This is a genomic window from Achromobacter sp. UMC46 (assembly GCF_014170335.1).
GTDB lineage: Bacteria > Pseudomonadota > Gammaproteobacteria > Burkholderiales > Burkholderiaceae_B > Achromobacter.
This window is the reverse complement of the sequence record NZ_LZZS01000005.1, coordinates 506,807-564,193: the sequence shown is the minus strand read 5'-3', so window position 1 is coordinate 564,193 and position 57,387 is coordinate 506,807. Positions and strand designations below refer to the sequence as shown.

Sequence of the window (57,387 nt, the reverse complement as noted above, 5' to 3'; positions counted from 1 at the left end):
AGAACCGCGTGGCGCCCGCGTAGCCCGAGGCCCGTGCGATGCCGCAAAAGTCGACGTGCCCCGCGCCTGCCACAGGCAGGTTCGCCCCGCCGTTGAACTGGACGCCGTTGGCGAACACAAAGTGATAGAAATTCGACGGGCGCATGCCTGCCACCGTGGCCAGCACGCCAAGCTCCATGAGCAGGCTGGCGTCGCCATCCAGGATGATGACCTTCCTTTCCGGAAAGGAAAGTGCCAGGCCCAGTCCCAGGCCGGCGGCGCCGCCCATCAGCGGCACCGAAGACAGGCCAAACGGATAATCGGGGGCGAGTTGATCCATGCATTGCATGGCCGACATCGTGCTGACCACGATGGCGTCGCCACGCGCTTCCAGAATGGCCTTGCAGGCTTCCAACGTTGAAATGGTCATGACGGATCCCAGGCGGTGTAGTGGCCGATCAGCAGCGCGGCAGGCGCGTGGCCTTGGCGGCTGGCGTCGATGGCGGCATCGATGTTGGGCAGTTCTTCAGGCGCGTCCAGGCGCCAGTGGCGGATTCCCATGACGTCCAGGACAGGCTCCACCAGATTGACGACGCGGCGCTGCGACAGGGCCGGGTCATGACCGACATTGGAGAATTCCCGCCCGAATTGGCCGATCACCAGCAGCATGGGCAGGCCCGCATCCAGACCGACCGCCCGCAAGCTGTTCAGGCAATTGAGCAAGCCTTGGTTCTGCATTAGCAGGGCGACGCGGTGGCCCCCTAGATGGAGGCCGCCCGCGACGTGGACCGCCTGGTTTTCGTCCGCGCAGCGAATCACCTGGAACGTCGGCGTCTTGTCGATCAGGTCGTGGACGGATAGCTGAACGAAGTCAGGCACGGTCACGATTTTGTGGATGCCGCATGCGTCGAGACGTTCGACGATGGCCGCGGCCGGTATGGATAGGGGCAAGGTGTTCACGGTGTCCTCTCAGATACGCGATGCCCCAAATTCTAGGAATCCGAGCAATAATCGACTATTCATTTAATCTGATAGATCGATACGAAAAACGGATCGATATAATGATGGAAAACCCTGATCCCAACTTGCTGCGACGCCTGCGAATCCGGCATCTGGAATTGCTTTGCCATTTGCGGGAAGTGTCGACGGTCCACGCCGCCGCCGAACGCATGCACCTGTCCCAGCCGGCAGCGACCCGGATGATCAAAGAGATCGAAGAGATCTTCGGCGGACCGCTCTTTGACCGCATGGCGCGCGGCATCGCCGCGAACCACATCGGGGCTGAATTGATCCGCCGTTCGGATGTCTTATTGGCCGGCTTGCTGGCGGCTCAAGAAGAGACCGCCGCCATGAGGGCGGGGGCGTCCGGGTTGATTCGGATCGGCACCTTTTCGGGATCCACGATGCTGCCTACCGGCATTGTGGAGCTGTGTCGCAGGATGCCCGGTTTAAGGGTGCAGATTCGAGAGACGCAGATCGACGTATTGATCTCGGAGCTGTTGCGGGGCGAGCTGGATTGCATTGTCGGCGCGCTGGCGCCGGACGAGTTCAACAACGAGCGGCTGGACCGGTTGCGGGTGGATCTGCTGGCCAGCGACCGCCTCAGCGTGATGGCTTCTCGCACGAATCCCCTCGCGCGCCGCCGGAAGGTCACCTGGGCGCATCTGGCCGACCAGTCTTGGATCCTTCCGCCGCGCGGCTCGTTGCTTCGGCGCGCGGTGATCGCAGCCTGCCTGACGGAAGGCGTCACTCCGCCGCAACCCCGCATCGAATGCCTGTCCACGCTGACGGTGCTGACGTTCCTGCGCCAGGATCCCGATTGCATCGGACCGATGCGGGAGCAGCACGCGCTGGAAGAGACAGCGATCAACAAGAATCTGGTCATCCTCGACGTGCGACCAAGCGCCACGATGCCGCCATTGGCCATGCTCACGCGGAGCGGACCGGAAACGATGCGCCGGCCCGTCAGCGAATTGCTCGATGTGCTTAAGGGCCTGTCGCCGCCGCACAAGGGGCCGCTGTCGTAGCGGGTGTGCGGCAGTTCGGGTTTGGCTTCGCTTGCGGTTTGGCGGGGTTAGCGGAGCAGGTTCGTCGCATTACACGGCATACGTCACCCGATGCGCTTCGGTCGGCAGCGGCAGGTCCCAACGGTGCAGCATGCCGGTCAACGTCTTGTTCGACAGCGACGTGTCACGCCGGGTGTTCCGTCGCAGCAATTCCGCGCGTGGCTGTTCCAGATAGACCAGCTCGACTTGCGCGTGATAGGAATACAGCAGGTCCAGCGTTTTCTTGCGCATCAATTCGCTAAGGTGGGTGGCGTTCCAGACGAAGGGCGCCTTGCACCGCAGCAGCTCGCGGGCTCGGTCGATGGCCAGGTGCGCCACCATGCCTTCGTTCTTGCCGTGGCGCAGTCCCAGCTCCTCTCGCGCGTCGTCGAACGAAATCACCGGCAGCTCGGGATGATGCCGGGATACCCAGGTGTTCTTGCCCGACGCGGGCAGTCCGGACATCACGATCACCTGCGAACCAGGTTCCTGGAACAACGGGTAATCGGGATGCACGTCGGCGCCGCGAAAATAGCTGACCGCGGTATGGGCATCGGCGAAGGCGCGCGGCTGGCCAAAGCACCGTTCGTCGCGCGCCAGCTCGCAGAACAGCGCGATGTTGTCCAGCACGCGTGGCCCGTCCGGGCAGATGCGTCCACGCATGTCGGCTTCGGCCAGCATGGCCAGCAGGGAAATGTCGACGTGCCAGGACAGTTCGCGCACGATGAATTCGGGCGTCTTGCCGCGGCGCGAACCCTCCAGGGCGAAGAACGGCACCTGATGGACCGCGATCAACCTGCATACGGCCTCGCGCACGGCAAACGGCACGCCGGCATCCCACAACGCGATGCGCGCGTCGATGGCGCCCTTGCGGGAGTGGCCCGGCTGGCCGATGGCGCCGGTGACAGGGTCGATGACGGTGGTGCTGTGCTTGGCGACGTCGTGCAGCAACGCGGCAAGAAACGCCACTTCCTGGTCAGCCCGAGCCGCCGCCTGGTACTGGGGTAGGGCCAGCAGCGCTTCCACCACCATTTTCGTATGCGTCCAGACATCGCCCTCGCCGTGATAGCGCGGGTCTTGCGGCGTGGTCTTGGCCAGCTCCAGGGCGGGAAATGCCGCCAGGCAGGCCTCGTAGTCCGGCGTGTTGCCCAGGGCAGGCGTGAGCGCCTGCAATTGTTCGTATCGCATGATCTGTTCCTTATTGTCCGGCGGCGCCGCGCAGCGTGTCCCAGTCCACCGCGAGGCGCGGCGCGTAGAGATCAACGCCGGGCGCCAGCAGGTTGGGCACGTAGGGCTGCTCGGAATGGTGTTTGTCGGAATCCAGGATGGCCTGCACGAAATCGCGGCGCACCCACTTGTAGCGGGCAATCGTCCTGCCGTCGGCCTCCACCTTGACGTACAGGCCTTCAGACAGGTCCGATTTGTCGCATTGCTTCCAGGCGCGTTGCAGGTCCAAGCCTTCGCGCAGCACCGTGGCTTCAAAGGCATTGCGCCAGTCCGGCGTCTTGGCCAGCGACGGCCGCAGCAGGGCCTTGAGCGCGTCTAGCCTGGTCGGGGCCGCGCCTTCATACAGCACCGGCACGGACAGCACCGGGCCGCCCGCCAGCAAGGCGCGGCGCGCTTCGGTGGAAAGGAAGTCACCGCTGTGGCGGTCCAGCACGTCGAACTCGAAGAAATGATGTGGCAAGGCGTCGTAAAAGACCGAGTGCTTTTTCGTCAGCGTTTCGCCATACATGACATAACGGTCCTCCAGTCTCTCCAGCAGCCAGTCGGCGTGCGCCGCAGCCCAGGCTTTTACGAAATTGAATTGCCGTTCGCGGCCGCCGCCCACCAGGTAATGCCCGCGCGATTGCAGCAGCAATTCGCCCGACGGGCCGAAGCTGATGCCGGTATTCGCACCGTCCAGCTTTTCTTCGACGACCAGGTGCAGGCCGGCCAAGCGGCGGTACGGCACGTGGTCATGGCCTTCGTCGCCGTCTTGCAGGCGCGAGCCTTCCAGGTGCGGCGTGCGGGGGTAGCGGAACAGGTCCAGCGATTGCGCGTAAGCGCAGAAATCTTGCGTCATGGGGTCTTCTCCAAAGCAGTGGAAAAGCCGACGACGCAGTCTGGACGGGAAAGGAAAGCGAGTGGGGTGTGTGCTTCCTGGAACCGCGCCTGGACCCCGTGGCATGCGCTCAAGACGCAGGCGTCGAGCAGCAAGGGGCGCGCAGGCAGACCGCGATTACCAGGGCGGTAGTCGTCGGCGTTTAGGCGTAGTGACGGATGGCAGACACGGTTGCACTCAGAAAGGAAGGGGGTGGAAAAGAGGGCGAATCCTAAGATACCGGGAAGGGGTTTGTCAACGCGGGGTGTGGTCAGGGGAACACAGTGCGCGTGGGAAAGCAGGGCGTCGGATCGATGGTTTCCCGAGGTGGACAAACGCATTCACTGGATGATCCGGCGTGCTGCCCCGCGTCCTACGCTCCTGGTTTTAGGAGAAGGACATCACCGGGCGTTCATTCTGTCTGGCTTTTGTGGCCGGCGCGGGGGTCGTGCAGGGCTTGCCGGCATTGCCGGGGTCTGTCCTGTTGTCGCTGGCTGCGGTGTTGGGCGTAGTTGCGTCAGTCTGCTGGGCACACGGCCGCCGCGAAGCACTTCGTATTGCCTCTGCCCTGCTGCTGGGACTATGCGCCGGCACGCTCAATGCTAGCCTCCAGGCCCAACTCCGGTTGGACGACGCTTTGGCGGACGAGCATCAGGATCAGGTGTCGCGCCTGATCCTGCGCGTGGCTGAACTGGCTGATGGGGACGATCGTCATCAACGCTTTGTGGCAGAGTTGGCGGAACCCGCCCGGCCCGGCATACCCTCGCGCATCCAGGTGACATGGCAAGCGCCGCCCGGCGCAAAGCGTGGAACGTTGCAGGACATCCCCCAGCTGCTGCCCGGCCAGGTCTGGCGCATGGCGCTGGTATTGAGGCGTCCGCATGGTTTGCTGAACCCGGCGGGGCCGGATGCGGAGGCGCGGATGTTCGCGCGCGGCCTGCGCGCGGTAGGTACGGTGCGGGGGCAACCCAAATTGCTGGACGACCAGCCCTGGGCGTCGCCGGGCATCGCCATTGAGCGCGCACGGCATCTGGTGCGAGAGGGGCTGCGCAAGGCCTTGGGCGAGCATCGCTATGCGCCGGTGTTGATCGCATTGGCCATCGGGGACCAGGCGGGCGTGGCGCGGGACGACTGGCGCATCTTCAACCGCAGCGGCATTACGCATCTGGTGTCTATCAGCGGCATGCACGTGACGTCGATCGCAGGGATCGCCGGCTTGCTGGTGGCGGCGTTGTGGCGTCTGGCGCGCTGGCGCGGCGTGGGGCTGGCGGAGTTTGCGCCGTCGCGGGTCGCGGGCGGGGCGGCGGCGGCGGTGGTGGCCTTGCTGTATTGCTTGCTGGCCGGGTGGGGCGTGCCGGCGCGTCGTACGTTCTTCATGCTGTCGGTGGTGCTGGCGGCGGCGATGTCGCGGTTGCCGTTGACGGCAGGCCGGGTGCTGGCTTGCGCAGCGGCGGGGGTGGTGGCGTTGGATCCGTGGGCGCCGTTGTCGCCGGGTTTCTGGCTGTCGTTCGGGGCAGTGGCGATTCTGTTGCGCATCGCGGATGCGCCGTTCAATGCGGAGGCGGGCTGGCGCAGGCGGTTGATGACTAGGCTGGGCCACGCGACGCGCTTGCAGTTGCTGGTCACGTTGGGCTTGACGCCGTTGCTGGCGTTCCTGGTGTATCAGGTGTCGGTCGGTTCGCCGCTTGCCAATGCGGTGGCGATTCCGTCGGTGACGTTTGTCGTGACGCCGCTGGCGTTGCTGTGCGCGGCGCTGTCGGTGTTGCCGGGCGCGCAGGGGGTCGCCGCCTGGGTAGGGCAGCTGGGACTGGCGGCGTTCGACTACACGATGGTGCCGGTGGCGTGGGTGGGCAATGCAGGGTGGGCCAGCTTTGCGGTGGCGGCCGCGCCGTGGCCGTGGTTGCTGCTGGCGGTTGCGGGGATGGTGTGGGCCTTGCAGGTGCGGGGCTGGCCGGCGCGGCATCTGGGATGGGTCTGCATGTTGCCGCTGCTGTGCTGGCGGCCTGATCGGCCGGACCCCGGCCATTGGCGGATGAGCGCGTTGGATGTGGGGCAGGGCAGCGCGATCCTGGTGGAAACGGCTAGCCAGACGTTGTTGTTCGATGCGGGCCCGCGCCATTACGGCGGCAGCGACGCCGGCGAGCGCGTGGTGGCGCCGTTCTTGCGGGCGCGCGGCATCGGGGCGCTGGATGTGCTGGTGCTGTCGCATGCCGATCAAGACCACGTGGGCGGTACGCGCGCGGTGCTTGCCGCGGTGCCGGTGCGGCGCAGCTACGCGTCGTTCGATGTGGCGGCGTTTGTGCGGCGGGATGCGCGGATGTGGCCGGATACGGGTGGATCCGTATCTACACCCGCCGCGCCGCCGGTTTTGCCGCAAGCGATGCTGCGGTGCCAACGGAACGATGCCTGGGAGGTCGACGGCGTGACGTTCACCTTTATGCATCCGGTCGGAGGCGGCAGCGGGGCGGTCACCGACCGCAACGCCGACAGTTGCGTGTTGCGCGTGCAGGGCGCCAGCCATTCGCTGCTGCTGACGGGCGATATCGGGGTGGCGCAGGAGCGCGAACTGGTGGCGCTTGACGTGCCGGCGACGGACGTGGTGATGGCGGGGCATCACGGTTCGGCGTCGTCGTCGGGACGGGACTGGGTGGCGGCGATGCAGGCCAGCCATGCGGTGGCGCAGGCGGGCCACTTGAACCGGTTCCGTCATCCGGCGCCGGCGGTCGCGCGGCGCTGGCTACGCGCGGGGGCGGCATTCTGGCGCAGCGACCGGGACGGGGCGGTGATGGCGGCATCCGCCACGCAGGGGTTGCGCGTGTGGTCGCAGCGCGAGCGCGGGCGACGGTATTGGCACGGGCGCTGAACGCCATCGATTGTGATGCCGGACAGGTCCCGCATAAGTCCCGCCCGCGAGCCAGGGCGCGCGGGCGGCGGGTCAGCGCGGCGCGTTCTTGCGTGTCGGTTTGACGGGAGCCGGGGAGGACGGTGGGAGGGCGATGTCGCTTTTCTCCACGACATAGCGCACGGGCAGCATGACGATCTGCTTGTCGGGCGCCATGTCTGGCGTGAACGCGGGCAGCCGGCCCGCGCGCCGGATCATGGCAAGCGTTGCGTTATCCACGCCGACGTTGCCCGACGACTTGGCCAGCGTCACGGCTTCGATGGCGCCGCTGGACAGCACCTCGATGCGCACCTGAACCATCAAGTCGCTGGTGGCGTCGTGGATCTCGGGCGGGACCTCGATCCGGCGTTGCAATTGCAGGCGGATGGTAGAGTGCCACTCGGCTTGCGAATTCAAGGTGCTGGCAAGCAAAGGGAGCGGCAGGCACAAGACGAGCGCGGCGACGATGGATGCGCGGAACCGCCAAAGCATGAGGAGAACTCCTGGGTTGGGGCCGTCCGGCGATCCGCCGGACAACTCCTGGCCAGCATAACCGACCACCATCTGCGTGTTACGCCGTGCCCGCCGCCAGGTCGTCGAACAGGCGGTCGCCGCCCATCTGGCCGCCCTTGAGCATCAGTTCGACCCCATCGATGACGGGGTCGTCGCTGCGGGCGACGCTGACGGTGACGCCTGGGGCCAATACGCTATGGAAGGCCAGTCCCCACAATCCCAGCGCCAGCGTGGCCTGGCTGGAGGTGTCGCCGCCGGCGATGCCGATGCGCGACAGCCGCTTGCCGGCTTGCGCGCAGGCCGTCACGATCGCCGCCGCGAGCCGTGCCGTGCCGCTTGCCGTGGCAGCGGCCTGCTTGGGGGTGACGGCTTGCGCGGGCCGGTCCGTATGGACCAGCACATTGCGCCCTTCGGCCAGCAAAGAGGCCGCTTCCCGGACCTGTTGCGCGGCGTAGTCCGGGTCGTCCAGCAACCGCTGCACGTGCAGCGGCTGGCGCGTGTACTGCTGGCAAGCGGCAATCTGCCGGGCCGTGACGGGTGACAGGCTGCCCGCCACGATCAGCACGGGGCCGTTCGCTGGTGGCAAGGGCGCGGAGGGACTGTTTGCGCGGCCGGGCGCATGGGCGCGGGCCAGCGCCTGCTGCACGCTGCTGGGTCCGACCGCCAGCAGCGGCACGCAGGCCGCCGCGCGCCAGATCAGGCGCCCGATGATGGGCAATTGCTCGTCGTCGGTCACGTCGAACAGGACAGGCCCGTCCGAGGTCTCGATGATGCTGTCGATCCAGTCCTCCACGCCGGGGGCATCGGCGGCTTGCCGCAGGCGAGGGTAGACGGTGTGCGGCACCGAACGGATGTCGGCCACCCCTTGCGCCGTCAGATGCCGGCGCAGGTCGGCCTCGTGCATGGGCGTGACGGGATGCCGGCTCATGACCGGATGGCGGTCGATGCGATGGATCTCGGGGGCGCTGCCCGCGCGGGCGAACAGTTGGGCGAAGCTGCAATAGCGCCCGATGCCCGGCTGGCCGCCGACGATGGGCACCAGCGGGTTCGGCATGTGGCGGCGCAGTTCGCGGATGGCCACGCCGATACTGCCGACGTGCGGCGCACTGTCGAAGGTGGAACAGCATTTGTAGTGCAGTACGCGTGCGCCGGTGCCCGCCATGAAGCGGCCCACGGCGCGCAGCTCGGTTTCCATCTGGTCCGGCGGCATGGCGCGCGCGGCGCCCGCGATGCCCAAGGCGTCCAGCGGGCCCGCGCGGCGCAGTTGTTCAGGTGTGGGCACGCCCAGGAACAGCAGGCTGCGCAGGCCGGCGCGGGCTACCTCGGCCAGCGTGTCGGTCGCGCCCGTGAAGTCGTCGCCGTACCAGCACACGCGCGGCGCGGACGTGCCGCCTTCGGCGCCAGTCATGCGCGGTTTCCGAAGAAGGCCAGGGCGCGTTGCAGTTCGGGCGCATTGCGCGCGAAGTCTTCCAGCGCCTGCCCCTCGCGCACCGCTTGCCAGGCCTGGCGGATGCTCTGCACCCCGGCGGCGGGGCCGTCCGGGTGGGCCAGGATCCCGCCGCCGGACATGAACATCAAGTCGTCGGTGCGGACTGCTGCCCAGGTGGCGGGGACGGTGCCGGCCCATTGGCCGGACGAGAATGCCGGCATGACGGGGTCGTCGATGCCCAGCGTCAGCGACGCCAGGCAGTCGCGCGCGGAGTCGACGACTTCACGGTCGTCCTGCGCGAATTTGCCCTGCAGGCCATGCACGTGCATATGGTCGACGCCGGCCAGCCGCCACAGCGTCTGGTAGGCCTGGAAATCCATGCCCAGCAGCGGTGCGCGCGACAGGGCGCCATAGCCATTGCGGTGGCCGTGCAAGGCCAGCGGCGTGCTGCGGCGCAGGGTCTGGATCGCCGAGAAGCCGCACCAGTTCAGGCTGGCCATGACGCAGGTGCCTTCTTCGCGTTCGATCAGGTCGGCGTGGCGGCGCATGGCGTCGGTCTCGTCGCTGATGTTGAAAGCCACCATGACTTGCCGGCCGGTGCGTTCGCGATGCGCGCGCACGACCGCCATGACGGCGGCGACGCGCTGCGCCAGCGGAGCATGCGTGGGGTTGGCACAGACCTCGTCGTCCTTGATGAAGTCCACCCCCGCCGCGCACAGCTGCGCCACCAGGTGCGCGGTCTGTTCGGGCGACAGCCCGACGTTGGGCTTGATGATCGTGCCCACCAGCGGCCCGGCGGCCACGCCGGTCAGTTGCCGGGTGCCGGCGATGCCGACCTGCGGCATGTCGAACTGGGCGCGGTAGTTGGCGGGCAGCTCCATGCTTTCCAGGCGCAGGCCGGTGACTTCGCCCAGGTCGTACAGGTTGCCGCCGACCGTGGCGGCAAGCGTGGGCAGGTTGGCGCCCACGTTGGCCACGGGGAAGGCGATGCGGATGCGGGCCCGCTGGTACTTGCCCGGCATGCCGCCCGGTTGCCGCGCCAGCCAGGCGTTGGGCAGGCTGGGCGTGGCCACGGTGTCCAGCAGTTCGATGGATTCGATCCGCGCGCGGGCCCGGGCGCGCAGCTCGTCGGTTTCGCCCTGCACGCGGGTGAAGGTGCCGCAGGACTGCTCGCCCGCCATCACCTCGGCGACCCGGGCGGGGTCCATCGGCGTTTCGATCAGATAGGTGGCGCTAAACGATTGGGAATTCATGGTGGCGGACGGCAGGCGGTGTCGGGGCAGAGGGCGTTCAGAGGCGGCTCAGATCGGGGAACGGGCGGACGGGGTCCTTGCCGTCCCAGTCCATGGCGCTGTTGCGGATCAGGTCGAACAGGCGGCCTTTGGGCCCGGCCACTTCGGACAGTTCGATCACGGTGCCGGGGTGGTATTCGGTGTCGAAATAGATGAAGCGGCCTTTCTCGCCCACTTCACCGCTCATCTTGGGCTTGAAGCCCTGGGCCAGCAGGCGTTCCAGATCGGCGTCGTAGCTTTCAGTCCAGTAGGCCACGTGCTGCAGGCCGGTGCGGCCGGCTTGCAGGAAGTCGCGGTACATGGACGGCACGTCGTTGCGGGTCTGGATCAGTTCGACCTGCACGAAGCCCGAGTTGGCCAGCGCGACCGAGTTGTGCGGTTCATGGCTGACGCCGTCGTACTGGTAGTTCACGATCGGCACGCGCGGGTTGTAGTACCAGGGGCCCACGCCCAGCGTGGTGCTCCAGTAGTCCATGGCGGCTTCGATGTCGTGGACCACATAACCGAGTTGGCGGATTTCGCCCAGGAAACGACTCATGATGGATCTTTATGAAAAGGTGGCTGAATAGGCGAGGCGGGGCGGCAGGCGTCAGGCGCCTGCCGCGTCGCGTCATAGGAAACCGATCGAGAACCAGGGGAAGGCGGCAACGACGATCAGCCCGACCAGCAGCGCGGCGATGTAGCCCCAGATCGGGCCGATGCCCTCGTTGGGGTCGACGCGGCTGATGGCGCAGGCGCCGTAGTAGCCCACCCCGAAGGGCGGCGCGAACAGGCCGATGCCCATGGCGAAAATCACGACCATGGCGTAATGCACTTCATGCACGCCGGCCTGCACCGCGATCGGGAACAGCAGCGGCCCGAACAGTACGATGGCCGGGATGCCTTCCAGCACACTGCCCAGGATGATGAAGGCGACGATGGAGACGGCCAGGAACCCATAACTGCCGCCGGGCATGCCGCCCATCAGGCGGGCCAGGTCGCCCGAGAATCCTGATTGCGTCAGCGCCCAGGCCATGGCGGTGGCGCAGCCGACGATCAGCATGATGGCGCCCGACAGCGAGGCGGTCTCGATCAGCATGGGACGCAGGCGCGCCCAGTCGAATCGCCGGTAGATCAGGATGCCGATCAAGGCGGAATACACGATGCCGATGGTCGACACTTCGGTGGCCGTGGCCACGCCTTCCACCACGGCCGCGCGGATCACGAAGGGCAGGGCGACGGCGGGCAGGGCGATCACGAAGAAGCGGCCGATTTCCTTTGCGCTGAAGCGCTGCGCCAGGCTCAGGTCTTCCTTGCGGTACCGCCACCACACCACCGAACACAGCGCCAGGCCCAGCACCACCGCGGGCAGCAGGCCGCCCGTGAACAGCGCGGCGATGGAGACGCCCGTGACCGATCCGATCGTGATCAGCACGATGGACGGCGGGATGGTTTCGGTCTGCGCGCCGGTGGCCGACAGCAACGCCACCAGGTCGCCCGGCTTGGCGCCGCGCTTCTGCATTTCAGGAAACAGCACGGGGGCGATGGCCGCCATGTCGGCGATCTTCGACCCTGAAATTCCCGACACCAGGTACATGGCGCCGATCAGTACGTAGGACAGGCCGCCGCGCACGTGGCCCAGCAGGCTGGCCAGAAACTGGATCATGGCGCGCGCCATGCCGGTCATCTCGATCAGCGAACCCAGGAAGATGAATAGCGGCACCGCCAGCAGCATCAGATGGGACATGCCTTCGTCCAGCCGCCCGACCATCACCTCCATCGGCGTGTTGGTGGTCAGCGCCAGATAGGAGAACGTCGCCAGCGCGAACGAGAACGCGATCGGCACGCCCGAGAACACGGTGGCGGCCACGATGCCGACGAAGAAGATCACCAGGTTGATCTTGCCCAGCCCCTTGAAGAGCGGTTGCGCCAGCCAGAACACGGCGACGATCACGGCCACGCCCGCCAGCGCCATCAGCACATGCGGCAAGGTCTGGGTGCGCATCAGGCGCAGCACCGCCACGACGGCCATCAACCCCATGCCCACCGGAATGGCGGCGGCCCGCCATGCGTTGCTGAGTTCCAGCGCCGGGGTGATGATGAAGTGCTCTTCGTGCGCATACTCGATCGCAGGCGCCAGGATCAGGATCAGGAAAGCCAGCGACGCGGCCAGCGCCACGGTTTCAAGCTGCGCGCGACGTGCGGGGCTGACGTTGTTGACCAGCGCCGTCATGCGCATGTGCTCGCCGCGGCGCAGGGCCACGACGGCGCCCAGCATGGACAGCCACAGGAACAGAATGGAAGCGAGCTCGTCGGACCAGACCAGCGGGCTGTGGAACGCGTAGCGCGCGACGACGCCGGCGAACAGCACGCAAATCTCGATCAGCACGATGGCGGCGGCCGCGTGCTCGACCACGCAGCCCAACGCGCCGTCCAGCGCGTTGGCGACCCGGCGCAGGGGATTGGCCGGCAGCACCGGGGCCGCGGCGTGGGGAGCGGACAGGGAGGACATGGCGCGACCTCAGGCCAGCGTGCCGACGCTTTGTTCCAGCAGCGACCAGGCTTCGTTGCCGAAACGGCCCTGCCATTCTTTGTAGAAGCCGGCGGTGCGTAGCTGTTCGCGGAAGCTGTCGGCGGCCGGCTGGTTGAACAGCAGGCCGCGGGCTTCCAGGTCGGACTGCACCGAAGCGTTGAGCTTCTTGATGTCTTCGCGTTGCGCCAGGCCGGCTTCGTTGATGCCGCGGGCGACGATGGTCTTCAGGTCTTCCGGCAGCCCTTCCCACATGCGGCCGTTGGCGATGAACCAGTAGCCGTCCCAGATGTGGTTGGTCAGCGAGCAGTACTTCTGCACTTCATACAGCTTGGCGACCTGGATGATGGGTAGCGGGTTTTCCTGCGCGTCCACCACCTTGGTCTGCAAGGACGAATACACCTCGCTGAACTGCAGGCTGGCGGGCGCGGCGCCCAGGCCCTTGAACATGGAGATCGGCAGCGAACTGACCGGCACCCGGATCTTCAAGCCGTTCATGTCGGATGCGGACGCCACGGGCGCCTTGCTGCTGGTGGTCTGGCGGAAGCCGTTGTCCCACATTTTTTCAAAGGCGTAGAGCTTGCGCTGCGCGATGGCGGCGCGCACGTGCGCGCCCAGCGCGCCGTCCATGGCGCTCCAGACCTGGTTGTAGTCCTTGAACGCGAAGCCGACGGCGTTGATGGCGGCCACCGGCACCAGCGTGGCGATCACCAGGGCAGACGGGGTGAAGAAGTCGATGCCGCCGGAGCGCACTTGCGCCAGCATGTCGGTGTCGCCGCCCAACTGGTTGTTCGGGAATATCTTGATGTCCACGCGGCCGTTGCTTTCCTTCAGGATGCGTTCGGCGGCTTCCTGGGCGCGGATGTTCAGCGGATGGGTGACGGGCAGGTTGTTGCCGTACTTGAGCGTGTAGTCGGCCGCGCGGGCGATCAGCGGGAACCCGCCAGCCAGGGCCACGGCGGGAACGGCGCAAAGGCGGCGCAGGGCACTGCGGCGTGTCAGCAGCTTCATGGTTGTCTCCATAATCGTAGTTATGATGTTTTTTGATGTGCCACAAAAACGCCAAACCCATGCGGCAGTGTGGACAATAGTGAATAGGCAGTATCATCGTCAAACCTTATTCATGATGGATTTTGATGTGAATAAAGCCCTGCCCGAACGTAGGCTTGCCCGCCTGGCCGATGTGGCCGCGCGCGCCGGCGTGTCCACCGCCACGGCCGACCGCGTGCTGAACCGCCGCCCCGGGGTGCGCGCCAACACCGCGCAAAAGGTCTTCAAGGCCGCCATCGAGCTGGACTACTTGCCGGAACAGGAACTGGCCGCTGCGGCCCCGGCCGAGCCCATGCGGCTGGTGTTCCTGCTGCCGCGCGGCAGTAACCGCTATCTGCGCATGTTGGGCGACACGGTCAGCTACGCGCACGAGCACTTCGCGCCGCTGAACGCCAAGTGCCAGATCGAGTATGTCGAGAGCTTCAACCCGGACGCCCTGGCGCAGGCGCTGGCCAAGCACGGCAAGCGGGCGGACGGCATCGCGTTCATGGCGTTGGAGCACCCGGTGGTGCGCGAAGCGGTCAACACGCTGGCGCAGCAGGGCGTGCCCACGGTGACGCTGATTTCCGATCTGGCCAACAGCGCGCGCACGGCCTACGTGGGCCTGGACAACCGCGCGGCGGGACGCACGGCGGGTTACTTGATCGCGCGCTTCATCGGTTCGCGCGCCGCGCATGTGGCGCTGATCGCCGGTTCGCGCCATTACCGCGCCCACGAAGAGCGGGAAAGCGGGTTCTTGCAGCTGTATGCCGAACAATTCCAGGCGATGCAGGTGGTGGACTTGCGCGAAGGCTACGACGACGCGCAGCGCAACTACGAGCAGACGCGCCAGTTGCTGGAGCAATATCCCAATCTGGCGGGCATCTACAACATCGGCGGGGCGTCCGATGGCGTGGCGCGCGCGCTGAAAGAGGCGGGCCAGCAGCACCGCGTGGTGTTCATTGGCCACGGCTTGACGCCCGATACCCGGTCTTTGCTGATCGACGGCACGATGGACGCCGTCATTACCCAAAGCCCGATGGAAGCGCTGATGAGCTGCGTGCGCATCTTCTGCAACCTGCGCGACAAGCGCAGCGCGATGAACGGCGTGGAATTGGCGCGCAGCCAGGTGATTTTCCGTGAAAACCTGCCGTAGTTCACCTGCGCAGCCATATGATTTTTCGCTTGCCAGTTAACTGCCTAGGCAGATAAAATCCGGAAATCGACCTCAAGCACTGCTGCAAGGCCACTATGCCCTCCGTCAAACCCACCGTGCTGGACCGCTTTCATACCGGCGAACTCGGCTTCATGGTGACGTCCGTGCGCAACGGCATCCACGACGCCCTGGAACGCGAGTTGGCCCCGTTCGAACTCACCACGCCGCAGTACGTGGTGCTGAATTGCCTGGCAAAGGGCTGGGGCCGCACGCTTAGCGATTTTTGCCGGGTGCTGGCGTACGACTCGGGCGCCATGACCCGGCTGCTGGACCGCATCGTGGCCAAGGGGTTCATCCGTCGGGTGGAAAACGAGTCCGACCGGCGCAGTTACCTGATTGAACTGACCGAGCAGGGGCAAGCCGCGCTGCCTCAGGTGCTTGCAGCGGTCGATGTCGCCATGCAGCGCTTGCTGGCCGGCTTCTCGGAAGACGACGCCGAGGCGCTCCACAAGCTGTTGTCGCGGCTGCTCGTCAACGCGGCCGCGGACTGAGTGGGTTCAGTCCGCTTTTTTTTGATCATTTAGCTGCCTGGGCATATACAGCCTGGGCATAAACATACTCCTGCCGCGACGCCGCCATGAGCACAAACCAAACCTCAAGCCCCGCTCCCGTCCCGCCGGCGTTGTTGATGACGATCGGCGCGTTGACGTTCGTCGATTTCCTGCAGAACGGCATGGTCACGTTCGCGGCGACGCCCATCATGGGAGAGATCGGCGCCAGCCCCGAGGAATACACGACCGTCGCGGTCATCTACGCGAGCGTGGCCGTGGTGCTGATCGCGCTGCAGGGTTGGCTGGTGCATCACCTGGGCATGCGCCGCTACCTGCTGGCCTCGCTGGGCGCGGCGGCAGCAGGGGCGGTGGTGTGCGCGCTTTCCGTTGGCGAGGCCGGGTTCCTGCTGGGCCGGGTGCTGATGGCGACCGGTTGCGCGGCGATGCTGACGTCGTCGCGGCTGACGGTGAATCTGATCCCGCCCCGCCCGGCGCGGTTTCAGGGCATCAAGGCGTTGGCGACGGGGTTGTGCACGGGCACGGCGCTGGCGCCTTGGCTGGCGTCGTTGGCGGTCGACCACGACGGCTGGCCCTTGATGTTCTGGTTGGTGGCCGCGCTGTCGGTGCTGGCGATGATCCCGGTCGCCTTCTCGATGCCGGGAAAGGAAGGGCATGCGACGGTGGCGGGGCGGGCCCGCGTGGCGCCGATCGCCGCGCTTGGGCTGGGCAGTTTCCTCGTGCTGCACGCGTTGCAGCGGTCCTATTACGATTTCTTCACTGACCGTCATCTGCTGGTGCTGTACGCGGTGGCCGGCGTGGTGGCGCTGGGCGGCTTCGTGTGGTCCGAAACGCGCAACGGCGCGCCGCTGCTGAAGCTGGGCGGCATGAAAGAGGCGCGTTTCCTGAGCGGGCTGGCGCTCTTCATGTTCTGCTATCTGATGCTGGGCGCCAACGGCTATCTGGTGCCTCTGATGCTGCAACGCGCGCTGGGCCATACCTGGGCCAACACGGGCGTGTTCTTTGCGATGGGGCTGGGCGCCGGCGTGTTGACCTTCGCGGTGATGGCGCAGCTGCTTGCCCGCTGGCCGTCGCCGCGCAAGTTCTTCGTGACCGGCTTCCTGGCGCTGGCGGCGTTCGGCGCGCTGATGTCGCGCCTGTCGCCCACGGCCGACGCCTGGACCGACGTGCTGCCCGCGCTGGCCTGCTACGGCGTGTTCATCATGATCGTCATGCCGGCCACGGCCATGAACACCTTCGCCGGCCTGACCCGCGACCCCGCCGTCTTCGCGCATGCGCAGCAGGTGAAGAACATGCTGGCGCAAATCGGGCAGGCGCTGGGCATCATGGTGGCCACGGTAGGCCAGCAGTGGCTGACGTCCGAACACTACAACGTGCTGCACGCCGGCATCGCCACGGGCAACGCCAACTTCGAAGTGGCCAAGGCGCAGCTCAGCAGCGTTTACGCGGCGGTGGCGGACCCGGCGCAGGCGCAGCAGATGGCGATGGCGCAGATTTCGCAATTGCTGAACCAGCATTCCGTGCTGCTGGCCAATCTGGATCATTTCCGGGTGCTGGCGGTGCTGGCGATCGCCGGCGCGCTGGTCAGCCTGACGCAACGGGTGTTCCGCTAGGCCATGGGCTCAATTTCCACCCAGCTGGCCGATCGCCTGGCGCGCCACGTCCGACAGCGACAGGCAGCCGTCCATGGCGGCGCGTTGCAGGCGCAGCGTCTGTTCGCATGTGCCCGACAAGGCCCCAGCGCCTGGAGTTCGCTGCGCCGGGCGGCAAGCAGAAAGCGCAACGGCGGCGGCAAGTGGCGCTCGGCCGTCGGAGGCTGAGGTACCGGGGGCTCGGACATCAGGCGATTTCGACGGCGTCGCCGTTCAGGCGTGCCTGCCAGGTGCGCAGCCGCTGTTCCGGGTATTGCACGCAGGTACCGTCGGCCAGGCGGAAGTGTTGCTTGTAAAGCGGCGAGGCCACGACCAGTTCGCCGCCCAAATGGCCGATCAGGCCTCGGCCGATGACGTTCGCGCCCGATTTCGGATCGCGGTTTTCAATGGCATACAGATCGGGGCCGTGGGCGCCGGGCAGGTAGAACAGGGCGATCTGCTCGCCGTCCACCCGCACGACGACACCAGACTGGGCCACCAGGTCCTGCCGCGTGCAGACGGGGCGCCACGGGGTGGAAGTGTAGGGCGCGTTCATCAGGCGATCTCCTCGGTGATGGGAATGACGCGCGACGGCGCGCGCGTCGGGGCCGGCCGGGGCTGGCCGCGTTCTTGCACGAACTGGATGTCGGGGTCACCGCCTTGCTCGTTGACGAAAGTGCGGAAGCGCTTGAGTTTTTCCGGGTCGCTCAATGCGTTGGCCCACTCGCATTCGTAGCGGTCCACCACCAGCTGTATCTGCGCGTCCAGTTCCGCGCACAGGCCCAGGCTGTCGTTCAGCACCACGTCCTTCAGATAGTCCAGGCCGCCTTCCAGCGATTCGCGCCAGACGGAGGTGCGCTGCAGCTTGTCGGCGGTGCGGATGTAGAACATCAGCACGCGGTCGATGGTGCGGATCAGCGCGGCGTCGTCCAGATCGGTGGCGAACAGTTCGGCGTGGCGCGGCCGCATGCCGCCGTTGCCGCACACATACAGATTCCAGCCGTTCTCGGTGGCGATGACGCCGATGTCCTTGCTTTGCGCTTCGGCGCATTCGCGGGTGCATCCCGACACCGCGAACTTCAGCTTGTGCGGCGAACGCAGGCCCTTGTAGCGGTGCTCGATGTCCAGCGCCATCTGCACGCTGTCCTGGACGCCGTAGCGGCACCACGTGCTGCCCACGCAGGACTTCACGGTTCGGGTCGATTTGCCGTAGGCATGGCCCGTTTCAAAGCCGGCGGCGATCAGCTCGGCCCAGATGTCGGGCAGTTCATGCAACTGGGCGCCGAACAGGTCGATGCGCTGGCCGCCCGTGATCTTGGTGTAAAGCTTGTACTTCTTGGCCACCGCCCCGATGGCGATCAGGCCGTCGGGCGTGATCTCGCCGGCGGGAATGCGCGGCACCACGGAATAGGTGCCGTTCTTCTGCATGTTGGCCATGAAGGTGTCGTTGGTGTCTTGCAGGGGCACCAGGTGCGGGTCCTGGATAGGGCGGTTCCAGCACGACGCCAGGATGGAGCCCACGGCGGGCTTGCAGATGTCGCAGCCCACATGGCCCTTGCCATGGCTGGCCAGCAAGGCCTCGAAGGTCTCGATCCCGCCCACGCGCACGATCGCATACAGCTCTTGACGGGTGTAGGCGAAGTGTTCGCACAGGCTCTTGTCCACGGCGACGCCGCGGCTCGCCAATTCGTGCTCCACCACTTGCTTGAGCAGGCCGGCGCAGCCGCCGCAGCCAGAGGCCGCGCTGGTGCAGCGTTTCACGCCGGCCAAATCGGTGCATCCGCCGTCGATGGCCGCGCTGACCGCGCCTTTGCTGACGTTGTGACAGGAGCAGATCGTGGCGGTGGCCGGCAGGGCGTCCACGCCAAGCGCCGGCGCGGCCTTGCCCAGCGGCAGGATCAGGCTGGCGGGATCGGCCGGCGGCGCGATGCCGTTCTGCACGTATTGCAGCAGGGTGTCGTAATAGCGGTTGTCGCCCACCAGCACCGCGCCCAGTACGCGCTTGCCGTCGGCGGACACCACCAGCCTGCGGTAGCTGGATCCGGCCTCGTCGACATAGCGGTAGCTGCGTGCGCCGGGCGTCGCGCCGTGGGCGTCGCCGATCGAACCCACGTCCACGCCCAGCAATTTCAGCTTGGTGGACATGTCGGCGCCGGTGAACGGCTGTTCTTCCGCGCCGCACAGCTCGGCCGCGACGATGCGCGCCATGTGATAGCCGGGCGCCACCAGGCCGAACACGCTGCCGTTCCAGGCCGCGCATTCGCCGATGGCGTAGATGCGCTCGTCGCTGCTGCGGCAGCGGTCGTCGATCGCCACGCCGCCGCGCTCGGCCAGCGCCAGGCCGGCCTTGCGCGCCAGCGTCACTTGCGGACGGATGCCGGCCGAAAACACGATCAGATCGGTCTCCAGCGGTTCGCCTTCGGCGAAGCGCATGCGGTAGCGGTAGCGCGTGCCCGGTTTGATGTCCTGCGTGGCGCGCGACAGGTGCACGCCCACGCCCAGCGCTTCGATCCGGGTGCGCAACGCGTCGCCGCCGGCTTCGTCCAGTTGCACCGGCATCAGGCGCGGCGCGAATTCCACCACATGGGCTTCCAGATCCAGCGACTTCAGCGCATTGGCCGCTTCCAGCCCCAGCAGCCCGCCACCCACCACCACGCCGCGCCGCGCGCCGCTGGCCGCTGCGCGGATCAGGTCCAGGTCGTCGATCGTGCGGTACACCAGCCGCGACGCGCCTTCGGCGCCCGCGATCGGGGGAACGAAGGGGTACGAGCCGGTGGCCAGCACCAGCTGGTCATAGGCCACGCGGCCGGTTGCCGTCACGATTTCACGGGCCTGGCGGTCGATCTCCAGCGCGGGTTCGTCCAGATGCAGCACCAGGCCCTCCTGCGCATAGAACGCGGCGTTGCTCATCGCCATCGACTCGGCGTCGCGTCCGTTCAGATAGTCGGACAGATGCACGCGGTCGTAGGCGCGGCGGGACTCTTCGCCGTAGACATGGATGCGATAGCGGGCAAGCGCGCCGCGGGCGATCAGCTGTTCGACGCAATGGTGGCCCACCATGCCGTTGCCGATCACGACCAGCGTCTGCAAGGAATCGGGAGTGGCCGCTGCTTTCATGGAGTTCCCCAGGCTTGGATAGGTGAATCAAAAAGGTGAATCAAAAAGGCAAAAGGCGCCCTGGACCTTTCGGTCGGGGCGCCTTTGCCGGGACTGCTCAAGTTGTGGTGCTTGCCTTGCGGCCTGCATGAACACTTAAGCAAAGTCCGTGCCAGGGGAATGCGTAGCGTCCCCGAAGGGAGGCTGCGCGTTGGCTGTCATAGGGGGAAGAGTCAGGGAAGGGCGATGGAAGGCGGCCGCACGCCTACGGCGCGGCGGGTCAGCCGTGCTTCATATCGGTGCAGGCAGTCGTGCGCGGCGCACCGGATTGGCGCGATGCGCGCCGTGCCGGCCTGCAAGGCAGGTCAGCCGCGAAGCGCCGCCTCGATCCCGCTGATGTCGATCTTTCCCATGGTCATCATGGCTTCGAACGCGCGCTTGGCCGCGGCCGGGTCGGGGTCGATGATCGCGGCGGACAGGATGCGCGGGGTGATCTGCCATGACAGTCCCCATTTGTCCTGGCACCAGCCGCAGACGTTGGCGCTGCCGCCGTTTTCGATGATCGCGTTCCACAGGCGGTCCGTCTCTTCCTGATCGTCAGTGGCGACCTGGAACGAAAAGGCCTGGTTGTGCTGGATGCCGGGGCCGCCGTTCAGCCCCAGGCAGGGAATGCCCATCACCGTGAATTCAACGGTCAGGACATCGCCTTGCTTGCCCGCGGGGTAGTCGCCGGGCGCACGGTGCACCGCCTTGACGGCGCTGTCCGGAAAGGTGCTGGCGTAGAACGTCGCGGCCTCCAGGGCGGCGCCGTCGTACCAGAGGCAAATCGTGTTTTTACTGAGCATGGTGTGTCTCCTGAGTGGATGTCCTGCCGTTGCTCCGCCTGCCGTCCGACGGACGCGGCCAGGGATTGCCGCCGTCAGCCGGCCAGCACCTGTTCCAGCTTGGCCTTCAGCGACGTGGCGGCTTGCGGCGCCCGCGCCAAGCCCGACTGGGCGAAGACACGCGCTCGTTCGCCCTCGCCCAGGTGCAGGGCGATGCGCGCCATGTTCAGTGTCTTGGCCGGATGGATCTGATCGGGGTCCGTCTGCTGCAGCAGACGCTCGCAACTCGCCGGATAGGTGTCGTATTGCGCAAAGAACGCGTGGCCCTGCCGCGCCCATTCGCTGACGAGGAATTCAACGTTCTCTTCCGCTTGCGCCATGTCCGCGCCGTACGCCCAGCCGAACGCGGGGCCGGGCGGCGGATCGATCCGGTCGCGAAAAACGCAATGCGATTCTTCGATCTCGGCGGGTGGCACGACGGATCCGCCTTCGCCGGGCAGGAAATCGAAGTGCGCGCCCAGGTTCAGGTAGCAGGCCTTGCCGCCGCTGGCCGCCTGCACATTGAAGACGTGAATGACCGGGCCGCGGATTCGACGCAGCGTCTGGCCCGTGCCGTCGAAACCTTCCTCTTTCAACACGGGAAAGAGCTGTTTGGACAGCAGTTTCAGGAACGCGGCGCGGGTCACGGCGGGCATAGGGGCTTGGGGGCTCGTCAAGGATGGGACATTATTGAACTTCCGCCGCGCCCGGGTCGTGCTCAAAATCGTGACATTTGAAACGGGAATAGACGCTGCAGCGCCGTCAGGCAAACGCCGCCTGCACGGCGTCGAAGGCGGCGGCCACCAGCGGATCGCCGCGCCACCCGGCCTGGGTGATGAAGGAGAGCTCCGCCTGGATGGCCAGCCCCTTCACCAGCAGCAGGCCATTGGCCTGGGATTCCCGCAACGCGATGGAGTCCCGCGCCAGCGACAAGCCCACGCCCGACCGCACCAGGTCCAGCATGGACGCTTCCTGATCCACCTCGGCGACCGCGTTGGGCGCCAGTCCCAAGGTGTTGAACTTGTCCGACAGCAGGCGATGGTGCACGGAGTCGGGCGGGGTCCAGATCCACGGCAGCGCGGCGATCTCGGCCCAGCCGCGCCCGGCCACCTGCGCGCCCCAACCCTTGGGGGCCACCACGTAATACGCGAACGACGCCAGCGGCAGCGCGTCCAGGCCGGGCTGGCTGGCGGCGGACGCCTGCGGGCCTAAGGAAAACCCCACGTCCAGATCGCCCGCCCGCACCTGCCGGCCCACCGACCCCGACATGCCGTGGCGCAGGGTGGGGCGAATTTTCGGGTAATGCTCCACCAGGTACTGCAGGGTGGCGCCCAGGCGCAGGAATTCCGGGTCCAGGATGGTGCCGATGCGCAATTCGCCTTGCACGGTGTCGCGCAAGGCGCCGATGGCGCGCTGGAAATCGTCCAGCGCGTCAAGGATGCGTAGCGCGGACGGCAGCAACGCGCGCCCGTCCGCGTTGGGCGCCAGCCCTTGCGCCGTGCGTGAGAACAAGGTCAGGTCCAGCGATTCCTGGAAGTTCTTCAACTGCAGGCTGAGCGCGGGCTGGGTCAGGTGCAGGTGTTCGGCCGCGCGCGTCAGATTGCCTTCGCGCGCCACGGCGGCGAAGGTCCGGATGTGCTTCAGGTCCATGGCGATGTCCGGAAGAAGGGGTGAGCATTATTAAAGATGCTTATAAGGTGATTTTCAACAATTCATTGGACAGTTTCGGGCTGCTGCGCCAGAGTCATGCCAGATGCCCGGTGCGCGTCCAGACGCCGCAACCGGGTCGGCTCACCGTGGCGGCAGCCCCCAGGCGCCGCCAACCAGATAAGAAGAGCTTATGGAGACATACGACTTCGTCATCGTCGGCGCAGGGTCGGCCGGCTGCGTGCTGGCCAACCGCCTGAGCCAGGACCCGGGCGCCCGGGTTCTGCTGCTGGAGGCCGGCGGCCGCGACAACTACCACTGGATCCACATCCCGGTGGGATACCTGTATTGCATCGGCAACCCGCGTACGGACTGGATGTACCGGACGGTCAAAGAGCCCGGTCTGGGTGGCCGTTCGCTGATTTATCCGCGCGGCCGGGTGCTGGGCGGATGCTCGTCCATCAACGGCATGATCTACATGCGCGGCCAGCGCGAGGACTACGAAGACTGGGCCGCGCTGTCCGGCGACCCGGCCTGGGGCTGGGACCAGGTGCTGCCGGTGTTCAAGCGCAGCGAGGACTACCACCGCGGCGCCGACGAATTCCACGGCGCGGGCGGCGAGTGGCGCGTCGAGTCCCAACGCTTGCGCTGGGACATCCTGGAAGCCTTTGCCGGTGCTGCCGAACAGGAAGGCATTCCGCGCGTGCAGGACTTCAACCGGGGCGACAACTTCGGCAGCGGCTACTTCGAAGTGAACCAGCGGGGCGGTTGGCGCTGGAACACGGCCAAGGCCTTCTTGCGGCCGGTGGCCAAGCGCCCGAACCTGCATGTGATGACGGGCGCGCAGGCTGAACAGCTGGTCTTTGAGGGCAAGCGCTGCGTCGGCGTGCAACTGCGGCGCAACGGGCAAAGCGTGACGGTGCGCGCGACGCGCGAAGTGGTGCTGGCGGCAGGCGCCGTCAACACGCCGCACCTGCTGGAATTGTCGGGCGTCGGCGAACCCGCGCGGCTGCGCGAAAGCGGCATTGCGCTGCGCCATGCCTTGCCGGGTGTGGGCGAGAATCTGCAAGACCACCTGCAACTGCGGGTCATCATCAAGGTCAACGGCGTCAAGACGCTGAACCGCATCGCTTCGTCATGGTGGGGCAAGGCCGGTATCGGCCTGGAGTATCTACTGAAACGTAGCGGTCCGATGAGCATGGCGCCATCCCAACTGGGGGCGTTCGCCAAGTCGGACCCGGGCCAGGCGCGCGCCAACGTGGAATTCCATGTGCAGCCGCTGTCGCTGGGCGCCTTCGGCGAACCGCTGCATGGCTTCGACGCGTTCACGGCCAGCGTGTGCAATCTGCGGCCGACGTCGCGCGGCAGCATACATGCGCAAGGCGCGGCGGGCACGCCGGAGGCCGCCACGCCCGTCATCGCGGCCAACTATCTCAGCACGGAAGCGGATATCCAGGTGGCGGCCGACTCGATCCGGCTGGTGCGCCGCATTGCGGCCGCGCCTGCGTTGCAGCGCTATCAACCGCAGGAATGGCTGCCCGGCCCGGCCTACCAGACGGACGCGCAGTTGCGCGAGGCCGCCGGCAAGATCGGCACCACCATCTTCCACCCGGTAGGCACCTGCGCAATGGGCAAGGACGCCGACAGCGGCGCGGTGGTGGACGCGCGGCTGCGGGTCTTCGGGCTGGTGGGCCTGCGCATCGCGGACGCGTCCGTCATGCCGCTGATCACGTCGGGCAACACCAATTCGCCGACCATCATGATCGCGGAACGCGCGGCCGACATGATCCGCGACGACGCGGGCATGTCGCGCAACGCGTAGCGCAACGCATCGCGCAACATTTCAGCGCAAGGACCGGTACGTGTCCTTGCGCTGCGGATGCGTCAGCATCACCTGCCAAAGCTGGCCCTCGCGCGATCGGAAGAAGCCCGCGCAGCACATCAGATAGTATTTCCACATGCGGTAGAAGCGCGTGCCGTAGCGTTCCTGCAGCGCGGGCCACGCGCGTTCGAAACGGTCCCACCACGCCATCAGCGTGCGGTCGTAGTCGGCGCCGAAGTTGTGCCAGTCTTCGATGATGAAGCGGTGTTCGACGGCGGACGCGATTTCGCGCGCGGACGGCAATTTGCCGTTCGGGAACACGTAGCGGTCGATCCAGGGGTCGGTGCTTTGGCTGGTGGCGGCGATGCCGATCGTGTGCAGCAGGAAGATGCCTTCCGGCGCCATGAGGCGCTGCACATTGCTGAAGTAGGTATCGTAGTTTTTCGGCCCCACGTGTTCGAACATGCCGACCGACACCACTTTGTCGAAACTGCCTTGCAGGTCGCGGTAGTCTTGCAGCAGCAGCTGCACGGGCAGGCCCTTGACCCGTTCCTGCGCCAGCGCCAGCTGCTCTTTCGACACCGTCACGCCGGTGACGACGGCGCCATAGTTCTCGGCGGCGAACTTGGCCAGCCCGCCCCAGCCGCAACCGATGTCCAGCAGGGTCTCGCCCGGCTTCAACTGCAACTTGCGGCAGATCATGTCCAGCTTGGCCAGCTGGGCGTCTTCCAGCGTCTGGGCGTGCTCCCAGTAGGCGCAGGAATAGATCATGCGGCTGTCCAGCATGGCCTCGAACACGTCGTTGCCGGCATCGTAGTGCTGTTCGCCGACTTCGAAGGCGCGGTGCTTGGATTGCAGGTTGAACAGTTTGTGCCGCAAGTGTTCGGCAATCAGCTTGATGCGGGCGACGCCCAGCGCCGCCGACCCCATGTCCGCGCGCAGCAGGCGGGTGAAAAGTTCGTCCAGCTGGTCGCAATCCCATTCTCCGTCCATATAGGACTCGCCCAGCCCCAGCGACCAGCTGGCGAAGACGCGCTCGTACATGTGCTTGTCGTGCACCTGGATATCCCAGGGGCGCGTGCCGTTGATCTGGACATCGGCGCGGGACAGCACGTCCTGGAGCACTTTGGGCGGTTCGGGGGGCGGAGGGCTGACAGCGGGGGAAGAATGGCCGGTGGCCAGCGGAGAGACGGGACTGCTTTGCTGCATACGGACTCCATATCAATTTTGGGAAGACTGATCTGGCAACGCCTGAAGCTTCACTCTCGCCCTAACGGGCCGGCAACTCCAATTTAATGATTGGATCGGCCCGATAGGTAACGGCAATTCCCACCGCGCCGGGAGCGCGTAGAAGAGGATGGGCTTGATCGTAGCGAGGCGCGGGCCGAGTGTCCAGCACGGGCAGCAGGCGGCGTTGCAGCCCCGCCTCCCGGCGCCGTTCAGGGGATTGTTCGACCGGCGCGATTACACTAGTCCGCCCAGTGCGCGGCCGTTTCGGCTTGCGCCGACCCGTGGAGTGTTTTGATGGTGGACGCCAGCCTGCAACCCCGTTTGGAATTCGTCACCTGCGCCAGCCCGGCCGGTCTGCACCGGATGGCGTACTGGGAATGGGGCGATCCCGCCAATGACCAGGTACTGGTCTGCGTCCACGGCCTGACCCGCAGCGGCCGCGACTTCGACGCGCTGGCGCGCCGCTTGGCCGGGCGCTACCGGGTGGTCTGCCCCGACGTGGTAGGCCGCGGCCGATCGGACTGGCTGGCCAACCCCGCGTTCTATACCGTGCCGCAATACGTGTCCGACATGGTCACGTTGATCGCGCGCCTGCGGCCGGCCCGGCTGGCCTGGGTGGGCACGTCGATGGGCGGGTTGATCGGCCTGGCGCTGTCGGGCGCCGCCGCGTTCGCCGGGGCCCTCCAGGCCATGCGTCCGCACGCGGGCATGCTGCCGGCGGGGCAGGGCATCCGCCTGGACAAGCTGGTGCTGAACGACGTGGGCCCGCGGCTGGAAACCGGCGCGTTGTCGCGCATCGGCCAGTACGTGGGCGAGCCGGGCGAATTCGCCACGTTCGAAGAGGCGGTGGCCACCATGCGCGCCAATTCCCAGACTTTCGGGCCGCACACCGACGCGCAATGGGCGGAATTGGCGCAGTACCTGTATCCCGAGTACGGCGGCAAATGGGTCAAGCACTACGACCTGGCGCTGGCTCAGCCGCTGGCGGCCCAGACGCCCGAAGAGCTGGCTGCCGGCGAACAGATCCTGTGGCGTTCCTATGATGCCGTGACGTGTCCGGTGCTGATCGTGCGCGGCGCGCTCTCAGACTTGCTGACGCCCGCCACCGTAGAAGAAATGCTCAAGCGCAATCCGCGCGCCCAGGCGCTGGAAGTGCCAGGCGTGGGGCATGCGCCCACGCTGATCGCCGACAGCCAGGTGGACCCGGTCGCGGCCTTTCTGCTGGCCTGACCGTCCGCCCTGCGATTATGGGGACAGCCCGGCGCTATCCACGTGGCCGGGCCTTCTCTACAATAGCCCCATGACATCGCCCACCCTGAACATCGATCTGCATTGCCATTCCACCGTCTCGGACGGCGCGCTCGCGCCCCGCGACGTGGCGCAGCGCGCGCATGCCAATGGCGTGGATGTCTGGGCGTTGACCGACCACGACGAAGTGGGCGGCCTGGCCGAAGCCGCCAGCGCGGCCAAGGACCTGGGCATGCGTTTTGCCACCGGCGTCGAGATTTCGGTGACGTGGGCCGGCCTGACGGTGCACATCGTAGGCTTGCAGTTCGACCCCGAAAACACCGCGCTGGTCGAAGGCCTGCGCCAGACCCGCTCGGGCCGGGCCGAGCGCGCCAAGCGCATCGGCGAACGCCTGGCGACCATGGGCATGCCCGGCGCCTACGAAGGCGCGCTGCCGTTCGCCGGCAACCCCGAACTGATCAGCCGCACGCACTTTGCGCGCTACCTGGTCGAAGCCGGTTACTGCCCCGACGTGCAAACTGTTTTCACCAAGCACCTGGGCGACGACCGGCCGGGCCATGTGCCCATGCAATGGGCCACCCTGGCTGAAGCGGTGGGCTGGATCCGTGGCGCGGGCGGCGTGGCCGTCATCGCCCACCCCGGCCGCTATAAATACACCCCGCTGCAATTCGCCGCGCTGTTCGACGAATTCCTGCAACTGGGCGGCCTGGGCATCGAAGTCAACACCGGCAGCCACACCGCCGAAGAGGCCCGCCAGTACGCCGACGTCGCGCGCCGCTACGGGTTCCTGGCCTCGCGCGGGTCGGATTTCCACAGCCCCAAGGAAAGCCGGATGGACCTGGGCCGTTTGCCGCCGCTGCCGTCCGACTTGAAGCCGGTCTGGCACGACTGGTTCTGACGCGGGCGGCCATCGCCGCCCATCCTGCAAGCCATCGATTGTGAGCGCGCCCCCGCGGCGCATCCGCCATGAATAAAGCCTTTGTGAAAGAGTCCGACAACGAGGACGACGACGATCTGCCGCAAACCCAGGCGTTGCCGGCAGGCACCAAGAACTACATAACTCCCGAAGGCTACGAACGCCTTCGCGGCGAACTGACGCACCTGATGAACGTGGAGCGCCCGTCTGTCGTGCAAGTGGTGTCCTGGGCGGCGTCCAACGGCGACCGCTCCGAAAACGGCGATTACCTGTACGGCAAGAAGCGCCTGCGCGAGATCGACCGCCGCATGCGCTTTTTGACCAAGCGGCTGGACATCGCCGAAGTGGTCGACCCCGCCGCGCAGCCCAACCGCGACCAGGTGTTCTTCGGCGCCACGGTGTCGTATTCGGACAAGGCCGGCGAAGACCACACGGTCACCATCGTGGGCGTGGACGAGGCCGAGCCGCTGGCCGGCAAGATCAGCTGGATTTCGCCGGTGGCGCGCGCGCTGATCAAGGCCCGCGAAGGCGACACCGTCGTGCTGCGCACCCCGGGCGGCATCGAAGAGCTGGATATCCTGGAAGTCAGCTACCCGTAGCCCCAAAAGGAAACAGGCGCCAGCTTGTGGCCGGCGCCTGTTTGGTTGGGAGGGATCTGACGTCCCTGCCTCGGTGTGTGGCGGCTTTCGCCGCCGTTCCCCTGGGGCTTGCTGCTAATTCAATTCCGTGGGTTCCCGACGCTTACTTCTTGCGCGCCGCGATCGATTTTTCGGCCATGTTGACCAGGTCTTCGCCGATCTGCTTCTTCCACTTGTCATAGACGGGCTGGGTGACCTTGGCGAAGGCGTCGTGCTCGGCCTGAGACAGCGACGTCACGGTGACGCCATGGCCGGCGATCTCTTTCAGCAGCGACGGGTCTTCGGGCGTGACGCCCTTGCGCGCGATCACGATCTGCTGCTTGCCCGCGTCAAGCGCTGCCTGGCGCACGATGTCGCGGTCCTTTTCCGACCACGAATTCCAGACTTCGCGGTTGACCACGAAGATCAGCGGATCGGCCACGTAGTTCCACAAGGTCAGGTATTTCTGGCCCACGGTGTACAGCTTGGAGCCCGTGTAGATGGACAGGGGATTTTCCTGGCCGTCCACCGCGCCACTGGCCAGCGCCGGCTGCGCGTCGGCCCAGCTCATCTGCGTGGGGTTGGCGCCCAGCGCCGTGAACGTGTCGATGTACAGCGGCGAACCCACCACGCGCAGCTTCATGCCCTTCATGTCTTCGGGCTTCTTGATGTCGCGCTTGGAGTTGCTGAGCTGGCGGTAGCCGTTTTCGCCCCAGGCCAGCGGCACCACGCCGGCTTTCTCGATCAGCTTGAACATTTCCTTGCCCACGTCGCCTTGCACCAGCGCGTCGATGGCGGCGTAGTCGGGCATCAGGAAGGGCAGCGAGAACAGGTTCAGCTGCTTGACCTGCGGCGACCAGTTGATGGTGGAGCCCACCGCCATGTCGATCACGCCCTGGCGGATCGCCGTGAATTCGCGGGTCTGGTCGCCCTGGACCAGCGAGGTGCCGGGATACACCTTGATGTTGATGCGGCCCTGGGTGCGCTCGCGCACCAGGTTGGACCAGATTTCGGCGCCTTGGCCCCACGGGAAGGTGGTGCCCACCACGATGGACAGCTTGTACTCGGGCTTGTAGTTCTGCGCGGCGGCGGGCGCTGTGCCGACCACGGCGGCGGCGCACAGCGCGGCGCCGATCAGGTTGCGGAAGTTCATGCGATGTCTCCTCTCTCTGCGAGTGTGTCTGTTGTTGTCTTGAGATCCAGCACTTCAATAACCCAGCTTCAATAACCTAATTTGTGCGGCAGCCACAGCGCCAGCTGCGGGAACACCAGCACCGCCACCAGCACCAGGAACATGGCGCCCAGCAGCCACACCACCCAGCGCACCGTGGACTCCATCGGCACGCGCGCGATGCGGCACGACACCATCAGGTTCACGGCCAGCGGCGGGGTGAACTGGCCCAGTGCCACCTTCAGCGTCAGGATCACCCCGAACCACACGGGATCCCAGCCGTAGGCGTTGGCGATCGGCATCAGCAGCGGCACGAAGATCAGGAAGATCGAGATCCCGTCCAGAAACATGCCCACCGTCATCAGCAGCAGGATCAACAGCGACAGCACGCCCCATTCGCCCAGCCCGGAATTGACGATGGCGTTGGTGATCGGGTCGATTACGCTCAACGTGGACAAGGCCCAGGCGAAGATGCCGGCCAGCGTCACCACCAGCATGATCACGGCGGACAGCTCGGCGGCTTCGCGCAGGATGGTGTACAGGTCGCGCAACTTGATGGTGCGGTGGATGAAGCTGCCGACGAACAAGCCATAGAACACGGCGACGACCGCGGCTTCGGTGGGCGTGAACCAGCCCATGCGCATGCCGCCCAGGATCAGCACGGGCGCCGCCAGGCCCCAGGACGCTTCCCGCAGGCTCGCCCAGAAGGGCGGGCGCGGCAGGTGCGATTCCAGCGCGCCCATCTTGTGTTTGCGCGACAGCCACACGGCCGGCACGATCAGCGCCAGGCCCGCCAGGATGCCGGGGATCATGCCGGCGGCGAACAGCGCGGGCACCGAGGCGCCCGGCACCAGCACCGAATAGATGATGAAGGCGACGGACGGCGGGATCAGGATGTCGGTGGCGGCGCCCGCGGCCACGATCGAGGCCGAGAACGAGGCGGGGTAGCCCGCGCGCGACATGGCCGTGATCATCACGGCGCCCACGGCGGCCGCGCAAGCCGGGCCCGAGCCCGATATGCCGCCCAGGAACATCGCGACGGCGATGGACACCAGCGGCAGCATGCCCGGGCCGCGGCCCACGATGGCGATGGCGAAGTCCACCAGTCGCTTGGCCACGCCCGACCGGTCGAAGATGGAGCCGACCAGCACGAACATGGGAATGGCCAGCAACGGGTACTTGGCCAGGCCGGCGTAGAAGTTCTGCGGCACGGTCAACAGGCCATACCAGGGCGTGTCCAGGTTGGACAGCACGATGGCGACGGTGCCGCCGATGCCCAGCGCCACGCCGACCGGCACCCCGATCAGCATCAGCACGATGAAGACGGCAAAGAGGATGGCGGCGATCATTTGGCGGGGGCCCCGGTGCTGCGCACGAGGCGGCGGAGGATGCCCAAGGTGCGCAGCGAGATCGCCGCGGCCATCACGGGCAGCCAGATCGAATACCACCAGGTCGGCACGCCGATCGCGGGAGAGGTCTCTTCGTAGATGAACTCGTCCGCCACCAGCTTCACCGACAGCACGGTCAGCAGCAGGAAGAACGCCAGCACGCAGCTGTGAGAAATCAGCGCCATGATGCGCTGGCGGCGCGGCGAGCCGTTGTCGGCCAGGATCTCGATGCGGATATGGTGGTTGCGGACAAAGGCCACGCTGCCGCCTGCCATCGTCAGCACGATCAGCAGGAACACCGAGATCTCTTCGGTCCAGGCGAACGACTGGTCGGTGAAATAGCGCACCAGCACGTTCATGAAGGTGATCAGGGCCAGCGTGGCCAGCAGGATCACGGCCAGCCATTCTTCGATGGCCAGCGGCACCTTTACGGCGGGATCTGCTTCAACGGGGATGATCGGTTCGACAGGCTCGGCGGGGGCTTCGGGGTGGGACATGGGGTGAGGCGACGGCTTCGGCGCTTGACGCGCGTTCTATGAATAAGTCGCTGCATCCTACCGTTGCCCCGCAGACGCGATAGTTCGTGTTTTCCCGTGGTGCGGGGTGGCAGCAACATGCTGCATCGCACCAGAAGACGTTGGCGCCGGAAGCGTCTGTCGCCGATAAACCGCGTCCCGGGCTCGGCTTTATTCTTATATTGCTTCGCACCAATCCGGTGCGAGGCGATTGGAATTCTTTTGTAACACTGGGGAAAACAAGGGGTTGGAACGGTTCTTGAACAAGCGCTCCGGGAAAACCCCCTAAACAGGTAAAATCACTTTTTGCACCCATCCTTATACGGCGCCCGCATCGTGTCCCTAGTTCAGCATCTGCCTGGTTCCTCCGTCCTGTCCTCCTTTCGTCGTGATCGCCTTCTTGCGCAACTGAAGGAAGCCGGCCTGCCGGTGGCCGACATCTCCGCCCGTTACGAGCACTTCGTCAGCACCGACGCCGCCCTGACGGCCGAACAGCAGCAACATCTGACCCAACTGCTGGATTACGGCACGCCCAGCACGGCTGAAACGCCGGCCAAGAGCCTGTCCCTGCTGGTCATTCCGCGCCTGGGCACCATTTCCCCGTGGGCCAGCAAGGCCACCGACATTGCCCACAACTGTGGCTTGTCGTCGGTGCATCGCATCGAACGCGGCGTGCGTTACGTGATCACCCCGGAACGCGGCCTGCTGGGCGTGAAGTCCTTCGACGACGCCATGCTGGCGCGCGCGGCCGACTGCCTGCACGACCGCATGACCGAAACCGTGGTCGACGCCAGCTTCGACGGCCAGGCGCTGTTCCAGGCGCTGGCCGGCAAGCCGATGCGCACCGTGGGCGTACTGGCCCATGGCGTCCAGGCCTTGGCGGAAGCCAACGTCTCGCTGGGCCTGGCCCTGTCGGAAGACGAAATCGAATACCTGGCCAAGTCGTTCACGGACCTGGGGCGGGACCCCACCGACGTGGAACTGATGATGTTCGCCCAGGCCAACAGCGAACATTGCCGCCACAAGATCTTCAATGCCGATTGGGTGATCGACGGCCAGGAACAGCCCAATACGCTGTTCGGCATGATCCGCGCCACGCACAAGGCGCAGCCGGAAGGCACGGTCGTCGCCTACTCGGATAACGCCGCCATCATGGAAGGCGGCCCCGCGCAGCGCTTCCAGGCGGGCGTGCCCGGGGTCACGGGCGAGGGCGCCGACGGCGCCAAGTACATCCGCCGCGACACCACCGTGCACACGCTGATGAAGGTGGAAACGCACAACCACCCGACCGCGATCGCGCCGTTCCCCGGCGCCTCGACGGGCGCGGGCGGCGAAATCCGCGACGAAGGCGCCACCGGCCGGGGCTCCAAGCCCAAGGCCGGCCTGACCGGCTTCACCGTGTCGCACCTGCGTTTCGACGACGCGCTGCAACCCTGGGAAGCCGACCACCACGGCCTGCCCGAGCGCATCGCTTCGCCCTTGTCCATCATGATCGACGGCCCCATCGGCGGCGCGGCGTTCAACAATGAATTCGGCCGGCCCAATCTGCTGGGCTACTTCCGTTCGTTCGAGCAGACCGCCGGCGGCACGCGCTGGGGCTACCACAAGCCCATCATGATCGCGGGCGGCCTGGGCAGCATCGACGCGGGCCTGACCCACAAAGACGTGATTCCCCCCGGCGCGCTGCTGATCCAGCTGGGCGGCCCGGGCTTCCGTATCGGCATGGGCGGCGGCGCCGCCTCCAGCATCAGCATGGGCAGCAACTCGGCCGAGCTGGACTTCGATTCCGTCCAACGCGGCAACCCCGAAATCGAACGCCGGGCCCAGGAAGTCATCGACCGCTGCTGGCAGCAGGCCGAAAATAACCCCATCATCGCGATCCACGACGTGGGCGCGGGCGGCTTGTCCAATGCCTTCCCGGAACTGGTCAACGACGCCGGCCGTGGCGCCATCTTCGATCTGAAGCGCGTGCCGCTGGAAGAGTCGGGCCTGTCGCCCGCCGAAATCTGGAGCAACGAATCGCAGGAACGCTATGTCCTGTCGATCCTGCCCAAGGACCTGGAACGCTTCGACGCCATCGCGCGCCGCGAGCGCTGCCCGTATGCGGTCGTGGGCGTGGCGACCGAAGAGCGCCAACTGCGCGTGGTGGACGGCGAAGGCCTGCCGGGCCTGGACACGATTCGCCCGCAAGGCGAGGCCGAGGTCCGCCCCGTGGACGTGCCGATCGACGTGATCCTGGGCAAGCCGCCGCGCATGACGCGCGACGTGCGCCGCCTGCCTGGCGTGTCCGCGCCGCTGGATCTGGCCGGCATCGACCTGACCGAAGCCGCCTACCGCGTGCTGCGCCACCCCACGGTGGCCAACAAGTCCTTCCTGATCACGATCGGCGACCGCACCGTTGGCGGCCTGTCCAGCCGCGACCAGATGGTCGGCCCCTGGCAGGTGCCGGTGGCGGATTGCGCCGTCACCCTGGCCGACTACGAAGGCTTCCGCGGCGAAGCCATGTCGATGGGCGAACGCACGCCCATCGCCATGCTGGACGCCCCGGCCTCCGGCCGCATGGCCGTGGCCGAAGCCCTGACCAACCTGGCCGCCGCCGACGTGGCGCGCCTGGAAGACATCAAGCTGTCTGCCAACTGGATGGCTGCCTGCGGCGTGGACGGCCAGGACGCCGCCCTGTACGACACCGTGTCCGCCGTCAGCGAGCTGTGCCAGGCCACCGGCCTGTCCATCCCGGTGGGCAAGGATTCCCTGTCCATGAAGACGTCCTGGCAACAGGACGGCGAACAGCGCCAGGTCGTGGCGCCGGTGTCGCTCGTCGTCACGGCGTTCGCGCCGGTTGCCGACGTGCGCGCCAGCCTGACCCCGCAGCTGCGCACCGACGCGGGCGACAGCGTGCTGATCCTGATCGACCTGGGCCGTGGCCGCCACCGCATGGGCGGTTCGATCCTGACGCAGACCTACAACCAGGTCGGCGAAACCGTGCCGGACATCGATTCGCCGCAAGACCTGCGCGCCTTCTTCATCACGATCCGCACCCTGGCCGAAGCCGGCACCATCCTGGCCTACCACGACCGTTCCGACGGCGGCCTGTTCGCCACCCTGACCGAAATGGCCTTCGCCGGCCGCACCGGCGTCTCGGTGAACCTGGACATGCTGACCTTCGATCCGCAGTCGGCGGATTGGGGCGACTACAAGATCCGCCCGGATCAAGTGAAGGTGCAGCGCGAAGAGCTGACGCTCAAGGCCCTGTTCTCGGAAGAGGCCGGCGCCGTGATCCAGGTGCCGGCATCGCAGCGCGACGCCGTCATGCAAGTGCTGCGCGGCGCGGGCCTGTCGGCCCACTCGCACGTCATCGGCGGCCTGAACGGCGCCGACGAAGTGGAGTTCTACCGCGACGGCAAGAAGGTCTGGGGCCAGCCGCGCGCTGAACTGGGCCGTGCCTGGAGCGAAGTGTCCTACCGCATCATGGCGCGACGCGACAACCCCGCCTGCGCCCAAGCCGAACTGGACGTCTGGAACGACACGACCGACCCGGGCATGAGCCCGAACGTGGCCTTCGATCCTCAGGAAAACGTGGCCGCCCCGTTCATCAACACCGGCAAGCGACCCCGCGTGGCGATCCTGCGCGAGCAGGGCTGCAACAGCCAGGTCGAAATGGCCTGGGCGTTCGACACCTCGGGCTTCGAGGCCATCGACGTCCACATGACCGACCTGCTGGCCGGCCGCGTGGACCTGGCGCAGATGCAGGGCCTGGTGGCCGTGGGCGGTTTCAGCTACGGCGACGTGCTGGGCGCCGGCGAAGGCTGGGCGCGCACCATCCGCTTCAACAGCCAACTGTCGGACCAGTTCGCCGCCTACTTCGCGCGTCCGGACACGTTCGCGCTGGGCGTGTGCAACGGCTGCCAGATGATGGCCGCGCTGGCTCCGATGATTCCGGGCGCCGAGCACTGGCCGCGCTTCACGCGCAACCAGTCGGAAAAGTATGAGGCGCGCCTGTCGATGGTGGAATTGGCCAAGTCGCCGTCCATCTTCTTCGCCGGCATGGAAGGCGCCCGCATCCCGGTCGCCGTGGCCCATGGCGAAGGCTTTGCCGACTTCTCGCAGCAAGGCGACGCCGGCCGTGTGCTGACCGCCGCGCGCTACATCGACAATCGCGGTCAAGCCACCGAGGCCTATCCGTTCAACCCGAACGGCAGCCCGGGCGGCCTGACCTCGGTCACCACCGCGGACGGCCGTTTCACCGTGATGATGCCGCACCCGGAACGCGTGACGCGCAATGTCATGATGTCGTGGGCGCCCGAGAAATGGGGCAATGCGGACAAGGGCGGCGCTTACAGCCCGTGGATGCGCATCTTCCGCAACGCGCGTGTCTGGCTGAAGTAAGGCCGGGCGCAAACCTCCTTGGCCCTGACCGGGCCAGGGCAAAAAAACGGGCTTCCGCCCGTTTTTTTTGCGGCTGCGAATCAGTACTGCGCGTTGCGCGGGGTCGCCGCTTCGCGTATGAACTGCACGGCCAGTTCTTCGGCCGCCGGCGTCAGCGGCTGTCCGGCGCGCTGAAGCAGGCTGATCACATAGGCGGGCAGGGGCTCTTCGACAGGCACGATTTCCAGCTGCTCGCGCAGCAATCCCGTGGTGACGAGGGCCGTGGGCAGCAGCGCCATGCGGTCGCTGTTGGCGACCAGCGCGGCGGCGTCGATCAGCCCGTCCGTGTGCATATCCACACGGGGCAGCCCCAGCCGGGCCTGGTCGAATACCTGATACACGGACGCGCCCGGCTGGCCGGGCGGGCCGGCCACCGCGAACACCACGTCCAGCAATGCCTTCAGGGACCGCGCGTGCCGCATGGGATGGTCGCGGCGCGCCACGACGACCATCGGACTGTTCATCAGCGTGCGCGCCTTCACGTGCGCGTCCGGCATGTCGTGGCCCAACGGGCAGATGGCGAAGTCCAGCAACCCGTCCAGCAGCAGCGGCGTCAGCGTGTGACACAAGCCGGTGCGGCTGCTGAGCTCCACTTCGGGATAAATCAGACGGAATCGGTGGATGGCCGACGGCGCCAGCAGCATCGAGGCGACGGCCGAAATGCCGTATTGCACCTTGCCGCTGCGGTCGCCGCGCATCTGCGCCATGGTGTCGCGGGCGCGCTTGGTCTCGTGGACCAGGTGCTGCGCATGCGGCAGGAAACGCTTGCCGTAGTCGTTGGGCCGCATGCCCTTGGCGTGGCGCTCGAACAGCGGCAAACCCAGCGTGCGTTCCAGCCGGCGCAGGGATTTGGTCATGGCGGGCTGGGTCTGTCCCGTGGCGCGGGCCGCCGCATGCACGCTGCCGTGCTGCGTGACGGCAAGGAAATCAAACACCTGCTGCAACTTCATTCTGATGTCTCCCCGTTATGGTTTTGCCGCGTCGGTCCTGGGTTTGGCCGACGGCTGGCCTCTCATGTGCTCAATGACCGTAGTTCATTAACCAGGGACCGGCAACCCTGCGGCGGGGAGGCGCTTGACCGATGTCAAAGGCGTGTAACCCAATGAGATATTTAACTTTTCATTGCATTGGGCCGTTAATGGGCTAAGCGTTATGCAACCCGGAGTGGCCTTTCATGTTCAAGAATTTAAGTATCCGCGCAATCCTGACGTCCGCCCTGGGCGTCTTCTTTGCGCTTTTCCTGGTGACCGGCATCGCCGTTCATCAGCAACTGACGTCCAACCGCACTTCCATTGAATTGCTGCTGGACACCAACCTGGTGCGCGCCAACGCGGTGGACAGCGCAGGCGCCGAATTGCTGCGCGCGCGCCTCGTCCTGCTGGCGGCGCAGAGCGCGTTGCTGGAAGGCAAGAACATCGACAGCCTGGCCAGCATGCAGCGGCTGGACGGCTACACCAAGAAGGCGTCGGACCTGATCGACATCGCCCGCAAGCAGCCCGAGACGTCCGCCGAAGGCAAACCCTTGTTCGATGCCGCGCTGGCCGCCTACGACGTCTACCAGCGCGACGCCATCGCGCCGATGGTGGCGGCCATCCGTGCCGGCAAGCCGCAGGACGCCAGCCGGCTGAACCTTGAAAAGGTCACGCCGCTGGGCATCGCGTTCACGCAAGCCATCCAGAAGTATGTGGACTATGCCGACGACGTGGGCCAGCGCGTGGCGCGCGACACGTCCACGCGCATCAACGGCGCGATCGTGCTGCTGGCCTGTCTGCTGGCGGTGGTGGCCGTGCTGGTAGTCAGCCTGTACGTGATCTTCGCGCGCTCGGTTTTCCGCCCCTTGCACGACGCCGGACGCTTGTTCGACCGCATCGCCGGGGGTGACCTCAGTAACCGCATCGAGCAGCGCGGCGACAACGAGATCGGCGTGCTGTATGCCGCCGTCAAGCGCATGCAGGACAGCCTGGCCCGCACGGTTTCCGCCGTGCGGCTGGGCGTGGAAGAGATCCACACCGGTTCGCGCGAGATCGCGGCCGGCAACATCGACCTGTCATCCCGCACCGAGCAGCAGGCGGCGTCGCTGGAGGAAACCGCGGCCAGCATGGACGAACTGTCGTCCACCGTGAAGAACAACGCCGACAGTTCGCGCAACGCGTCGCAACTGGCGACGGCGGCTTCTGAAGTGGCCTCGCGCGGCGGCAGGGCCGTGGGTGACGTGGTGGGCACGATGCGTGGCATTGCCGACAGTTCCAAGCGCATCGCCGACATTGTCGGCGTGATCGACGGCATCGCCTTCCAGACCAACATCCTGGCGCTGAACGCGGCGGTGGAAGCGGCGCGCGCGGGCGAGCAGGGCAAGGGCTTCGCGGTGGTGGCCAGCGAAGTGCGCGCGCTGGCGCAACGCAGCGGCCAGGCCGCCAAGGAAATCAAGGGATTGATCGACGAGTCCGTGCAGAAGGTGTCGATCGGGTCGGATCAGGTGGAAGCCGCCGGCGCCACCATGCAAGAGATCGTGGTGTCGGTGCGCCGCGTGACCGACATCATCAACGAGATCTCCAGCGCGTCCGAAGAGCAGTCGCAAGGCATCCAGCAGGTGAATCAGGCGGTATCTCAGATGGATAGCGTGACGCAGCAGAACGCGGCGCTGGTTGAAGAAGCGGCGGCGTCCGCCGCATCGCTGGAGACCCAGGCGCAACGCCTGCGCGAAGCCGTGGCGGTGTTCAAGCTGCACGCCGGCGGCCGGGTGATCGACGCGGAGGCGTCCGCGTTGGGACGCGGCGCGGAACCTGCGCTGATCGGGGCCTGACGACGGCCCGGATGGAAGCGGCCTCGGCCGTCTTGATGCCATGAAAAATGCCCCGCGAGGGGCATTTTTCATGGGGGCGGCGCCAGGAGGATTACTGGTCCAGCTGGATATTGGCGTCGGCCGCGACGTGCTTCCATTTTTTCACGTCGCTGGCGATCACTTGCTGGAACGCATCCGACGAGCCGGCCACGACCGTGCCGCCCAGGCTGGCCATCTTGGCCTTCACTTCCGGCGTGTTCAACGCCTTGACCGAGGCGTCGTGCAGCTTTTTCTTCACGTCTTCCGGCAGGCCCTTGGGCGCCAGCAGGCCGTTCCAGGCGTTGGCTTCATAGCGCGGCAGGCCGGCTTCCTTGAAGGTCGGGGTGTCGGGCAGCTCGGGCGAACGCGCATCGGCGGCGATGGCGATCGGGCGGATCTGGCCGCCCTTGATGTAGGGCAGGGACGCCGGCACCGGTTCCCAGATCATCGACACCTGGCCGCTGATCACGTCGGTGAACGCCGGGCCCGCGCCGCGGTAGGCGATGTGCATGAGCTTGGCGCCCGTCATCGACTTCATCAGTTCCATGGCCAGGTTGCCCAGGCCGCCCGCGCCCGACGAGGCGTAGGTGTAGCGGTCCGGATTCGCCTTGGACGTCGCGATCAGCGCGTTCAGGTCGGCTGCCGGGAAGTCCTTCGTGACGCTCAGCACGCCCGGCACGGTCACCAGTTGCGTGATCGCGGTGAAATCCTGCACGGCGTCATAGGTCAGCGACTTGTACACGGCCGGGTTGGTGCCGTGGGTGCTGGACGAGGCCAGCAGCAGGATGTAGCCGTCGGGGGCGGAGTCGGCCACGAAGCGGGTGCCGATCGAGCCGCCGGCGCCGGCCTTGTTCTCGACGACCACGGTGGCGCCCAGTTCGGTGCCCAGTTGCGCGGCGAAGACGCGGCCGATGATGTCGGCCGTGCCGCCGGGGGCGAACGGCACGATCAGGCGCACGGGCTTGGCGGGGTAGTCGGAGGCCTGCTGCGCCGACGCGGCGCCGGCGGCCAGCGTGGCGCCGGTCAGCAGCGCCAGGGCGATGGTGGATTTCTTGAAGTTCATCTGTGTCTCCAGGCGAAGGTTAGTCGAGGCTGCGATCGAGCCAATCGACGATCAATCCGGCTATCTGGTCGCTATTGCGGTCCAGCATGCAGAAATGGGAATTGCCGGCGATGCCGGCGGCGGGCAGGTCCAGCACCTGGGTGCGGACGCCGGCCGCGCGCATCGCCCGCCAATAGGCGTCCGTCTGGGCGCGGTAGCGCAGCCAGGTGTCGTCCCCTTGAAAGTGGTCGCCCCACACCAATAGATGCGGGGGCAGCTGCCACGGCACGGCGGCCGGCGTGCCGGTGGGTTCCAGCGCGACGACGGCGCGCACGGTGGCGGCGTATTCCTGGGCCAGCAGCGTGGCGAATCCGCCGCCCTGGCTATGGCCGAAGACGATGCAGGGGCCGGCCAGTTCCAGCAATTTCCGGTAGGCGTCCAGCGCCATGTCCCCATGCGTGAGCCAGCGCGGCACGAACTGCTTGGCGAAGGTGTCAAAGGATTCGGTGGGGAACTGCTGCGCCGGATAGGCCTGGCGCGGTTCGCCGGCAGGCGCATAGCCCGAGGCCGGGCCGATGCGAAACAGGCGCCAGGCTTCTTCCTTGGACCGGAAGATGGGTGCGCTGTCATAGACCTGCGGATACATCGCCCACGAGGCGCGGCCGCGTTCGGGCGCGTCGGACACGAACACGTCGTAGCCGGCTTGCAGCAGGCGCCACAGCCAGCCCTGGCGGCCATCGGGCGTGCTTTCCCACTGCGCGCCCGTCATGCCGCCGCCATGCCACAACAGCACGGGGTGGGGATGCAGCGGTTGCGCCAGCCGGTATTCCTGCACGTACAACTGCCCGACGCTGTAGCCGCCGTTCATGTCGATCAACCGCGGCGTCGCGTTGTCCACCACCTTCTTCTGCAGCATCGGCACGCCGCCGGCCACGGCCTCGGCGCCGCCAAGGAAATGGCTGCGGATGGATTTGAGCAGGACAGGGGTGTCGGACATCGGCGTTTCCAGGGAGTGGACGCCGGGATGTTAGTTGCCAGATGTATCTGAGTTGTGCAAAATGAGCAGGCTCTGTGCCGATTCAGCACAGGTGGTGCCCCCACGCTGCACGCACTTCGTGCGCTTGCTGCCCCCCAAGGGGGCGTCTTTCCCCTTGGGGCGGCCCGGCGGGGAAAGGGGCCCCCACGCTGCACGCACTTCGTGCGCTTGCTGCCCCCCAAGGGGGCGTCTTTCCCCTTGGGGCGGCCCGGCGGGGAAAGGGGCCCCCACGCTGCACGCACTTCGTGCGCTTGCTGCCCCCCCAAGGGGGCGTCTTTCCCCTTGGGGCGGCCCGGCGGGGAAAGGTCCCACTAACGCCGCACGGAGAGTCATATGGACACTAAATGGCTGGAAGACCTTGTCGCGCTGTCGAAGTCGCGCAACATGTTCCAGGCGGCCGAGGCGCGCAGCGTCACGCATCCGGCGTTCGGGCGCCGCATCAAGGCGCTTGAGGAATGGGCCGGCGTGCCGCTGGTCGAACGCGGCCATCACGCGACCACGCTGAACCCGGCCGGGCGCAGCATGCTGGCCGCCGCCATCGACGTGCTGGACATCCTGCGCGACACCCGCCAGGCGCTGCAGAAGCCCGAGCAGGAACGCAACCGCAAGATCACCATCGCATCCGGCAAGACCCTGGCGCATTCCGTGCTGCCGGGCGTGATGGCCAGCGTGCAACAGGGCATGCCGGCATTCCAATTGAAGGTCATCACCACCACGCTGAACTACGGCGTGGACATGCTGGCGGACGGCGAGGTGGATTTCCTGCTGTGCCATGCGCACGAGCCGCTCTACGCCAGGATCGACAACCCCGGCTACCGTTGCCGGCGCGTCGGCGCCGACAAACTGGTGGCCGTCAGCGCGCCGGTGGCGCCAGGCGGGCGCCATCCGCGCCATGCCGTGCCCAAGCTGGCCTCCGACCCCGCGGTGCCGTTCCTGGCGTATGCCGACAGCATGTCGCTGGGCCGCATCCTGCACGACCGCCTGCGCGGGCTTTGCGTGGTGCCGCTGCTGCACACCATGTATGAATCGGATTTGGCCGACGCCTTGCACGCGATGGCGCGCCAGGGCTTCGGCCTGGCCTGGCTGCCGCACACGCTGATCGAGGCGGACTTGCGGTCAGGCGCGCTGGTGCGCGCCGACAGCGCCCGCAACGACATCCATATGGAGATCCGGCTGTACCAGTCGGTCGACAACGCCAAGCCGCTGGCCCGCCAGGTGTGGAGCCGAATTGAAGCCTACGCGGCCAGATAGCGACACCGTTTTCGCGCGTCGGCAGATCAAACGGGGACAAAAGGTGCCGGCGCGCCCGCACAGGCATAAAATAGCGGATCACCCCATCCCCGCCCGACCACGCACATACAGGATCCCGCGCCATGAACGCACGTATCCCCGAAGACGCACTGCCGCCCACCCTGGACCCGAAGGCTCTCCAGGAATTTGTCGACGACAAATGGGACAACGAGATCATCCCCGCGCTGACCGATTACATCGCCGTGCCCGCCAAGAGCCCGGCGTTCGACGCCGACTGGGAAAAGAACGCGTTCATTGAACGCGTGGTCCGCGATGCGGCGCAATGGGTCGAAGCGCAGAAGGTATCGGGCCTGGTGCTTGAAGTGGTGCGCCTGCCGGGCCGCACCCCAATCATCTTCTTCGACGCGCCTGCCACCCGCAGCGACAACGGCGACACCGTGCTGCTGTACGGTCACCTGGACAAGCAGCCGGAATTCTCGGGCTGGCGCGCGGGCCTGGGCCCGTGGACGCCCAAGTACGAAGACGGCAAGCTGTATGGCCGTGGCGGCGCGGACGACGGCTACGCCGTGTACGCCTCGCTGACCGCCATCATGGCGCTGGACAAGCAGGGCATTCCGCGTCCGCGCTGCGTGGGCATCGTCGAGACCTGTGAAGAGTCCGGCAGCTACGACCTGCTGCCCTACGTGGACGCGCTGCGCGACCGCCTGGGCAACGTGGCGCTGGTGGTGTGCCTGGATTCGGGCGCCGGCAGCTATGACCAGCTGTGGATGACGACGTCGCTGCGCGGCATGGTGTCCGGTACGCTGGAAGTCCAGGTGCTGGACGAAGGCGTGCACTCGGGCGACTCCAGCGGCGTCGTGCCGTCGTCGTTCCGCATCCTGCGCCATCTGCTGGACCGCCTGGAAGACAGCGGCACCGGCCGCCTGCTGCCGCAAAGCCTGCATTGCGAGATCCCCGCCGAACGCATCGAACAGGTGTCCGCCACCGCGCGCATCCTGGGCGACGAAGTCTGGCGCCGTTTCCCCTGGAGCTGCGGCGCCGAAGGCGGCTTCGTGCTGCCGATGACGACCGAACCCGAACAGGCCCTGCTGAACCGCACCTGGCGCCCGACCCTGTCGGTGACCGGCGCCGAAGGCCTGCCGCCGCTGTCCAGCGCCGGCAACGTGCTGCGTCCGCGCACCGCGTTCAAGCTGTCGCTGCGATTGCCGCCGCTGGTGGACGCCGTGGCCGCGTCGCAGGAAATCAAGGAATTGCTGGAAGCCGACGCGCCTTACAACGCCAAGGTCATCTTCAAGGCCAACGAGGGCGCCGCCACCGGCTGGAACGCGCCGGCATCCGTGCCGTGGCTGACCCAGGCGCTGGACGCCGCGTCGCAGCAGTACTACGGCCAGCCTTGCGGCTACATCGGCCAGGGCGGCACGATCCCGCTGATGAGCATCCTGCAGAAGGGCTTCCCCAAGGCCCAGTTCATGGTCTGCGGCGTGTTGGGCCCCAAGTCCAACGCCCACGGCCCCAATGAATTCCTGCACGTGCCTTACGGCAAGAAGCTGACCGCGGCGGTGGCCCAGACGATGGCGGCGATGCCGGCATGATTTCCACTTCCGACGCCTACGCCAACGTGGTGGCCGAAACCCGCGATTGGCTGACGAAGGCCGTGATCGGCCTGAACCTCTGTCCGTTCGCGAAAGCGGTTCAGGTCAAAGACCAGATCCGCTTCGCCGTCAGCGACGCCACCGACGCCGAGGGCGTGCTGACCGACCTGCAGGACGAGCTGGCGCTGCTGGCCGAGACCGATCCTGAAAAGATCGACACGACCTTGCTGATCATTCCCGACGCGCTGGACGACTTCCTGGATTTCAACGATTTCGAAGAGTTGTCCGATCGCCTGCTCAAGCGCATGCGCCTGGTGGGCGAACTGCAGGTGGCGACGTTCCATCCACTGTTCCAGTTCGCCGATACGCAGCCGGACGATATCGAGAACTTCACGAACCGGTCGCCGTACCCCATCCTGCACCTGCTGCGCGAAGACAGCATCGACCGCGCGGTGGAGTCCTTCCCGGACGCCTCCGAGATCTACGAAAAGAACATCGGCACGATGAACAAGCTGGGTCTGGACGGCTGGAAGAAGCTGATGGCCAAGGCCTGAGGCCAGGGCAGGGGGCCGCCGCCAATGCGGTGGTGGCCGCCCTGAGCTAAATATTTTCTAGTTATATAAAAGCGCCTGTTTATTCAGGCTGCCTGCGCTGCTGAACGCCAGCTGATACGGTCTTCCAAGCAGAGCAGAAGGCGGTTCCCGCACCTGCTGGTCATACCAGCGGTTAGAAGGAGAAAGATTTCACGAAACTTACGGCAAGGGTTTTCCCGCTACGTCCCGGCATAAATTTGCCGATAGCATCGCCCCCAAAATCACAAGCGCGACCATTTGTTACCCACTGGATCGCGCCAGGGGCTCCACCAAACCGCCCCGGGACCAGCACAAACTTTATCCAAAGTTGGGAGACTTGCATGCAACGCCGTTCGTTTTTGAAGAAAGCCACCTTGGGGGCCGCAGCAGGCGGCGCCACCCTGGCAGTGCCCGCCATCGCCCAGGAAGCCCCCACGCTGAACTGGCGCCTGGCCTCCAGCTTCCCGCGTAGCGCCGACGCCATCTTTTCGGGCGGCGAAAGCGTCGCCAAGTACGTGTCCGAGGCCACCGGCGGCAAGTTTTCCATCCGTGTGTTCCCGGCCGGCGAAATCGTCCCGGCCCTGCAAGTGCTGGACGGCGTGCAGAACGGCACGATCGAATGCGGCCACAGCGCGTCGTACTACTACTACGGCAAAGACCCGGTCCTGAGCTTCGACGCCGCCGTTCCGTTCGGTCTGAACACGCGCCAGATGAATTCGTGGATGCGCCACGGCGACGGCCTGTCGCTGCTGCGCGAGGTCTTCAAGACCTACAACATCGTCAACTTCCCCTGCGGCTATACCGGTACGCAGATGGGCGGCTGGTTCCGCAAGGAAATCAAGACGGTCGACGACCTGAAGGGCCTGAAGTTCCGCGTCAGCGCCTTTGCGGGCGCCGTGCTGTCGCGCCTGGGCGTCGTGCCGCAGCAGATCGCCGGCGGCGACATCTACCCGGCGCTGGAAAAGGGCACCATCGACGCGGCCGAATGGATCGGCCCCTACGACGATGAGAAGCTGGGCTTCAACAAGGTCGCCCCGCACTACTACTACCCCGGCTGGTGGGAAGGCACGCTGCAAGTGTCGCTCTACGTCAACCAGGACGCCTACAACAAGCTGCCCAAGCACTACCAGGCCATCCTGGCGCAGGCATCCGCTGCCGCGACCAACGACATGATCGCCAAGTACGACGCCGAGAACCCCGCCGCGCTGCGCCGCCTGATCGCCCAGGGCGCCAAGCTGCAATCGTTCCCCAAGCCCGTCATGGACGCGTGCTTCGCGGAATCGGTCAAGCTGTACGACGAAATGAGCGCCAAGAGCCCGGTGTTCAAGAAAGTCTACGAAAGCATGAAGAATTTCCGCGACAACGAACTGCCCTGGTTCCGCGTCGCCGAAGGCAGCTATGACAGCTACATGGGCACGATCAACCGCAAGTAAGCGGCGGACCTGATCGTGCCGGCGCGCGCGGATGTGCCGCATCCGCGCGCGCTTGCTGGTTTTCTCCTCTCCCGAGTTGCTCATTGACTGCGCGCCTTGCCCTTGCGCGGGTCCGGATATCCGACATGAATGCCCTATTAGCCCTATCCCGGTTGATCGATGCGATCAACACGGTGGTCGGCCGGTGCGTGACGTGGTTGACGCTGGTCGTCGTCCTGGTCAGCGCCGGCAATGCCGTCGTCCGCAAGACCTTCCAGATCAGTTCCAACGCGTGGCTTGAATTGCAGTGGTACCTGTTCGGCGCCATCTTCCTGCTGGCCGCCGGGTACACGCTGCTGAAGAACGAGCACGTGCGCGTGGATGTGTTGTCGTCGCGCCTGCCGCGCCGCAAGCAGATCTACATCGACATTTTCGGCGTCATCTTCTTCCTGATGCCCGCCTGCCTCTTGATCACATATCTGTCGTGGCCGATGTTCGTCGATTCGTTCGTGAGCAACGAGCAGTCGTCCAACACCGGCGGCCTGGTGCGCTGGCCTGTGAAATTGCTGATCCCGGTCGGCTTCGCCTTGCTGGTGCTGGCGGGGTTGTCCCACCTGATCAAGTGCGTTGGATTCCTGATGGGCAAGTGCCCCGATCCGGGCGCCCGCGCAACCGATATTTCGGCCGAGGAAGCACTGGCCCAGGAAATCGCGGAAGAAGCGCGGCTGCGCGAAGAGCGCGCCCTGGCGGCGCAAGGCGGGCAGGCGCCAGGCGGCGCCCGCGACCAGAACGGACAGGACGGACGCTGACCATGGAATTTCTGACTGCAAACATGGCCCCCATCATGTTCGCCACGCTGGTGGTGTTCCTGCTGATGGGCTTTCCCGTGGCGTTCGCGCTGGCGGCCAACGGCATCCTTTTCGCGCTGATCGGCATCGAGCTGGGGCTGTTGAACGCCGCCTTGTTCCAGGCCTTGCCGCAACGCATATTCGGCATCATCTCCAACGACACCTTGCTGGCGGTGCCATTTTTCACCTTGATGGGGCTGGTGCTTGAACGATCAGGCATGGCCGAAGACTTGCTGGAGACCATCGGCCAACTGTTCGGCACCGTGCGCGGCGGCCTGGCGATCGCCGTGGTGTTCGTGGGTGCGATGCTGGCCGCCACCACGGGCGTCGTGTCGGCGTCGGTGATCTCGATGGGCTTGATCTCGCTGCCCATCATGCTGCGCTACGGCTATGACCGCAGGCTGGCCAGCGGCATCATCGCCGCGTCAGGCACCTTGTCGCAGATCATCCCGCCGTCGCTGGTGCTGATCATCCTGGCCGACCAGCTGGGCCGCTCCATCGGCGACATGTACCGCGGCGCGATCCTGCCTGGCTTCCTGCTGGCGGGCACGTATGTCGTGTTCGTCATCATCAAGTCGTACCTGAAACCGGAGTCGGCGCCCGCGTTGCCCGAAGAAGCGCGCTCGTTCCAGGAAAGCAACGGCACGCGCGGCGGCCGTTCGCTGCTGGTGCTGATGGTGATTTCGGCGCTGTCGGCGTACTTCGTCGGCCAGTACATCGAAGCCGACACGGCGCCGGTGGACGAGCAGATCGTGCTGTCGCTGCTGATCTGGGGCCTGACCGCCTTCATCATCGCGGGCGTCAACAAGGTCTTCAAGATCGGCATGCTCTCGGCCCTGGCCGAGCGCGTCACATTCGTGATGATCCCGCCGCTGTTCCTGATCTTCCTGGTGCTGGGCACGATCTTCATCGGCGTCGCCACGCCGACCGAAGGCGGCGCAATGGGGGCCGTGGGCGCCATCGTCATGGCCATGATCCGCGGCCGCCTGACGCTGAACCTGATGAAGCAGGCCATGGACACCACCACCAAGCTGTCCACCTTCGTGGTGTTCATCCTGGTGGGCTCCACGGTGTTCGGCCTGACCTTCCGCGGCGTCAACGGCGATTTGTGGGTGGAACACCTGCTGGTCAGCCTGCCCGGCGGCGAAATGGGCTTCCTGATCGCGGTCAGCATCCTGACGTTCGTGCTGGCGTTCTTCCTGGACTTCTTCGAATTGGCCTTCATCATCGTGCCGCTGCTGGGCCCGGTGGCCGACAAGCTGGGCATCGACCTGATCTGGTTCGGCGTCCTGCTGGCGGTGAACATGCAGACCTCGTTCATGCATCCGCCATTCGGCTTCGCGTTGTTCTACCTGCGATCGGTGGCGCCCAAGGATCGGTATAAGGACAAGGTGACCGGCAAGATGATCGAACCCGTGACCACGGGCCAGATCTACCGAGGCTCGATCCCCTTCATCGTGATCCAGCTGGCGATGGTGGCCGCCGTGATGGCGTTCCCGGGCCTGGTCATGCACTACAAGAGCGATGCCGCGGAGGTCGACGCCAGCAAGGTGAAGATCGAGGTGGACACGTCTTACGGCACCAGCACCTACGGCAGCGACGACCCTGCGGCCGGGTTCAAGTAGCGGGTGCCCGCTGCGCTGCAAGTCAAAGGAATGCCGGCGATGCCGGCATTTTTTTCGCGGGAAATCCCTAAATGGCGGGCAAATCAAATTGCATACAACATACCGTTTCCTAGCCGGAGACCCGTATGCGAATGAATCGCCGCCATGCCCTGGGCGCGCTTGCCGCGCTGCCCCTGATGTCCCGCCCCGTCTGGGCCCAAAGTGCGTTCCCGACGCGCCCGGTGCGGTTGCTGGTGGGCTTTGCGCCCGGCGGCCTGACGGACATCGCCGCCCGTGCGCTGGCCGAACGCATGGGCAAGACGCTTAAGCAGACCGTGGTCGTCGAGAACCGCCCGGGCGGCCAGGCCATCATCGCCACGGTGGCGGTCGCGCGGGCCGAGCCGGACGGCTATACGCTGGGGTTCGCCGGCACCAACGGCATGATCCTGAATCCCTTGCTGTACAACAATCTGCCGTACCAGCAATCGGACTTCAAGCAACTCGGGTCGATGGGCAAGTCGCCCATGCTGCTGATCGTGCACCCCGCGCTGGGCGTGAAGAACGTGCAGGAATTCATTGCGCTGGCCAAGAAGAAGCCGGGCGACATCACCTGCGCCCACGCCGGGCGGGGCATCATCAATCACCTGGCGCTGCTGCATTTCCAGTCCAAGACTGGCACCCAGTTCCAGGACGTGCCCTACAAGGGCAGCGGCCCCGCGCTGCTGGACCTGATGGCGGGCACCGTGCAAAGCACGTTCGATTTCCCGACGTCGGCGTTGGCCAACATCAAGTCCGGCAAGTTGCAGGTGCTGGCCGTGACGGCCGACAAGCGCCTGTCCAGCCTGCCCGACGTGCCCACCATGAAGGAGGCCGGCGTGGACGGCTTCGAACTCTACACGCGCATGATGATCTCCGGCCCCGCCGCGATGCCGGCGAACGTCGTGAAAACGCTGGAGAACGCGGTGCGCGAAGGCACGCGCGACCCCGGCCTGATCCAGCAGTTCGCCGAGCAGGGCGTGGCGGTGGAGTTCACGTCTTCCGCCGATCTGGACAAAGTGATCGCCGACGAATCCGCCATGTGGGCCCAGGTCATCAAGGCCAACGGCGTGCCCAAGACTGACCTGAAAGCCTGAGGAAGCGACGTGACCGAACAAGCCCGCATTACCGTTACACCCGAATTCGCCCTGATCGACGTCGCCCGCGACATCCGCATCGACGGCTTTCCGGCCTATGCCTTCATGACCGTCACGGCCACCATGCAGATGTGCGGCGCCCCGTGGCGTTCCCAAGCCGTCTTCGTGGCAGGCCACGACGGCAGCCTGGACCTGGGCCGCGACAGCCCCGTGTCGGGCAGCTATGCCGAACCCTCGGCCATGGGCCTCGTGTGGTCGATGGTGTGCGAAGACATGAGCCGAGTGGTGTTTCCGCCCGACCGTACGGAACCGCTGGTCATCCAGATCGAGGCGACCGACGGCGTGCGACACGCCTCGGCGCGGCTGGTGCAGGAATTCGTGGAAGAGGGCGTGACCCATCGCGCAGTGCGCGAGCAGGTCGGCGGCATGACGGTGTCGGGCGAACTCTATACGCCTGCTGGCCCCGGACCGCATCCGCTGGTCATCTATATGAACGGCTCGTCGGGCGGCGTCAACGCGCCGCGCGCCGCGCTCTTCGCCGCCCGGGGATTCCAATGCCTGGCCTTGGCCATCTTCAATTACGAAGGGCGGCCCAAATACCTGAACGACATGCCGCTGGAGTACTTCCAGAACGTGCTGCAGTGGGCGCGCGCGGAACTGGCGCCGCGCGACGGTTTTGTGGCGCTGTCCGGCATCAGCCGGGGCGGCGAGACCTCGCTGCTGGTGGCTTCGCACTATCCCGAGCTGGTCAGCGCGGTCGTCGCCTATGTGCCGTCGCCCGTCACGCATGGCGTGGTCAGCGCCGGCGCGCCCGGCACCGGCCGCAATGCGCAGGTCTGGACTCAGGGCGGCCAACCGCTGCCGCACCTGTGGCAGGACAACGCCAGCGCCGACTGGGAAGCGGCCTACGCGTCCGAACCGCCTTACCGCCAGACCCATGCGTTCTTAAGCGCGACCCGCGACAGCGTCGCGTTCGAGCGCGCCCGCATCCCGGTGGAAAATTATCCCGGCCCGGTCATGCTGGTCAGCGCGTCCGACGACGGGTTCTGGCCCAGCACCGCTTATTCGGAAATCGTGATGCGGCAACGCCAGTCGCACGGCCTGCCCACGTTCCATCATGTCTGCATGGGGGCGGGGCACCACGTGCACTATCCCTACCTGCCGGCCACATTGATCAGCAAGCCGCATGCCATGTCGGGGCTGCTTCTGGACGCGGGCGGCACGCCCGCCGCGAATGCGGCGGGCAACGAAGGGTCTTATCTGGCCGTGCTGGAGTTTTTGGGCAGGGCGGCGGGGTAGGGCCGCCACTGCCCGCTGCCTGGCTTGATTGATCTGTCCTCGGGGTTAAAGCGGCAGGGCAGGGTGGATTTCCAGGCTGCCTGCGCCGCCGTAGAACAGTGCGGCCGCGGCGGGAATGGCCAGCGGCACCCGCCGGACCCGGCCGCCATGGGTCGCGGTCACGGCTTGGATCTGGCCGTTCGTAACGGTTTTGACTTCTGTCTTGTACGGGAGCCCGGGAGGTGTGCTGCCGTCCTGCGCGGCACCATCGGTGCAAAAGGCCAAACCGCCGTCCCGCAGATTCAACGCCGAGTCGATCAACTGCATGCCGCACGAGGTCACCAGCTGGATGTCCAGGGCAGGCGGCGTCATGGAGTTCTTGATTCTCTGCATCAGATGATCCAGGCAGATTTCGACCCCGATCGTCAGGCCGTCCAGAACAAAAATGCAGTGTCCGTCGTCGTGGCGCAACTGCCGTTCGCTGCTGGGGATGCCGGCCATGGATGACGGCAGCCGGCTCAGGTGATCGGTCCATTCGTCCGTCAGCGGAAAGAGGTTCCTACCGGCGGAAAGGCTTTGCCATTTGATGAAGTCGATGGTGGACTTGAACTCTTTGATGACGAGACGGCCGTCTTCCGGGGCTGGCGTTGCGCCGCCCTTCTGGATAAGGCAGTGGTTATACGCCTGGTATCGGTCAACCCCGGTGTCGATGCTTTGAGAAAGGATGGTGCCGAACACAAAGAGCCAGTCCTTGTATTCCGGCCTTCGGACCAGCTCTTGCAGTTTCAACACGACTGCCGATGTCCGGTCTACCGGATAGGCCCCGTCCACGCCGCGGAAAAAGAACTCCGGCATCATGTAGATCTTCAGGCACCTGGGGTTGTTGTCGATACTGTCCTGCCGTACCGCCTGTTGGATCGCCTGGTCCACCACGTCGCATCGCAGGGCGTAGTCCTGGTTGGTGTTGGCATTGCCCAAATAAGTCAGGTTGCCTTGCGCATCCTGCTTTGGCGCCGAGCACAAACTGTGACCGACGAACTGTACGGTTTGGTATGGGGGAGGCATGCGGGTCGTCCTTGGTCAATGGAGTGGAGATTGATTCGAGTGGGGGGGCGATCGTCAGGCTTCCAGCACGGCCACGCTCCGGGTGGCCTGCAGCATGATTTTGTCGTTGATCGATTTGGCCAACGTCGAGACGATCTTCGCGGCTTGCTCCGGATCATCGATCGAATGGCTGATGTGCTGATTGTTCAGCGTGCGAGACTGCTCGACGCTGATGGTGTATTGATGCGCGATTTCGTGCAGCGCGGCCCAGGAGCAGATGTGCTCCAGGTATGACAGCATGAAGACTTGCGATTTGTATTCCGCGATACGTTCGTCCTTGGACAGCGACTCCAGGTCGATCACCTGCTTGTCCATGCTGTCCTGGCGCAAGTTCTCGCACGCCGTCGAAATCTGCCGCCAGAACATGGCCGCATCATTCAGCGCCACGATGACTTGGCTGATGGCGAACATAGCCACCTGCAACGCCTTGACCGCGATCTCGGCATTGGCGCCGACGACCTCCGTGGCTGCCAATTGCCCGACCATCCCGCCCTTCTTTATCTCAAGATCGTTGCGTTCTTGATTGACCTGACGCTTGATGTCGATGATCTTTTCGAGTTTCGACTGAGACAGGTCCGCAGCGCTGAAGGACTGTTTGGCCATATTGTCGGTGCCTTCCGCCAGTTTTCGCGCAGAGGCGCCCAAGGCGGCGTACGTTTCACCCGCTGAGGCAGACTGCGCTTTCAGATCCTTCATATCGGCTTCAAACTGCGCGACGTTCTTGGTCTCGGCTTGAATGATCGCTTGCTTGTCCGCAATGGATTTGTCGCGGCTGATCTTCTTCGCGGCGCCGTCCTCTTCTTGTGCTGCCTCGCTGTCCGGCTGCGCTTTCAGATCGTCGATTTCCTTCTGGCTCAAGGCGATGGTCTCTTTGGCGCAATCCAGCTTGCGGGTCAGATCGCTCAGCTTCTTGTTGACGTCGTCTCGCTCCTTCTTTGCCGCTTCCCATTTTTCGGTTATCTGCTTGAGTTCAGCGTTGTCCATGGTGCCGGTCTGGTTCTGCGCGACAAGCACCGATAGCGGGTTGCGAGTCTGCGCATACGTCTGCAAGCCTGCTGCCGCCACGCCACTTACCAACGAAATGATGCTAAGGGCAAAGCCCCGCTTCTTGTCGGCCGACAACTCCTTTTCGGCCTTCGCCTGGTCAGCGTTGACGCGTTCGAGTTCCTCGACAAGGTTCCCTATGCTGGTTTCGCAACCCTCCAGTTCAGCGTTCAGCTTCAACATTTCCTGCTGGGCGTGACGCCGCTTTTCTTCTTCGGAAGCGTGGGCCAGCGCCGCTTCGCTTTTGGCCTCGGCGGATTTTCCTTGCAGGTCCAGGAACTGGTCGGACAATTTTGCCGCAGCCGCCGACATTCTCTTGGCCTGATCCGCGCAACGCGCCAATTTGGCCAGGGCCACGCCGTCGCTGCCCTGGATCAGGTAGGCATAGGCTGCGTCCAGCAACTTCAAGGTTTGCTGGCAACTGTCCTTAAGGGTCAGCATCGTTTCATTGGCCAGCACGCATATCTTGCCGAATTCGCTTTGCAGGTCGATGACCTTGGACTTGACGACGCCGGCGTTGGCCGCGGTGGCGCCGATATAAGCCAGTCGGTACATGTCCACGCACAGGTCCAGATTGTTGATGACGGTGTCCAGGCGCAGGTTGCCCAGGATCTCCTTCTGCTTCTGCAGAACCAATACGTCGGCGGCCGACGGGCGTTCGTTCAGGACGTATTCGCGGTTTTCAACGATAAGGATTTCATATTCGGCAGCCATGTTGCTTCTCCGTAGTTTGCGCTGAAGGTTCAAGAAAACTCTGATTGCGGACGCAGGGCCGCTGTTCTGCGGCACGAGTCGGCGGCAATGCGGGGGGAGGTAAACGTGTGGGAAAGGCGATCAGGCCGGGTGGGCCTCAAGTGCCTGGTATGCGGACACGACCATCTGGTCGAATCGGATCACGGCATCCAGTAGAGACAATCGCTCGATGCGGGTGTCTTCGAAGTAGTCGATGACGGGGTTGCCGTCGCCAAGCAGCACAATGATCTCGTCGATGTCGGCAATGTCGTAGTTGACGCTGTCGCAACGGTTGGCTGCCAGGACGTAGAAGTTCGCAACGTCGTTGAAAAACACGAGTTGGGTTTCCATGTATTTCTTGAGGTCGACAAGTGAACGCTTGACCGGCTTCAACTGATCCAGTTCGGCCTGCAGCGCTTGATTCCGAGCCTTGAGATTCGCCATGGCGGCTTGCAATTTCGCTCGGTCCCGATCCAGGTCCGCCAGCTCCCGTTCAAGCGTTTTCTGCTGATCGTGGGCCAGATTCAGGGCTTTCTTGATCGCTTCGATGGCGGTATTGATCGCGTCCAATGCGGCATAGAAGGCCCGTTTGAGCCATTTCCAGATCGGAATGTTGGAACTGCGCTGGGCGGCCTTCTCGCGTTCTTTCTCGGCGAGGTCGTCCTTGGCCTTTTTGATCTTTGCCGCGACGAGATCAAGCGCCTTTTGCTTGTCTTCGAGGGCATTCTTCAAGGTGCTTTGATCGGCTAGAACGTCTTCCTGTTGCGCCGTCAACGATCGGATGTTGGATTCGGTCTCCGTCATCAGATCGATCAGCCCCTTGATCATGTACACGATCGCTCCCTGAGTCGCCAGGGCGGCTTCTTTTGCAAAGCCGCTCAGCGATTTCATGGATTCGATGTTGTGCTTGAGCGCGCGGATCGTCGTCTGCGCAGCAACCACATCGTTTGCTTTCAGATGCCGTATCAGCGCGTCGTAGTCTCGCTGGATCGCGCGAACGCCGATGTCCAGGTTCTGGACGCCGTTCGAATGGGACAGATTCTGCATGCCGCCTCCCGGAATGCCCCTGCTGGATCGGGGCCTGGCCTGACCTGCTGCAGACTATTCTTCCGGGGGGAGCCTGAACATCACTGGAATTGGTGCTTTTTATGTGATGGTCGAAAAAAGGGGGGATGCGCTGCGGTCTTACTCTTCGCTGGTCCATTCCACCTGCACGCCCAGGCTGCGCAGGTTTTCCACGAACTGGGGGTGGGCGCGGCGGATCGGCGTGGCGTTGCGGATTTCAGAGCGGCCCTTGATGCTGCTGGCCACCATGAACAGGGCAATCGCGACGCGGATGATGTAGGGGCTTTCGACCACGGCCGGCGTCAGCGGATTGCCGCCAAAGGTCACGACGCGGTGGGGGTCCGACGAAAACACGTGCGCGCCGAACTTCGACAATTCGCCCGTCCAGCCCAGCGCGCCGTCGTAGACCTTGTTCCAGAACATCGCGTTGCCTTCGGCGCACACGCCCAGCGCGATGAAGATCGGCAGCAGGTCCACGGGGAAGTACGGCCAGGGCGCGGCTTCGACCTTGGTCAGCACATTGCTGGTGAAGGGCGTCTGCACCTTCAGCGGCCCGGTGCGCAAGGCGCGCGACCAGCCGTCCTTGTGCTCGATCTGCACGCCGAACTTGGCGAACGTGCGGTCGATCAGCGGGAAATTGCCCGGCGTGCGGTTGCGCACCACGACGTCTCCGCCCGTGATCGCGCCCAGCGCCAGGAAGGTCGTGATTTCGTGGAAATCTTCTTCGAATGTGAACTCGCCGCCACCCAGGGGCTTGCCGCCGCGGACCGTCAGGCGGGACGTGCCGATGCCGTCGATATCGGCGCCCATCATCGTCATGAAGCGGCAGAATTCCTGCACGTGCGGTTCGGACGCCGCGTTGGTCAACGACGACTCGCCGTCGGCCGCCGCCGCGCACAACACGAAGTTCTCGGTCGTGGTCACCGACGCGTAATCCAGCCAATGGTGGGTGGGCTTGAGCGCGCTGCTGCTGCGGACCAGCAGGGAACCGCTGGCGCGCTCGACCTCGCCGCCGAACGAACGGAAGATCTCTACGTGGGGATCGATCTCGCGCACGCCCAGCGTGCAGCCCTTCACGTTGTCTTCCAGCCGCGCCACGCCAAAGCGGGCCAGCAGCGGCGGCACCAGCATGATCGACGAACGCATCTCTTCGGGCAGGCGATGGGCCGTGGCATCGAACGTCGTGTGCCGGTGATGCAGATCCAGCGTGCGGGTCGTTTCGTCCAGCCGGACTTCGCTGCCCAGCGTGCGGAAGATGTCCAGGATCTTGCGCACGTCCGTGATGTCCGGCACGCCATGCAGTTTCAGCGGCTGATCCGTCAGCAGCGTGGCGCACAGGATGGGAAGCACGGCGTTCTTGTTGGCCGAAGGGATGACGCGGCCGCGCAGGGGCGTGCCACCGTGGACGATGAGGTTGGACATGGGGAGAAAGGCGGCCGGAGTGAAAAAAGAGAGGAGAGCGCGGGGAATTGTACTGGCGTCGTGACGCCCTGATTGGGGACGGAGTATTCCAAACGTTTCAAACTGCATGCGATCCGCTCATCGGGTCACTGCAGCGCGTGCGCAAACCGAACATTATCGCTTGGAATCGGTGCGCCAATCCGCCACGCCGCGTAGGGGAATCGGGGTAATCGCGGCGATGGCGCGCGCGGGCGGCAAAATCCGGTTCAGCATCCAGATTCGGATATGCCCCAAGGAGAACGCCGCATGAACGGAACCCCCAGGCCGGAGCAGGCGATCCTGCTGCGCAACACCATGGCGTTCGACCGCGGCCATGCGGATGAATTCAAGCAGGCGATTCACGCCGCCGTGCGGTTCGCCGAGCAGCATGCGCCGCAGTTGATGGTCCAGGTATTCATCGATGCCGAACAGGCGTTGTGCTACAGCTTCCAACTGTACGCGGACTCCGACGCGATCCTGCGCCATTGGGAGGTGTCCGACCCCCATATCGCCGCGGTCATGAAGCACTGCGTGGTCAAGCGCATGGAGGTTTACGGCAGCCCCAGCGACGCCGTCCGCAGCGGCATCCTGGCGGCGGTCGGTAGCGACAAGGTGACCTTCACGCCAGAGCTTGTCGGGTACTACCGCCTGGGCTGAACGGCCCGTTGCGCCACGGGCCGCGCCGGCCCATGCGCGCTCGACCAACGTCAGGAAGAAGGTGCGCCGCTGTTCGAACGCCAGGTATCGGGCTTGCTGACCGGGCACGAGGCCACGACGTCGTGGTGGTTGGCGCCGCTGTTTCGCCAGCGTTATCCCGAGGTGCGGCTGGACAGCACGCGCCTTGTCGTATGTGCGGGACCTGCGCGTGGAGCGCGCCGTCCACTTGCTGCGCGGAACGTAGGCCTGGCGGGCGACGCCAGCGGGATCCGCCGGTCCGCACGCCGCGGCCCCGCCAGCCGCAAAGCGGCTTACGCCGCGCGGCGCAGCTTCACGGCGGGAAAGTCCACCGGCACCGCGAACGCTTCGTTCACATAGTTCGTGAACAGATTCAGCGCCACATGCGCCAGGATCTCGACGATCTCTTCGTCGCTGAAGCCTGCCGCGCGCACGGCCTGCACGTCGGCTTGGCCGACCTGGCCGCGCGCCTCTACCAGTTGCAGAGCAAACCGCAAGGCGGCCGCCGTCTTGGGGTCGGTCGATTGGCCGTCTTGGGCCGCCGTCATTTCTTCCGCGCTGGCGCCCGCCTTGCGACCCAGCGCCGTGTGGGCGGCCAGGCAGTAGCCGCAACCATTGCGGTCCGCGACGGCGACGGCGATCTGTTCACCCAGCTTGGCCGGGATGACGCCGCCGCCCAAGGCA

Annotated in this window: 47 protein-coding genes and 1 pseudogene (2 of these 48 only partly in view); 21 read left to right on the top strand and 27 right to left on the bottom strand. The window is 65.7% G+C overall.

Annotated elements, in window-relative coordinates:
- Positions 1-409: the 5' portion of a thiamine pyrophosphate-dependent enzyme gene (locus A9973_RS10305; protein ID WP_183013659.1), read on the bottom strand. The gene continues 197 nt to the left of window position 1, outside the view; the window shows 409 of its 606 coding nt (coding positions 1-409); its start codon is at positions 407-409; its stop codon lies beyond the left edge, outside the window.
- Complete coding sequence (locus tag A9973_RS10300; protein ID WP_183013658.1) at positions 406-939, bottom strand: thiamine pyrophosphate-binding protein; 534 nt, start codon at positions 937-939, stop codon at positions 406-408. The genes A9973_RS10305 and A9973_RS10300 overlap by 4 nt, the downstream gene beginning before the upstream one ends.
- Before the next feature lie 101 nt (positions 940-1,040).
- Here A9973_RS10300 and A9973_RS10295 point away from each other — a divergent pair, with 101 nt between their 5' ends.
- Positions 1,041-2,006 (top strand): LysR family transcriptional regulator, encoded by a 966-nt coding sequence (locus A9973_RS10295; RefSeq protein ID WP_183013657.1) that lies wholly within the window; start codon positions 1,041-1,043, stop codon positions 2,004-2,006.
- 69 nt (positions 2,007-2,075) lie between these two features.
- Here A9973_RS10295 and A9973_RS10290 read toward each other — a convergent pair whose 3' ends face one another.
- Positions 2,076-3,212 carry an AAA family ATPase gene (locus A9973_RS10290; RefSeq protein ID WP_183013656.1) on the bottom strand — a complete coding sequence of 379 codons (1,137 nt, stop codon included), beginning with the start codon at positions 3,210-3,212 and terminating at the stop codon, positions 2,076-2,078.
- A gap of 10 nt (positions 3,213-3,222) precedes the next feature.
- Positions 3,223-4,089, bottom strand: a complete 867-nt coding sequence (locus A9973_RS10285; protein ID WP_183013655.1) for an RNA ligase family protein — start codon at positions 4,087-4,089, stop codon at positions 3,223-3,225.
- A 439-nt stretch (positions 4,090-4,528) separates the two neighbouring features.
- Here A9973_RS10285 and A9973_RS10280 point away from each other — a divergent pair, with 439 nt between their 5' ends.
- The gene (locus A9973_RS10280) at positions 4,529-6,970 is read left to right on the top strand and encodes a DNA internalization-related competence protein ComEC/Rec2 (protein WP_183013793.1); all 2,442 of its coding nucleotides are present in this window, start codon (positions 4,529-4,531) and stop codon (positions 6,968-6,970) included.
- Between the two features lie 72 nt (positions 6,971-7,042).
- On the opposite strand, the gene A9973_RS10275 is transcribed toward A9973_RS10280, so the two are convergent.
- The 6 genes from A9973_RS10275 to A9973_RS10250 form a co-directional block, all read right to left on the bottom strand.
- Complete coding sequence (locus A9973_RS10275) at positions 7,043-7,480, bottom strand: energy transducer TonB (protein WP_183013654.1); 438 nt, start codon at positions 7,478-7,480, stop codon at positions 7,043-7,045.
- A gap of 79 nt (positions 7,481-7,559) precedes the next feature.
- A complete protein-coding gene (locus A9973_RS10270) occupies positions 7,560-8,909 on the bottom strand; it encodes a four-carbon acid sugar kinase family protein (protein ID WP_183013653.1) in 1,350 nt (449 codons plus the stop codon).
- The gene (locus A9973_RS10265) at positions 8,906-10,183 is read right to left on the bottom strand and encodes a ribulose-bisphosphate carboxylase large subunit family protein (RefSeq protein WP_183013652.1); all 1,278 of its coding nucleotides are present in this window, start codon (positions 10,181-10,183) and stop codon (positions 8,906-8,908) included. The genes A9973_RS10270 and A9973_RS10265 overlap by 4 nt, the downstream gene beginning before the upstream one ends.
- Before the next feature lie 37 nt (positions 10,184-10,220).
- Positions 10,221-10,760: a VOC family protein gene (locus A9973_RS10260; protein ID WP_183013651.1), complete on the bottom strand. Its 540-nt coding sequence runs from the start codon at positions 10,758-10,760 to the stop codon at positions 10,221-10,223.
- A 72-nt stretch (positions 10,761-10,832) separates the two neighbouring features.
- On the bottom strand, positions 10,833-12,713 hold the full coding sequence (locus A9973_RS10255; RefSeq protein WP_183013650.1) for a TRAP transporter large permease subunit: 1,881 nt from the start codon (positions 12,711-12,713) through the stop codon (positions 10,833-10,835).
- Between the two features lie 9 nt (positions 12,714-12,722).
- On the bottom strand, positions 12,723-13,742 hold the full coding sequence (locus A9973_RS10250) for a TRAP transporter substrate-binding protein (protein ID WP_183013649.1): 1,020 nt from the start codon (positions 13,740-13,742) through the stop codon (positions 12,723-12,725).
- A 112-nt stretch (positions 13,743-13,854) separates the two neighbouring features.
- On the opposite strand from A9973_RS10250, the gene A9973_RS10245 reads away from it, so the two are divergent.
- From A9973_RS10245 to A9973_RS10235, 3 genes are all read left to right on the top strand, one after another.
- Positions 13,855-14,916 (top strand): LacI family DNA-binding transcriptional regulator, encoded by a 1,062-nt coding sequence (locus A9973_RS10245; protein WP_183013648.1) that lies wholly within the window; start codon positions 13,855-13,857, stop codon positions 14,914-14,916.
- 95 nt (positions 14,917-15,011) lie between these two features.
- Positions 15,012-15,467, top strand: coding sequence for a MarR family winged helix-turn-helix transcriptional regulator (locus tag A9973_RS10240; protein WP_183013647.1), 456 nt, complete (start codon positions 15,012-15,014; stop codon positions 15,465-15,467).
- Between the two features lie 86 nt (positions 15,468-15,553).
- The gene (locus tag A9973_RS10235; protein WP_183013646.1) at positions 15,554-17,098 is read left to right on the top strand and encodes an MFS transporter; all 1,545 of its coding nucleotides are present in this window, start codon (positions 15,554-15,556) and stop codon (positions 17,096-17,098) included.
- A 226-nt stretch (positions 17,099-17,324) separates the two neighbouring features.
- Here A9973_RS10235 and nirD read toward each other — a convergent pair whose 3' ends face one another.
- The 5 genes from nirD to A9973_RS10210 form a co-directional block, all read right to left on the bottom strand.
- Complete coding sequence (gene nirD / locus A9973_RS10230; RefSeq protein ID WP_183013645.1) at positions 17,325-17,672, bottom strand: nitrite reductase small subunit NirD; 348 nt, start codon at positions 17,670-17,672, stop codon at positions 17,325-17,327.
- Positions 17,672-20,233, bottom strand: coding sequence for a nitrite reductase large subunit NirB (gene nirB, locus A9973_RS10225; protein WP_183013644.1), 2,562 nt, complete (start codon positions 20,231-20,233; stop codon positions 17,672-17,674). Before nirB ends, nirD begins: the two co-directional genes overlap by 1 nt.
- Positions 20,234-20,577: 344 nt before the next feature.
- A complete protein-coding gene (locus tag A9973_RS10220) occupies positions 20,578-21,057 on the bottom strand; it encodes a VOC family protein (RefSeq protein ID WP_183013643.1) in 480 nt (159 codons plus the stop codon).
- Positions 21,058-21,131: 74 nt separating this feature from the next.
- Entirely contained in the window at positions 21,132-21,731 is a 600-nt protein-coding gene (locus A9973_RS10215; protein ID WP_183013642.1) for a DUF4304 domain-containing protein, read from the bottom strand.
- A gap of 106 nt (positions 21,732-21,837) precedes the next feature.
- Positions 21,838-22,725 (bottom strand): LysR family transcriptional regulator, encoded by an 888-nt coding sequence (locus A9973_RS10210; protein ID WP_183013641.1) that lies wholly within the window; start codon positions 22,723-22,725, stop codon positions 21,838-21,840.
- A 190-nt stretch (positions 22,726-22,915) separates the two neighbouring features.
- Between A9973_RS10210 and A9973_RS10205 the strand changes: the two genes are divergently transcribed.
- Positions 22,916-24,544: a GMC family oxidoreductase gene (locus A9973_RS10205; RefSeq protein ID WP_183013640.1), complete on the top strand. Its 1,629-nt coding sequence runs from the start codon at positions 22,916-22,918 to the stop codon at positions 24,542-24,544.
- A 21-nt stretch (positions 24,545-24,565) separates the two neighbouring features.
- Here A9973_RS10205 and cfa read toward each other — a convergent pair whose 3' ends face one another.
- Positions 24,566-25,753, bottom strand: coding sequence for a cyclopropane fatty acyl phospholipid synthase (cfa, locus tag A9973_RS10200; RefSeq protein ID WP_183013639.1), 1,188 nt, complete (start codon positions 25,751-25,753; stop codon positions 24,566-24,568).
- A gap of 315 nt (positions 25,754-26,068) precedes the next feature.
- Between cfa and A9973_RS10195 the strand changes: the two genes are divergently transcribed.
- The 3 genes from A9973_RS10195 to greB all read left to right on the top strand — a co-directional run bounded on the left by A9973_RS10195 (position 26,069) and on the right by greB (position 28,537).
- The gene (locus tag A9973_RS10195; protein ID WP_183013638.1) at positions 26,069-27,004 is read left to right on the top strand and encodes an alpha/beta fold hydrolase; all 936 of its coding nucleotides are present in this window, start codon (positions 26,069-26,071) and stop codon (positions 27,002-27,004) included.
- 70 nt (positions 27,005-27,074) lie between these two features.
- Positions 27,075-27,920 (top strand): 3',5'-nucleoside bisphosphate phosphatase, encoded by an 846-nt coding sequence (locus A9973_RS10190; RefSeq protein WP_183013637.1) that lies wholly within the window; start codon positions 27,075-27,077, stop codon positions 27,918-27,920.
- A gap of 68 nt (positions 27,921-27,988) precedes the next feature.
- On the top strand, positions 27,989-28,537 hold the full coding sequence (gene greB / locus A9973_RS10185) for a transcription elongation factor GreB (RefSeq protein WP_183013636.1): 549 nt from the start codon (positions 27,989-27,991) through the stop codon (positions 28,535-28,537).
- Between the two features lie 142 nt (positions 28,538-28,679).
- On the opposite strand, the gene A9973_RS10180 is transcribed toward greB, so the two are convergent.
- From A9973_RS10180 to A9973_RS10170, 3 genes are all read right to left on the bottom strand, one after another.
- Positions 28,680-29,708 carry a DctP family TRAP transporter solute-binding subunit gene (locus A9973_RS10180; protein WP_183013635.1) on the bottom strand — a complete coding sequence of 343 codons (1,029 nt, stop codon included), beginning with the start codon at positions 29,706-29,708 and terminating at the stop codon, positions 28,680-28,682.
- Between the two features lie 68 nt (positions 29,709-29,776).
- Positions 29,777-31,075, bottom strand: a complete 1,299-nt coding sequence (locus A9973_RS10175; RefSeq protein WP_183013634.1) for a TRAP transporter large permease — start codon at positions 31,073-31,075, stop codon at positions 29,777-29,779.
- Positions 31,072-31,611, bottom strand: coding sequence for a TRAP transporter small permease (locus tag A9973_RS10170; protein ID WP_183013633.1), 540 nt, complete (start codon positions 31,609-31,611; stop codon positions 31,072-31,074). The genes A9973_RS10175 and A9973_RS10170 overlap by 4 nt, the downstream gene beginning before the upstream one ends.
- Positions 31,612-31,965: 354 nt before the next feature.
- Between A9973_RS10170 and purL the strand changes: the two genes are divergently transcribed.
- Positions 31,966-36,015 (top strand): phosphoribosylformylglycinamidine synthase, encoded by a 4,050-nt coding sequence (gene purL, locus A9973_RS10165; RefSeq protein WP_183013632.1) that lies wholly within the window; start codon positions 31,966-31,968, stop codon positions 36,013-36,015.
- 80 nt (positions 36,016-36,095) lie between these two features.
- On the opposite strand, the gene A9973_RS10160 is transcribed toward purL, so the two are convergent.
- Positions 36,096-37,004, bottom strand: a complete 909-nt coding sequence (locus tag A9973_RS10160; protein ID WP_183013631.1) for a LysR substrate-binding domain-containing protein — start codon at positions 37,002-37,004, stop codon at positions 36,096-36,098.
- 224 nt (positions 37,005-37,228) lie between these two features.
- Here A9973_RS10160 and A9973_RS10155 point away from each other — a divergent pair, with 224 nt between their 5' ends.
- The gene (locus A9973_RS10155; protein WP_183013630.1) at positions 37,229-38,857 is read left to right on the top strand and encodes a methyl-accepting chemotaxis protein; all 1,629 of its coding nucleotides are present in this window, start codon (positions 37,229-37,231) and stop codon (positions 38,855-38,857) included.
- A gap of 91 nt (positions 38,858-38,948) precedes the next feature.
- Here the strand turns inward: A9973_RS10155 and A9973_RS10150 are convergent, their stop codons facing one another.
- On the bottom strand, positions 38,949-39,938 hold the full coding sequence (locus A9973_RS10150; protein ID WP_183013629.1) for a tripartite tricarboxylate transporter substrate binding protein: 990 nt from the start codon (positions 39,936-39,938) through the stop codon (positions 38,949-38,951).
- A gap of 19 nt (positions 39,939-39,957) precedes the next feature.
- On the bottom strand, positions 39,958-40,914 hold the full coding sequence (locus A9973_RS10145; RefSeq protein WP_183013628.1) for an alpha/beta fold hydrolase: 957 nt from the start codon (positions 40,912-40,914) through the stop codon (positions 39,958-39,960).
- Positions 40,915-41,286: 372 nt separating this feature from the next.
- Between A9973_RS10145 and A9973_RS10140 the strand changes: the two genes are divergently transcribed.
- The 8 genes from A9973_RS10140 to A9973_RS10105 all read left to right on the top strand — a co-directional run bounded on the left by A9973_RS10140 (position 41,287) and on the right by A9973_RS10105 (position 50,664).
- Positions 41,287-42,204: a LysR family transcriptional regulator gene (locus tag A9973_RS10140; RefSeq protein ID WP_183013627.1), complete on the top strand. Its 918-nt coding sequence runs from the start codon at positions 41,287-41,289 to the stop codon at positions 42,202-42,204.
- A 122-nt stretch (positions 42,205-42,326) separates the two neighbouring features.
- Complete coding sequence (locus A9973_RS10135; RefSeq protein ID WP_183013626.1) at positions 42,327-43,796, top strand: M20 family metallopeptidase; 1,470 nt, start codon at positions 42,327-42,329, stop codon at positions 43,794-43,796.
- Positions 43,793-44,350: a DUF1415 domain-containing protein gene (locus A9973_RS10130; protein ID WP_183013625.1), complete on the top strand. Its 558-nt coding sequence runs from the start codon at positions 43,793-43,795 to the stop codon at positions 44,348-44,350. Before A9973_RS10135 ends, A9973_RS10130 begins: the two co-directional genes overlap by 4 nt.
- Positions 44,351-44,709: 359 nt before the next feature.
- The gene (locus A9973_RS10125; protein ID WP_183013624.1) at positions 44,710-45,801 is read left to right on the top strand and encodes a TRAP transporter substrate-binding protein; all 1,092 of its coding nucleotides are present in this window, start codon (positions 44,710-44,712) and stop codon (positions 45,799-45,801) included.
- Between the two features lie 125 nt (positions 45,802-45,926).
- Positions 45,927-46,589, top strand: a complete 663-nt coding sequence (locus A9973_RS10120) for a TRAP transporter small permease subunit (RefSeq protein WP_183013623.1) — start codon at positions 45,927-45,929, stop codon at positions 46,587-46,589.
- A 2-nt stretch (positions 46,590-46,591) separates the two neighbouring features.
- Complete coding sequence (locus A9973_RS10115) at positions 46,592-48,253, top strand: TRAP transporter large permease subunit (RefSeq protein WP_183013622.1); 1,662 nt, start codon at positions 46,592-46,594, stop codon at positions 48,251-48,253.
- A 125-nt stretch (positions 48,254-48,378) separates the two neighbouring features.
- Positions 48,379-49,365, top strand: a complete 987-nt coding sequence (locus A9973_RS10110) for a tripartite tricarboxylate transporter substrate binding protein (protein WP_183013621.1) — start codon at positions 48,379-48,381, stop codon at positions 49,363-49,365.
- A 9-nt stretch (positions 49,366-49,374) separates the two neighbouring features.
- On the top strand, positions 49,375-50,664 hold the full coding sequence (locus tag A9973_RS10105; protein WP_183013620.1) for an acyl-CoA thioester hydrolase/BAAT C-terminal domain-containing protein: 1,290 nt from the start codon (positions 49,375-49,377) through the stop codon (positions 50,662-50,664).
- Positions 50,665-50,709: 45 nt separating this feature from the next.
- On the opposite strand, the gene A9973_RS10100 is transcribed toward A9973_RS10105, so the two are convergent.
- The 4 genes from A9973_RS10100 to A9973_RS10085 all read right to left on the bottom strand — a co-directional run bounded on the left by A9973_RS10100 (position 50,710) and on the right by A9973_RS10085 (position 56,010).
- Positions 50,710-51,708, bottom strand: coding sequence for a hypothetical protein (locus tag A9973_RS10100; RefSeq protein ID WP_183013619.1), 999 nt, complete (start codon positions 51,706-51,708; stop codon positions 50,710-50,712).
- A gap of 54 nt (positions 51,709-51,762) precedes the next feature.
- On the bottom strand, positions 51,763-53,580 hold the full coding sequence (locus A9973_RS10095) for a hypothetical protein (protein WP_183013618.1): 1,818 nt from the start codon (positions 53,578-53,580) through the stop codon (positions 51,763-51,765).
- 45 nt (positions 53,581-53,625) lie between these two features.
- A complete protein-coding gene (locus tag A9973_RS10090) occupies positions 53,626-54,570 on the bottom strand; it encodes a hypothetical protein (protein WP_183013617.1) in 945 nt (314 codons plus the stop codon).
- A gap of 138 nt (positions 54,571-54,708) precedes the next feature.
- Complete coding sequence (locus A9973_RS10085; RefSeq protein WP_183013616.1) at positions 54,709-56,010, bottom strand: UDP-N-acetylglucosamine 1-carboxyvinyltransferase; 1,302 nt, start codon at positions 56,008-56,010, stop codon at positions 54,709-54,711.
- 285 nt (positions 56,011-56,295) lie between these two features.
- On the opposite strand from A9973_RS10085, the gene A9973_RS10080 reads away from it, so the two are divergent.
- Together A9973_RS10080 and A9973_RS31120 are read left to right on the top strand one after the other, a co-directional pair.
- On the top strand, positions 56,296-56,685 hold the full coding sequence (locus tag A9973_RS10080; RefSeq protein WP_220805423.1) for a hypothetical protein: 390 nt from the start codon (positions 56,296-56,298) through the stop codon (positions 56,683-56,685).
- A gap of 87 nt (positions 56,686-56,772) precedes the next feature.
- Positions 56,773-56,877, top strand: a pseudogene (locus A9973_RS31120) (AraC family transcriptional regulator); the annotation flags it as partial.
- 119 nt (positions 56,878-56,996) lie between these two features.
- On the opposite strand, the gene A9973_RS10075 reads toward A9973_RS31120, so the two are convergent.
- Positions 56,997-57,387 carry the 3' portion of a carboxymuconolactone decarboxylase family protein gene (locus A9973_RS10075; RefSeq protein WP_183013615.1) on the bottom strand. 155 nt of this gene lie beyond the right edge of the window, so the window shows 391 of its 546 coding nt (coding positions 156-546); its start codon lies off the right edge, out of view; the stop codon is at positions 56,997-56,999.

Excerpts from the sequence above, each read along its gene's own strand:
- A9973_RS10295 (WP_183013657.1), top strand. The coding sequence starts at position 1,041 with ATGATGGAAAACCCTGATCCCAACTTGCTGCGACGCCTGCGAATCCGG.
- A9973_RS10290 (WP_183013656.1), bottom strand. The coding sequence starts at position 3,212 with ATGCGATACGAACAATTGCAGGCGCTCACGCCTGCCCTGGGCAACACG.
- A9973_RS10285 (WP_183013655.1), bottom strand. The coding sequence starts at position 4,089 with ATGACGCAAGATTTCTGCGCTTACGCGCAATCGCTGGACCTGTTCCGC.
- A9973_RS10275 (WP_183013654.1), bottom strand. The coding sequence starts at position 7,480 with ATGCTTTGGCGGTTCCGCGCATCCATCGTCGCCGCGCTCGTCTTGTGC.
- A9973_RS10270 (WP_183013653.1), bottom strand. The coding sequence starts at position 8,909 with ATGACTGGCGCCGAAGGCGGCACGTCCGCGCCGCGCGTGTGCTGGTAC.
- A9973_RS10265 (WP_183013652.1), bottom strand. The coding sequence starts at position 10,183 with ATGAATTCCCAATCGTTTAGCGCCACCTATCTGATCGAAACGCCGATG.
- A9973_RS10260 (WP_183013651.1), bottom strand. The coding sequence starts at position 10,760 with ATGAGTCGTTTCCTGGGCGAAATCCGCCAACTCGGTTATGTGGTCCAC.
- A9973_RS10255 (WP_183013650.1), bottom strand. The coding sequence starts at position 12,713 with ATGTCCTCCCTGTCCGCTCCCCACGCCGCGGCCCCGGTGCTGCCGGCC.
- A9973_RS10250 (WP_183013649.1), bottom strand. The coding sequence starts at position 13,742 with ATGAAGCTGCTGACACGCCGCAGTGCCCTGCGCCGCCTTTGCGCCGTT.
- A9973_RS10245 (WP_183013648.1), top strand. The coding sequence starts at position 13,855 with ATGATGGATTTTGATGTGAATAAAGCCCTGCCCGAACGTAGGCTTGCC.
- A9973_RS10240 (WP_183013647.1), top strand. The coding sequence starts at position 15,012 with ATGCCCTCCGTCAAACCCACCGTGCTGGACCGCTTTCATACCGGCGAA.
- A9973_RS10235 (WP_183013646.1), top strand. The coding sequence starts at position 15,554 with ATGAGCACAAACCAAACCTCAAGCCCCGCTCCCGTCCCGCCGGCGTTG.
- nirD (WP_183013645.1), bottom strand. The coding sequence starts at position 17,672 with ATGAACGCGCCCTACACTTCCACCCCGTGGCGCCCCGTCTGCACGCGG.
- nirB (WP_183013644.1), bottom strand. The coding sequence starts at position 20,233 with ATGAAAGCAGCGGCCACTCCCGATTCCTTGCAGACGCTGGTCGTGATC.
- A9973_RS10220 (WP_183013643.1), bottom strand. The coding sequence starts at position 21,057 with ATGCTCAGTAAAAACACGATTTGCCTCTGGTACGACGGCGCCGCCCTG.
- A9973_RS10215 (WP_183013642.1), bottom strand. The coding sequence starts at position 21,731 with ATGCCCGCCGTGACCCGCGCCGCGTTCCTGAAACTGCTGTCCAAACAG.
- A9973_RS10210 (WP_183013641.1), bottom strand. The coding sequence starts at position 22,725 with ATGGACCTGAAGCACATCCGGACCTTCGCCGCCGTGGCGCGCGAAGGC.
- A9973_RS10205 (WP_183013640.1), top strand. The coding sequence starts at position 22,916 with ATGGAGACATACGACTTCGTCATCGTCGGCGCAGGGTCGGCCGGCTGC.
- cfa (WP_183013639.1), bottom strand. The coding sequence starts at position 25,753 with ATGCAGCAAAGCAGTCCCGTCTCTCCGCTGGCCACCGGCCATTCTTCC.
- A9973_RS10195 (WP_183013638.1), top strand. The coding sequence starts at position 26,069 with ATGGTGGACGCCAGCCTGCAACCCCGTTTGGAATTCGTCACCTGCGCC.
- A9973_RS10190 (WP_183013637.1), top strand. The coding sequence starts at position 27,075 with ATGACATCGCCCACCCTGAACATCGATCTGCATTGCCATTCCACCGTC.
- greB (WP_183013636.1), top strand. The coding sequence starts at position 27,989 with ATGAATAAAGCCTTTGTGAAAGAGTCCGACAACGAGGACGACGACGAT.
- A9973_RS10180 (WP_183013635.1), bottom strand. The coding sequence starts at position 29,708 with ATGAACTTCCGCAACCTGATCGGCGCCGCGCTGTGCGCCGCCGCCGTG.
- A9973_RS10175 (WP_183013634.1), bottom strand. The coding sequence starts at position 31,075 with ATGATCGCCGCCATCCTCTTTGCCGTCTTCATCGTGCTGATGCTGATC.
- A9973_RS10170 (WP_183013633.1), bottom strand. The coding sequence starts at position 31,611 with ATGTCCCACCCCGAAGCCCCCGCCGAGCCTGTCGAACCGATCATCCCC.
- A9973_RS10160 (WP_183013631.1), bottom strand. The coding sequence starts at position 37,004 with ATGAAGTTGCAGCAGGTGTTTGATTTCCTTGCCGTCACGCAGCACGGC.
- A9973_RS10155 (WP_183013630.1), top strand. The coding sequence starts at position 37,229 with ATGTTCAAGAATTTAAGTATCCGCGCAATCCTGACGTCCGCCCTGGGC.
- A9973_RS10150 (WP_183013629.1), bottom strand. The coding sequence starts at position 39,938 with ATGAACTTCAAGAAATCCACCATCGCCCTGGCGCTGCTGACCGGCGCC.
- A9973_RS10145 (WP_183013628.1), bottom strand. The coding sequence starts at position 40,914 with ATGTCCGACACCCCTGTCCTGCTCAAATCCATCCGCAGCCATTTCCTT.
- A9973_RS10140 (WP_183013627.1), top strand. The coding sequence starts at position 41,287 with ATGGACACTAAATGGCTGGAAGACCTTGTCGCGCTGTCGAAGTCGCGC.
- A9973_RS10135 (WP_183013626.1), top strand. The coding sequence starts at position 42,327 with ATGAACGCACGTATCCCCGAAGACGCACTGCCGCCCACCCTGGACCCG.
- A9973_RS10130 (WP_183013625.1), top strand. The coding sequence starts at position 43,793 with ATGATTTCCACTTCCGACGCCTACGCCAACGTGGTGGCCGAAACCCGC.
- A9973_RS10125 (WP_183013624.1), top strand. The coding sequence starts at position 44,710 with ATGCAACGCCGTTCGTTTTTGAAGAAAGCCACCTTGGGGGCCGCAGCA.
- A9973_RS10120 (WP_183013623.1), top strand. The coding sequence starts at position 45,927 with ATGAATGCCCTATTAGCCCTATCCCGGTTGATCGATGCGATCAACACG.
- A9973_RS10115 (WP_183013622.1), top strand. The coding sequence starts at position 46,592 with ATGGAATTTCTGACTGCAAACATGGCCCCCATCATGTTCGCCACGCTG.
- A9973_RS10110 (WP_183013621.1), top strand. The coding sequence starts at position 48,379 with ATGCGAATGAATCGCCGCCATGCCCTGGGCGCGCTTGCCGCGCTGCCC.
- A9973_RS10100 (WP_183013619.1), bottom strand. The coding sequence starts at position 51,708 with ATGCCTCCCCCATACCAAACCGTACAGTTCGTCGGTCACAGTTTGTGC.
- A9973_RS10090 (WP_183013617.1), bottom strand. The coding sequence starts at position 54,570 with ATGCAGAATCTGTCCCATTCGAACGGCGTCCAGAACCTGGACATCGGC.
- A9973_RS10085 (WP_183013616.1), bottom strand. The coding sequence starts at position 56,010 with ATGTCCAACCTCATCGTCCACGGTGGCACGCCCCTGCGCGGCCGCGTC.
- A9973_RS10080 (WP_220805423.1), top strand. The coding sequence starts at position 56,296 with ATGAACGGAACCCCCAGGCCGGAGCAGGCGATCCTGCTGCGCAACACC.